The 57,671-nt window shown below is 53.9% G+C and carries 53 protein-coding genes and 1 pseudogene; 42 read left to right on the forward strand and 12 right to left on the reverse strand.

All coding sequences use genetic code 11. The features are described from left to right. From KI367_RS17430 to KI367_RS17440, 3 genes are all read left to right on the forward strand, one after another. A partial coding sequence (locus tag KI367_RS17430) for a hypothetical protein (protein ID WP_212951205.1) occupies positions 1-273 on the forward strand: 273 nt, incomplete at its 5' end. 16 nt (positions 274-289) lie between these two features. Then, a complete protein-coding gene (locus KI367_RS17435; RefSeq protein ID WP_212951207.1) occupies positions 290-1,264 on the forward strand; it encodes an ATP-binding cassette domain-containing protein in 975 nt (324 codons plus the stop codon). Further along, positions 1,261-2,085 carry an ABC transporter permease gene (locus tag KI367_RS17440; RefSeq protein WP_036715259.1) on the forward strand — a complete coding sequence of 275 codons (825 nt, stop codon included), beginning with the start codon at positions 1,261-1,263 and terminating at the stop codon, positions 2,083-2,085. Before KI367_RS17435 ends, KI367_RS17440 begins: the two co-directional genes overlap by 4 nt. 203 nt (positions 2,086-2,288) lie before the next feature. Here KI367_RS17440 and KI367_RS17445 read toward each other — a convergent pair whose 3' ends face one another. Both KI367_RS17445 and KI367_RS17450 read right to left on the reverse strand, forming a co-directional pair. Beyond that, positions 2,289-3,311, reverse strand: a complete 1,023-nt coding sequence (locus tag KI367_RS17445; protein ID WP_212951209.1) for a cytochrome d ubiquinol oxidase subunit II — start codon at positions 3,309-3,311, stop codon at positions 2,289-2,291. Continuing rightward, a complete protein-coding gene (locus tag KI367_RS17450; RefSeq protein ID WP_036715260.1) occupies positions 3,308-4,654 on the reverse strand; it encodes a cytochrome ubiquinol oxidase subunit I in 1,347 nt (448 codons plus the stop codon). Before KI367_RS17450 ends, KI367_RS17445 begins: the two co-directional genes overlap by 4 nt. 538 nt (positions 4,655-5,192) lie before the next feature. On the opposite strand from KI367_RS17450, the gene KI367_RS17455 reads away from it, so the two are divergent. The 5 genes from KI367_RS17455 to KI367_RS17475 are packed head-to-tail and all read left to right on the forward strand — an operon-like array spanning position 5,193 to position 9,812. Then, complete coding sequence (locus KI367_RS17455) at positions 5,193-5,735, forward strand: MarR family winged helix-turn-helix transcriptional regulator (protein ID WP_212951211.1); 543 nt, start codon at positions 5,193-5,195, stop codon at positions 5,733-5,735. A 33-nt stretch (positions 5,736-5,768) separates the two neighbouring features. Next, positions 5,769-7,223: an aryl-sulfate sulfotransferase gene (locus KI367_RS17460; RefSeq protein ID WP_212951213.1), complete on the forward strand. Its 1,455-nt coding sequence runs from the start codon at positions 5,769-5,771 to the stop codon at positions 7,221-7,223. Then, on the forward strand, positions 7,216-8,226 hold the full coding sequence (locus tag KI367_RS17465; RefSeq protein WP_212951215.1) for an ABC transporter substrate-binding protein: 1,011 nt from the start codon (positions 7,216-7,218) through the stop codon (positions 8,224-8,226). The genes KI367_RS17460 and KI367_RS17465 overlap by 8 nt, the downstream gene beginning before the upstream one ends. 11 nt (positions 8,227-8,237) lie before the next feature. Beyond that, the gene (locus KI367_RS17470) at positions 8,238-9,014 is read left to right on the forward strand and encodes an ABC transporter ATP-binding protein (RefSeq protein ID WP_212951217.1); all 777 of its coding nucleotides are present in this window, start codon (positions 8,238-8,240) and stop codon (positions 9,012-9,014) included. Positions 9,015-9,035: 21 nt separating this feature from the next. Continuing rightward, positions 9,036-9,812: an ABC transporter permease gene (locus KI367_RS17475; protein WP_036715265.1), complete on the forward strand. Its 777-nt coding sequence runs from the start codon at positions 9,036-9,038 to the stop codon at positions 9,810-9,812. Between the two features lie 368 nt (positions 9,813-10,180). Here the strand turns inward: KI367_RS17475 and KI367_RS17480 are convergent, their stop codons facing one another. Beyond that, positions 10,181-11,179 (reverse strand): CPBP family intramembrane glutamic endopeptidase, encoded by a 999-nt coding sequence (locus KI367_RS17480; RefSeq protein ID WP_246537052.1) that lies wholly within the window; start codon positions 11,177-11,179, stop codon positions 10,181-10,183. Between the two features lie 280 nt (positions 11,180-11,459). Here KI367_RS17480 and KI367_RS17485 point away from each other — a divergent pair, with 280 nt between their 5' ends. The 4 genes from KI367_RS17485 (at position 11,460) to KI367_RS17500 (ending at position 14,932) form a co-directional block, all read left to right on the forward strand. Further along, positions 11,460-12,449, forward strand: coding sequence for an alpha/beta hydrolase (locus KI367_RS17485; RefSeq protein WP_212951219.1), 990 nt, complete (start codon positions 11,460-11,462; stop codon positions 12,447-12,449). 194 nt (positions 12,450-12,643) lie between these two features. Further along, the gene (locus tag KI367_RS17490; protein ID WP_081992816.1) at positions 12,644-13,396 is read left to right on the forward strand and encodes an AzlC family ABC transporter permease; all 753 of its coding nucleotides are present in this window, start codon (positions 12,644-12,646) and stop codon (positions 13,394-13,396) included. Continuing rightward, on the forward strand, positions 13,387-13,713 hold the full coding sequence (locus KI367_RS17495; protein ID WP_036715267.1) for an AzlD domain-containing protein: 327 nt from the start codon (positions 13,387-13,389) through the stop codon (positions 13,711-13,713). Before KI367_RS17490 ends, KI367_RS17495 begins: the two co-directional genes overlap by 10 nt. Before the next feature lie 97 nt (positions 13,714-13,810). Then, entirely contained in the window at positions 13,811-14,932 is a 1,122-nt protein-coding gene (locus tag KI367_RS17500) for an NAD(P)/FAD-dependent oxidoreductase (protein WP_212951221.1), read from the forward strand. A 96-nt stretch (positions 14,933-15,028) separates the two neighbouring features. On the opposite strand, the gene KI367_RS17505 is transcribed toward KI367_RS17500, so the two are convergent. The 3 genes from KI367_RS17505 to KI367_RS17515 all read right to left on the reverse strand — a co-directional run bounded on the left by KI367_RS17505 (position 15,029) and on the right by KI367_RS17515 (position 18,535). Continuing rightward, positions 15,029-16,264: a cytochrome P450 gene (locus KI367_RS17505; protein WP_212951223.1), complete on the reverse strand. Its 1,236-nt coding sequence runs from the start codon at positions 16,262-16,264 to the stop codon at positions 15,029-15,031. 378 nt (positions 16,265-16,642) lie between these two features. Then, positions 16,643-17,503, reverse strand: coding sequence for a hypothetical protein (locus KI367_RS17510; RefSeq protein WP_212951224.1), 861 nt, complete (start codon positions 17,501-17,503; stop codon positions 16,643-16,645). Positions 17,504-17,608: 105 nt separating this feature from the next. Beyond that, positions 17,609-18,535, reverse strand: a complete 927-nt coding sequence (locus tag KI367_RS17515) for a LysR family transcriptional regulator (RefSeq protein WP_036715449.1) — start codon at positions 18,533-18,535, stop codon at positions 17,609-17,611. A 209-nt stretch (positions 18,536-18,744) separates the two neighbouring features. Between KI367_RS17515 and KI367_RS27245 the strand changes: the two are divergent. From KI367_RS27245 to KI367_RS17580, 15 genes and pseudogenes are all read left to right on the forward strand, one after another. Next, positions 18,745-19,172 (forward strand): annotated as a pseudogene (locus KI367_RS27245) (ABC transporter ATP-binding protein); the annotation flags it as partial. Positions 19,173-19,484: 312 nt separating this feature from the next. After that, positions 19,485-19,712: a TOBE domain-containing protein gene (locus tag KI367_RS27250; RefSeq protein WP_246537061.1), complete on the forward strand. Its 228-nt coding sequence runs from the start codon at positions 19,485-19,487 to the stop codon at positions 19,710-19,712. A 42-nt stretch (positions 19,713-19,754) separates the two neighbouring features. Further along, positions 19,755-20,813, forward strand: coding sequence for an ABC transporter substrate-binding protein (locus tag KI367_RS17525; protein WP_212951304.1), 1,059 nt, complete (start codon positions 19,755-19,757; stop codon positions 20,811-20,813). A gap of 1 nt (position 20,814) precedes the next feature. Beyond that, the gene (locus tag KI367_RS17530; RefSeq protein ID WP_052147440.1) at positions 20,815-22,494 is read left to right on the forward strand and encodes an ABC transporter permease; all 1,680 of its coding nucleotides are present in this window, start codon (positions 20,815-20,817) and stop codon (positions 22,492-22,494) included. Beyond that, positions 22,491-22,892, forward strand: a complete 402-nt coding sequence (locus tag KI367_RS27255) for an MBL fold metallo-hydrolase (protein ID WP_052147441.1) — start codon at positions 22,491-22,493, stop codon at positions 22,890-22,892. The genes KI367_RS17530 and KI367_RS27255 overlap by 4 nt, the downstream gene beginning before the upstream one ends. Before the next feature lie 42 nt (positions 22,893-22,934). Continuing rightward, positions 22,935-23,807, forward strand: a complete 873-nt coding sequence (locus KI367_RS17535; RefSeq protein WP_052147442.1) for an MBL fold metallo-hydrolase — start codon at positions 22,935-22,937, stop codon at positions 23,805-23,807. 333 nt (positions 23,808-24,140) lie between these two features. Then, complete coding sequence (locus KI367_RS17540) at positions 24,141-25,589, forward strand: amino acid ABC transporter substrate-binding protein/permease (RefSeq protein ID WP_212951226.1); 1,449 nt, start codon at positions 24,141-24,143, stop codon at positions 25,587-25,589. Then, on the forward strand, positions 25,582-26,310 hold the full coding sequence (locus tag KI367_RS17545) for an amino acid ABC transporter ATP-binding protein (RefSeq protein ID WP_212951228.1): 729 nt from the start codon (positions 25,582-25,584) through the stop codon (positions 26,308-26,310). Before KI367_RS17540 ends, KI367_RS17545 begins: the two co-directional genes overlap by 8 nt. Before the next feature lie 206 nt (positions 26,311-26,516). Next, positions 26,517-27,005 (forward strand): SRPBCC family protein, encoded by a 489-nt coding sequence (locus tag KI367_RS17550; protein WP_212951230.1) that lies wholly within the window; start codon positions 26,517-26,519, stop codon positions 27,003-27,005. 228 nt (positions 27,006-27,233) lie between these two features. Further along, positions 27,234-27,698: an OsmC family protein gene (locus tag KI367_RS17555; protein WP_212951231.1), complete on the forward strand. Its 465-nt coding sequence runs from the start codon at positions 27,234-27,236 to the stop codon at positions 27,696-27,698. Between the two features lie 199 nt (positions 27,699-27,897). Next, entirely contained in the window at positions 27,898-28,104 is a 207-nt protein-coding gene (locus KI367_RS17560) for a hotdog fold domain-containing protein (protein ID WP_212951233.1), read from the forward strand. Between the two features lie 87 nt (positions 28,105-28,191). Next, a complete protein-coding gene (locus KI367_RS17565; RefSeq protein WP_212951306.1) occupies positions 28,192-29,346 on the forward strand; it encodes an amidohydrolase in 1,155 nt (384 codons plus the stop codon). A 71-nt stretch (positions 29,347-29,417) separates the two neighbouring features. Continuing rightward, a complete protein-coding gene (locus KI367_RS17570; RefSeq protein WP_212951235.1) occupies positions 29,418-29,981 on the forward strand; it encodes a delta-aminolevulinic acid dehydratase in 564 nt (187 codons plus the stop codon). Positions 29,982-30,159: 178 nt separating this feature from the next. Beyond that, a complete protein-coding gene (locus KI367_RS17575; protein WP_212951237.1) occupies positions 30,160-31,032 on the forward strand; it encodes an AraC family transcriptional regulator in 873 nt (290 codons plus the stop codon). Between the two features lie 165 nt (positions 31,033-31,197). Beyond that, positions 31,198-32,265: a hypothetical protein gene (locus KI367_RS17580; RefSeq protein ID WP_246537057.1), complete on the forward strand. Its 1,068-nt coding sequence runs from the start codon at positions 31,198-31,200 to the stop codon at positions 32,263-32,265. 69 nt (positions 32,266-32,334) lie between these two features. Here KI367_RS17580 and KI367_RS17585 read toward each other — a convergent pair whose 3' ends face one another. Further along, positions 32,335-32,967, reverse strand: a complete 633-nt coding sequence (locus KI367_RS17585; protein WP_212951238.1) for a hypothetical protein — start codon at positions 32,965-32,967, stop codon at positions 32,335-32,337. A gap of 385 nt (positions 32,968-33,352) precedes the next feature. Between KI367_RS17585 and KI367_RS17590 the strand changes: the two genes are divergently transcribed. Then, positions 33,353-34,783 carry an amino acid permease gene (locus tag KI367_RS17590; RefSeq protein ID WP_212951241.1) on the forward strand — a complete coding sequence of 477 codons (1,431 nt, stop codon included), beginning with the start codon at positions 33,353-33,355 and terminating at the stop codon, positions 34,781-34,783. On the opposite strand, the gene KI367_RS17595 is transcribed toward KI367_RS17590, so the two are convergent. Continuing rightward, entirely contained in the window at positions 34,725-35,354 is a 630-nt protein-coding gene (locus tag KI367_RS17595; protein WP_212951242.1) for a LysE family transporter, read from the reverse strand. The two genes, KI367_RS17590 and KI367_RS17595, sit on opposite strands and share 59 nt — an antisense overlap. A gap of 293 nt (positions 35,355-35,647) precedes the next feature. Here KI367_RS17595 and KI367_RS17600 point away from each other — a divergent pair, with 293 nt between their 5' ends. Together KI367_RS17600 and KI367_RS17605 are read left to right on the forward strand one after the other, a co-directional pair. After that, the gene (locus KI367_RS17600) at positions 35,648-36,334 is read left to right on the forward strand and encodes a response regulator transcription factor (protein ID WP_036715429.1); all 687 of its coding nucleotides are present in this window, start codon (positions 35,648-35,650) and stop codon (positions 36,332-36,334) included. A gap of 1 nt (position 36,335) precedes the next feature. Next, complete coding sequence (locus tag KI367_RS17605) at positions 36,336-37,727, forward strand: sensor histidine kinase (protein WP_212951244.1); 1,392 nt, start codon at positions 36,336-36,338, stop codon at positions 37,725-37,727. 53 nt (positions 37,728-37,780) lie between these two features. Here the strand turns inward: KI367_RS17605 and KI367_RS17610 are convergent, their stop codons facing one another. Both KI367_RS17610 and KI367_RS17615 read right to left on the reverse strand, forming a co-directional pair. Further along, a complete protein-coding gene (locus tag KI367_RS17610; protein WP_212951246.1) occupies positions 37,781-38,863 on the reverse strand; it encodes a hypothetical protein in 1,083 nt (360 codons plus the stop codon). 493 nt (positions 38,864-39,356) lie between these two features. Then, entirely contained in the window at positions 39,357-40,208 is an 852-nt protein-coding gene (locus tag KI367_RS17615) for an AraC family transcriptional regulator (protein ID WP_212951248.1), read from the reverse strand. A 134-nt stretch (positions 40,209-40,342) separates the two neighbouring features. Between KI367_RS17615 and KI367_RS17620 the strand changes: the two genes are divergently transcribed. From KI367_RS17620 to KI367_RS17640, 5 genes are all read left to right on the forward strand, one after another. Beyond that, positions 40,343-43,021, forward strand: a complete 2,679-nt coding sequence (locus KI367_RS17620; RefSeq protein ID WP_212951250.1) for a polysaccharide lyase family 8 super-sandwich domain-containing protein — start codon at positions 40,343-40,345, stop codon at positions 43,019-43,021. A gap of 20 nt (positions 43,022-43,041) precedes the next feature. After that, positions 43,042-44,031, forward strand: coding sequence for an OmpL47-type beta-barrel domain-containing protein (locus tag KI367_RS17625; RefSeq protein WP_246537062.1), 990 nt, complete (start codon positions 43,042-43,044; stop codon positions 44,029-44,031). Between the two features lie 156 nt (positions 44,032-44,187). Continuing rightward, positions 44,188-44,856 (forward strand): GntR family transcriptional regulator, encoded by a 669-nt coding sequence (locus tag KI367_RS17630; protein WP_212951252.1) that lies wholly within the window; start codon positions 44,188-44,190, stop codon positions 44,854-44,856. 20 nt (positions 44,857-44,876) lie between these two features. Beyond that, positions 44,877-46,568, forward strand: a complete 1,692-nt coding sequence (gene ilvD / locus KI367_RS17635; RefSeq protein WP_212951310.1) for a dihydroxy-acid dehydratase — start codon at positions 44,877-44,879, stop codon at positions 46,566-46,568. A gap of 394 nt (positions 46,569-46,962) precedes the next feature. Then, positions 46,963-47,364, forward strand: coding sequence for a DUF6843 domain-containing protein (locus KI367_RS17640; RefSeq protein ID WP_212951253.1), 402 nt, complete (start codon positions 46,963-46,965; stop codon positions 47,362-47,364). A 169-nt stretch (positions 47,365-47,533) separates the two neighbouring features. On the opposite strand, the gene KI367_RS17645 is transcribed toward KI367_RS17640, so the two are convergent. Both KI367_RS17645 and pdxR read right to left on the reverse strand, forming a co-directional pair. Then, complete coding sequence (locus KI367_RS17645; RefSeq protein WP_212951255.1) at positions 47,534-48,433, reverse strand: SDR family oxidoreductase; 900 nt, start codon at positions 48,431-48,433, stop codon at positions 47,534-47,536. 379 nt (positions 48,434-48,812) lie between these two features. Beyond that, positions 48,813-50,204, reverse strand: a complete 1,392-nt coding sequence (gene pdxR / locus KI367_RS17650; protein ID WP_246537058.1) for a MocR-like pyridoxine biosynthesis transcription factor PdxR — start codon at positions 50,202-50,204, stop codon at positions 48,813-48,815. Positions 50,205-50,336: 132 nt separating this feature from the next. On the opposite strand from pdxR, the gene KI367_RS17655 reads away from it, so the two are divergent. From KI367_RS17655 to KI367_RS17685, 7 genes are all read left to right on the forward strand, one after another. Then, entirely contained in the window at positions 50,337-51,335 is a 999-nt protein-coding gene (locus KI367_RS17655) for a DMT family transporter (protein ID WP_212951257.1), read from the forward strand. Between the two features lie 198 nt (positions 51,336-51,533). Continuing rightward, positions 51,534-52,352, forward strand: a complete 819-nt coding sequence (locus tag KI367_RS17660) for a sugar phosphate isomerase/epimerase family protein (RefSeq protein WP_212951259.1) — start codon at positions 51,534-51,536, stop codon at positions 52,350-52,352. Between the two features lie 25 nt (positions 52,353-52,377). Next, positions 52,378-53,727 (forward strand): amino acid permease, encoded by a 1,350-nt coding sequence (locus KI367_RS17665; protein WP_212951261.1) that lies wholly within the window; start codon positions 52,378-52,380, stop codon positions 53,725-53,727. Between the two features lie 113 nt (positions 53,728-53,840). Beyond that, complete coding sequence (locus KI367_RS17670) at positions 53,841-54,854, forward strand: SIS domain-containing protein (RefSeq protein ID WP_212951263.1); 1,014 nt, start codon at positions 53,841-53,843, stop codon at positions 54,852-54,854. A gap of 66 nt (positions 54,855-54,920) precedes the next feature. After that, complete coding sequence (frlD, locus tag KI367_RS17675) at positions 54,921-55,703, forward strand: fructoselysine 6-kinase (protein WP_212951265.1); 783 nt, start codon at positions 54,921-54,923, stop codon at positions 55,701-55,703. A gap of 69 nt (positions 55,704-55,772) precedes the next feature. Further along, complete coding sequence (locus KI367_RS17680; protein ID WP_212951266.1) at positions 55,773-56,519, forward strand: GntR family transcriptional regulator; 747 nt, start codon at positions 55,773-55,775, stop codon at positions 56,517-56,519. A 189-nt stretch (positions 56,520-56,708) separates the two neighbouring features. Further along, the gene (locus KI367_RS17685) at positions 56,709-57,425 is read left to right on the forward strand and encodes a hypothetical protein (RefSeq protein WP_212951268.1); all 717 of its coding nucleotides are present in this window, start codon (positions 56,709-56,711) and stop codon (positions 57,423-57,425) included. Positions 57,426-57,671 lie beyond the last annotated feature (246 nt).

A 57,671-nucleotide genomic window follows, 5' to 3' on the forward strand; every position in this document is an offset into this window, starting at 1 on the left:
GTGAAAGAGGCAAATTACACTGAGCCTGAACAATTTATTGTCAGGCTAGCGTCTTTAGGCGCAGTTTGGCAACAGGGGGTTATACCCCAAGTGCAAACCACCCGTTGGACGGGTGGTTATGATTTTTGGGGACTTATTGGACAGCCCCTTATGTTTGCAAATTGCTTTTCATCGGCAATTCTTTTCCTGAACCTTCGCATTTGCATGAGTGTTATAAAATCGGGTTGTAAGCGGATTTTCAAGAGGAAACATCCTCAAAATCAAAACCGGTAAGAAAGCGGGTGGAACGATGGCGGAAAGGGAACTTGCCATTGAAGTGAAAGGATTAAGAAAAGCATACGGCACGCGGGAAGTGTTGAAAGGATTGGACCTCGGCGTGGCGCGGGGAACGGTGTACGGCATCCTGGGTCCCAACGGAGCCGGGAAAACGACGCTGGTTCATATTTTGTCCACGCTTCTTCGTCCGGACGCGGGAACCGTAAAAATCTTCGGACGGGACGTCGTTCGCGAGGCCGATGCCGTTCGCCGAAGGATCGGGTTGACCGGGCAATTTGCCGCCGTTGACGAGGAACTTAGCGGGCGAGACAATCTGGTGCTGTTTGCAAGGCTAGCCGGGTATGGAACCAAAGCGGCCAAAGCCCGGGCCGATGAACTGTTGGAGGGGTTCGGCCTTTCCGAGGCTGCCGGCCGGAAGGCCGGAAAATACTCGGGAGGCATGCGGCGAAGGCTGGACATTGCCGCGGCCATGCTTGTGGCGCCGGACCTGCTGTTTTTGGATGAACCGACGACCGGGCTGGATCCCCGGAGCCGGAACGACGTCTGGGAGATTGTCCGGATGTTGGTGAGACAAGGAAAGACGGTGCTGCTCACGACCCAATACCTGGAGGAAGCCGATCAGCTTGCCGACACGCTTGCGGTAATCGACGGGGGAACAGTCGTCGCCGAAGGGACTCCGGGCGAGTTGAAGGCTATGGTCGGATCGGGCACGATTCAGGTCCGGCTGACCCGTGCGGAGCAGCGGACCGATGCCGAACAGGTGATGAACCGCGTACTCGGAACGACTGTCAATACCCACGATGATCCCGCTTTGATCACGGCGTCCGTTTCGGATCCCAAACTAGCGGCGCTGGCGCTTGCCGAACTATCCGGAAACGGCATCGGAACGGTTCAATTTTCGCTCGGCCAGCCCAGCCTCGATGAAGTATTCCTTGCCTTGACCGGCAGGGCTGCCCAAGAAGGAACGATCGAGGAGGGAACGCGATGAATCAGATGCCATCCAGGGTTATGTTGGCGCTGAACGGAGGGGAACCCCCCAAAAGAGCAAACGCGCTGCAAGCCGTCTCAACCTTTATCTGGCGCTCCTGGCGCAAAACGATCGGAAACATTCATTATTTGGCGATCGATTCGATCGTTTTTCCGGCGATCTTTTTGCTGATATTTACGTATTTGTTCGGCGGGGCGATCTCCGGCTCGACGGGCGATTACTTGCAATTTCTGCTTCCGGGCATGCTGGTCTATACGGTCACCACGATGACGGTGTATATCGGAATCGGAATCAAAACCGATATCGAACGAGGCGTTTTCAACCGGTTCAGAAGCCTTCCGTTTTGGCAGCCCGCGGCAATCATCGGCACGATGGCGATCCATTTGCTGTCGTTTGCGGCGGCGATCCTCACCACGTTCGGGCTTGGCCTGCTGCTTGGCTTTCGCCCGGAAGCCGGCATCGCAGGATTCCTGCTTGCGTTTGCGCTCGTCATGCTGTATGCATTCAGCTTAAGCTGGATTTTCGCCTGCATCGGAATCGTCGTCAAAAAAACCGAAACCCTCACCACAATGTCATACATTGCGTTGTACCCGCTCATGTTTACCAGCAACGTTTTTGCGGATACGTCCACCATGCCGCCATGGCTCGGGCGAATCGTGGCTTATAATCCTGTGAGCTTGGCGTCCTCGGCCGCCCGGGGACTGACGCACGGCACGGCGGAAGCCCCGGTGCTCATCGCCGCGCTTGCCGTGCTCGGATCGATTCTGCTCGTCTTTATGACATTGGCATTTTGGCTTTACCGCCGAAAAACGAATGAATAAACGCGTTCATAGCGTCCGTCAAGGGCGCTTTTTTTTGACTTCTGGAAATGAGTCACGCAGGTCGGCGCAGCGATTTGCCCAAAAAAGTGTCAGCCCGAAAGAAGATCGTTCCGGAGTAGCCCATAACCCAAAGAACCGACGGGGATGTTCCCTGTCGGCTCTTTGGCTTGCAGCACCGTCAAATGCAGCAAAACAGATTCGCTTTACTTCGTTCGCAGGTAGCGCTTGTCCTTTAAGAACAACCACCAGAACAAGACGAATACCGGCAATAAAATTACCGTCCCGAAGCCGTACCCCCATAGCAAGGATACGAACATCGAATGGTTCGTGATGCCGGCTTCCACGGTCAAATCCGGGTAAACGATGTAGGGCAGATGCGCTTTCCCGTACGCATAACTCGCAAGCGCGAACTGGAGGATCGTCATCACGACGGCCAGCCGGGGCCAGCCTTTTCTGCCGTCTTTCCGGCGAATCCACAAGGCGCCGTATCCGATCGCAAACGCGACGACCGACAGCAGGAACCATACCGATTGCTCCTGCATGCGGGCCACGATCCAAAGCGCCTCCGGCACCATCGTAAAGGTGGCCAAGACGGCCATGGCAAGGGCCAAGGGGCCAAGCACGATCGCGAGGGAGCGAAATTGCTGCGACACCTGTTCGTTTCCGGCTTCCCGTCCGTAATCGGACAGGAATAAGGCGGATAAGAACAGTTCCGTCAGAATGCCGAAGCCGACATGGGCGTACAATGTGGCGCTGCGCAGCAAAGTTCCGAATTCGAGTTGGGGAAAGCCCTGTTCCGTATGGATGAATCCGCCTAGCGAAATCGGCAGCACGCTAACCAGCAATCCGGGAATGAACAGGCCGGTGATCCCCGAAACGATACGCAGCGCCTGTTCATGTTTCTGCACCGAATACGAATAAACGATAAACGCGCTCCGAAACAGCAGCAGTACGAGCACAAGGCTGACCGGCACCAGCAGCAGGGTGCCCAGCACAAAGGCGGCGCGGGGGAAAAAGCCGACAAGCGCCACGACCAACAGCACGAGAAACACATTGGTAACTTCCCAGGACGGGGACAAAAAACGGTTGGCAATGTCCGCGGCATGCGGATTCCTTTTGCTGAACACCATGGACCAAAACCCCGCGCCGAAGTCGATGGAACCCGCAATGGAATAGATAAAGATAAAGCACCAAAGAATGGTGATCGCCAGCTGCGTATCGCTCATAGGCTCCTCCCTTCTCCGCTCCGGCCTTCCACCGGTTCAAAAGTGACGGGATGCCGCTTGAAATAGTAGAACATGACCACCGCCGTTACGATCAGCAGAAACGCATACAGCCCGAGAAAAAGGACAAACAACGAGCCCAAATGCTGGGCCTGCGTCGCGGCGGACGCCGTCTTCTGGATATGGTAAATGGTCCACGGCTGCCGTCCCGTGCAGCTGAACACCCAGCCGGTCTCGATGCCCACCATGGATAGCGGGCCGGCAAACAGCAGCGAGTATAATAGCCATCTGGGGTAGGGGCGCTTGGCAAGGATGCGGAAGCCCACCGTAAAAACAGATACGAGAATCAGCAGCATGCCGATGCCCACCATCAGATTAAACAGCGTATGCACGAACAGCGGAGGCCACTCCTCTTCGGGAAAATCGTTCAAGCCTTTGACGATGGTGTCGAACCGGTTGCCTGCGAGGAAGCTGAGCGCCCAAGGAATTTCGATCGCCCCTTTGATGCTGCGCGTTTCCTTGTCGACCACGCCTCCGATCGAAAGGGGGGCATAGGCTTGCGTTTCGAAAAGCCCCTCGGCCGCCGCGAGTTTCTCGGGCTGATGCGCATGCAGCATTTGCGCCGTTTCATGGCCGCTCAGCGCCGTGATCAGCGAGATGATGCCGCCGATGAACAGGGAGAGGAACAAGCTTTTGTAGTGATAGGCCCGTTCCCGTTCCGAGTGAGGACGTTTGAGCAGCTTCATGGCAGCCACCGAGGCGACGGCAAAAGCGCCGGTCATGTAGGCCGACAGGAGCACATGCATCGCCGTCGTCGCCAAGCTGGGATTAAACACGGCCGCCCAAGGATGCACGTCCACCACCTGCCCGTTTTCCAGCCGAAAGCCGCTTGGCGTGTTCATCCATGCATGCGCGTCCGTAATCAGCACCGCCGACATGCTGGAACCGATCGCCACGAAAACGACGCTAAGGATTCGCACCGCCGCCGGCAGCCGGTCCGCCGCGTAGACATAAATCGACATGAACAACGCTTCGAGGAAAAACGCCCAGATCTCGATCTGAAAGGGCAGCGCGATGACTTGGCCGACGATTTCCATGAAACCCGGCCATAGCAGCGAAAGCATGACGCCCACGAGCGTTCCGGAAGGGATCGCTACCCCCAGGAGGATGGCAAGGCCTTTCGTCCAGCGTTTGGCGAGCATGGCGTAGTCCTTGTCTTTTTTTACCTGATACAAAATTTCCGCAATAACGATCATGAAGGGGATTCCAACTCCAAGCGTCGCGAAAATGATATGAAACGCCATGGACGACCCGAACAGCGATCGCGCCAGCATAACGTTATCCATGAGATGCCTCCGTTCTGAACGTAAAATCGGATCTTATTGTGAACCGAAGACATCCAAAGTATTCCTGAGATGTAAATTCGGGGAATTGAAATGAGGTTAAAAAGCGAAAAAAGCGCGGGTAGGTTATCCCATGACTCTTTGATGAGGATTGGAATAACAAAGGAGAGCAGGGTGAACTTGTTGTTTTTACAGTTTACATAATATAAAGATCGTTAACCTATAGACTTCAAGCGGCAATTTTTCGTGCATACCAAATGATAAATAAAAACCTACTTGACAGGTGTGAATAATTGGTTTAATCTTACGTCAAGCCCAACGGGTTATCGTTCATTGAATGAATGCTCGTTATTTCAACATTAAACAAAATGATCAGCCGATTGGTCCACCAAAGGCTCCTGAGATCGATACCGGAAACATGCCGGTAGAGAACCAGGGGCCTTTTCTGTTTCCCGGCGCAAGGCTCGCGATGGAGGGGCAGGGAAGGCCTTTTTCTTAAAAATCAGCCAGAGCAAGGTCGATAACGCCGGAAAGGAGCGGCATGAAAGAAAAAGACTGGGCACAAATGGAGGAAGCGGATTGGCATTTTCGGAAGCTGGTCCGAAGATTCGTCAAGGAGCGCGACAAAATTACGATCGAAGGGGTCCCGCTCCCGGGCATGCTCATCCTGAACGCCATTGTGAGGGACGGGGAACAAGGACTTGGGGATATCGCCGAGCAGCTGGATTTTACGTCCGGTGCCGTCACCGCGATCTGCGACAAACTGGAAGCTTTGGGATTTGCCGTCCGCAAACGAAGCAAAACCGACCGGAGGACGGTGGCGCTCGACATTACCGAGCAAGGGAGAGAGATGGTCGCACGGAACAGGGAGGCAGGGACTTATATGATCGACGCGTTGTTCGGGTCCTTTACCTTCGCCGAACTCGAGCTTCTGATCTTCTTGTTCCAGCGATTGCACGGCCGCCTGGAGGGGTTTGCCGAAGCGGTCATCCAAAAAGCGGAATCGGCCGGCGGGGACTTGCCGACGGAAGCGGTTTGCATCAAGGAGAGCGGCAAGCGGTCAAACAAATTTGTTTCGTATTAAAACGATTATCGCAAACGGGAAGGGAGAAACATTATGGGACATCCAACGATTTATCCGACGGGAACGACGGTTTACCTGCCAGGCAAAGCTTGGAGCGGGTATACGATTTATCAGGCGGCCGATACCGGCGCGTTGCTCATTGACATGAACGGCAGGGAGGTCCGTCTTTGGAAAGGGCTGCGGGGTTTTCCGAACAAAATATTTCCCGGAGGTTACGTGCTCGGCAGCACGGCGGAACGCGACCCGAAATACGGTTTCCAGGACGAAGCCAACCTGGTGCAAGTAGACTGGGACGGCAACATCGTCTGGACATTCGACCGTTACGCATGGATCGAGGATCAGGGATATCCGGCGCAATGGATGGCGCGCCAGCATCATGATTATCAGCGCGAAGGCAATCCGGTAGGGTATTACGCCCCGGGACTGACGCCAAAGGTGGACGGAGGGAACACGATCATCCTTGCGCATAAAAACGTGAACCGGCCGGAAATTTCCGACACCGAGCTGCTCGACGACACGATCATCGAGGTGGACTGGGAAGGGAACGTCATTTGGGAATGGGCGGTCAGCGACCATTTTGACGAGCTGGGCTTCGACGATGCGGCCAAACTGGCGCTGTTCCGCGATCCCAACACGCGGGCGTTCGGCACCCACTCGGGGGACTGGATGCATATCAACTCCGTATCGGTGCTCGGCCCGAACAAACATTACGATGCGGGCGACGAGCGGTTCCATCCCGATAACCTGATCTGGGACGCGCGCGAATCGAACATCATCGCGATCATCGATAAAAAATCCGGGAACATCGTATGGAAGCTGGGACCCGATTATTCGTCGAAAGAAACGGAGCATATCGGCTGGATCATCGGCCAACACCATGCCCACCTCATTCCGCGGGGGCTGCCTGGCGAAGGGAATATCCTCGTATTCGATAACGGCGGCTGGGGCGGCTACGGCAGTCCGAACCCCGAAGCACCGGACGGGCTGAAGGTGGCGCGCCGCGACCATTCCCGCATTTTGGAGATCAACCCGGTCACGCTTGCGATCGAATGGCAGTATACGCCGACGGAGGCCGGATTCCAGGCGCCGCTCGACTCTTACCGGTTCTATAGTCCTTACATCAGCTCGGCGCAGCGTCTCCCGAACGGCAACACGCTCATTACGGAAGGCGCCGACGGCAGAATCTTCGAAGTGACGCGAGAGCATGAACTGGTATGGGAATACATTTCGCCGTACAAAAACAAACGGAATTCCAACATGGTCTACCGCGCTTATCGGGTCCCTTACGAGTGGATTCCGCAGTTGGAAGCGCCGGTCGAAACGGAAATCGCCCCGATCGACGTCGCCGATTTCCGCCTGCCGGGCGCCGCTGCCCGGGGAGCGGTGACGGCCGTCGAGGTGGAAGGGACGGTATCTTACGGGGAAGGCGCCTTCTGCGTGGCCACGACCGACGAAACCATACGGAAGGAGAACGCCGGCGATGAATAAGCTGCACATTCGGCGCTTGAGTCTCGTCGTCATGGCCCTCGTGCTGTCGGCTTCGCTCCTTGGCGCCTGCGGAACGGCCGCGGGATCGAACCAGGGCGGCCGACTGAAGCTGAAGATCGCCGATATATCGACCAATACGGTCTTCCGCGTCGCGAAGAAAAAAGGCTTTTTCGAGAAACACGGCATCGACGCCGAGCTCGTGAACTTCGCCACCCCGGCCGAAGGCGTGAATTCCTTGTTCATCAAGCAGGTCGACGTCGCCTTCGGCGCGGACTTCCCGCTGCTGAACGCCGTCAGCAAAGGCGATTATTCCATCTTCGCCTCCTCCGGTACGGCCACGGATCTAAGCGCAAGCGAGTGGAAACTGTTTGCCCGCAAGGAAATCGCCACCGCAGCCGATCTGAAAGGCAAAAAGCTGAGTTTTTCAAGAGGCACGTTTATTCCGTATCTATGGGACGTTTACCTGCAGCAAAACGGCATTTCGTTATCCGACGTGACGCTCGTAGGGCAGGGCGGGTTTGACGAAGCGTACGTCGCGCTGAAAAAAGGCGAAATCGACGCGGCATGGGTATACGGAGCGGTGCTCAACCAGAAGTTTGCCGGGCTTGAGGAGGCCCGCGAGCTGTCGGATATGTCCCAAACGCCGGTGCGGATCGGTACGGGGCTGATTGCCGCAAGTTCGTTCATCAAGGACCACAAGGAAGGCATGGTGGAATTCCTGAAGGCGCTGGATGAAGCCTCGGCTTATGCGCAGGCCCATCCGGACGAAACGGCGGATATTATGTACGACGAGGTGAAACAGCCGAGAGAAGCAACGCTTAAGGATCTTCCGAAAAATCCGTGGAATATCGGCTTCACGCAAAAAGCATACGAGGGATTGGTCGGACAAAAGAAATATATGGTCGAAAACAAGATCATCGAAAAAGATTTCGACCTTCATGCGAAACTGAATCTGGACCTGGTACGCCAGGCGTTTCCGGACCGCGTCATCGAATTGAAATAGGAGGGAAACCCATGAGCTCGCTGCCTAAGCCAAACGAAATCCATATTGAACGGTTAAACAAGAGCTACGCGTCCCCGGGCGCCGGCCATCTTCATTACATTATTCAAGACGTGGACCTGGTCGTCAAAGGGGGAGAATTTTTTGTCCTGCTCGGGCCGAGCGGCTGCGGGAAATCCACCCTTCTCAGCCTGATCGCCGGTTTCGTCTCCAAAACCTCGGGTCAGGTCCGGGTCGGGGAAAAGGAAGTGGACCGGCCGGGACAGGACCGCGCGGTGGTGTTTCAGCAGGCGGATTCCTCGCTTTTTCCGTGGCTGACCGTAAGGGAGAACGTGGAGTTCGGCCTGCGCATGAAACGTATCCCGGCAGCGAAGCGGAAGGAAGTGTCGGACCGTTTCATAGGTCTCGTTGGACTCCGAGGGCATGAGAACAAATTCCCGCGCGAGTTGTCCGGCGGCATGAAACAGCGCGTCCAGCTTGCGCGGGTGCTCTCGAACGACCCGTCCATCCTGCTGATGGATGAACCGTTCGGCGCGCTCGACGCGATGACCCGGCGCACGATGCAGAGGGAGCTGGTCAACATTTGGAGGGATACCGACAAGACGGTCATTTTAGTGACCCATGACATTCAGGAGGCGCTGCTGCTCGGAGGGCGCATCGGTATCATGTCCGCCGGTCCGTCGTCCCAAATAACGCATATCTACGATGTGCCGCTGGCCTATCCGCGCGACATGTCCGCGCCTGAATTCCACGCATTGTACAATCGCATTCAGGCGCATTTCGAAGAGTAGGGGAAGGAACGGAGGGACACCATGAACGGTAATTTCAAAAAAACGTCATTGAACATTGCGTTTTGGATCGGAATCCTGGTTCTCTGGCAGCTGATATCGCTGATCTATGGACCGGAAATCCTTCCGGGACCGCTGTATACGGCAAAAGGCGGCTACGAGCTGCTTGCGGACGGAACGCTGCTGCAATATATCGGGATCAGCGCATACCGCGTGCTGCTCGGTTGGACCCTGGGGAGCCTGATCGCCGTGCCCGTCGGCATCTTGATCGGAAAAGTAGGGGCCATCCGGGCGTTTGCGGAGCCGTTCCTCAATTTTATCCGGTTTATTCCGCCGATCGCGTTTATCACATTGTTCCTCGTATGGTTCGGGATCGGGGAAACGTCCAAAGTGATGCTGATCATGTACGCCACGTTTTTTATCGTCATCTTGAACACGTTAACCGGCGTCCTCTCCGTCGAAGAGGATAAAATCAGGTCGGCCCGCAGCATGGGCGCGTCGGAATGGCAGATCGTCATCCACGTCATCATTCCGGCAACGGTTCCTTATATCTTTACCGGCATTCGCCTTGCGATGGGAACGTCGTTTATGGCGATCATCGGGGCGGAAATGATCGCATCCAACGAAGGCGTCGGTTATCTGATTTGGAATTCGCGGCTGTTTTTCCGAACCGACTGGATTTTCGTCGGGCTGATCTGCCTGGGCCTGATGGGTTTTCTCACCGACCGGGCCGTCGCGCTGCTGGGGCGCAAACTGCTGTCCAGATACGGCGTCGTCAGCACGAGCTCATTGAGACGCTGACGAACCGGTGTACCGGATGGAATTGAGACGGAATAAACGAAGAAGGCACCCGATATTTTCATCGGGTGCCTTCGCAGAGTGTCGAGAAAGTCCAACGGACTTTTCGACACTCTATTTTTTATATGGGGAATCATATCTTTTAAAATAAAAATCGATTTAAAGCGCTCTGAGAACCCTACTTCAGTGACCGACGAGGCAATTTTAAACCCCCTGCAAAAAAACAGGGGGTTTCTCGACAGCCATCGAAGGCACCCGATATTTTCATCGGGTGCCTTCGATGGCTTCGAACAGCGCAGAAGGCGCCAAACTGAAACCATGCGGATGTCCGGGTTTGCGTTACCCTAAACAAGCCTGCATTCAAAAAACGGTTAGATTGCGGGATGCTCGGGTTCGGGCTGATCATCAGGCTCGATCCGATTCCAGTTCACCCGTTGTCGGAGCGACCAGGCCAAAAGGATGATCACGCCAAGGATGACCGTGCCGATGTTCACCAGGTAGCCGGCAAGCGGTGTTATATATTCCACTTCGACGATGGCCGATGGAGAAGGGACGACAACGTACCGGACCATTTCGAGCCATGCCAAATGGAAACCGATATTCATCCACAGGTTGCCCGATAGAATGCGGCATAGCTGTAGCATCGTGCCGAATGCGACCAGATTGATGATATAGTCGACCGTCACTTGATCCCAGGTCGCGATTCCGGCAAGAACCATCAACGCGGTCAGCGCGATGGGGGCGAGCACGAACAGGGCAACCTGGAGGACGAGGGCGAGCCAACGAGGAAAGCGCGTGTTCAGGTTCCGGTACAAGTAGCCGCGGAAGGAGATTTCTTCGGGAAACGCTTCGTAGAAGAAAGCGATGGCCGAATTGATCAGAATGATAAAAAGGGTAGAAGCGGGGAGATGAAAAGCAACGACTCTCAGCCACCCGAACAGACTGCCGATGAGGAGCGATGCGGCGGTCAACAATGCCAGCAGACCGATCCCGAGCAGAAAATAAGGCAGCCCTTTCGGGGGCGAACTCAATCCCAGGCCGCTCCAAGGCCGCCTGTCGGCATAACGCCGCAGCAAATAAATGAGCGGTACGCTTACGCCCGTCGTGACCACGGCCAAAATGACCTGCAGCGCCAACGCGGGTAAGCCGTAGTTACCGGCGATCGTAGCCGCGGCTACCGCCAGCCCAAGGCCGGAAACGAACGCGAGCCATCCCAGCAGGATGCGCCAGAATAGACCGATTCTTCCGTCGCCTTCGAGAAATACGCCCGCCGGACCTTTTCGCCCGCGGGATTCAGGGGATAAGGTTGAAATAGGAAACCCTCCTTTCGAAATTTCATAGATTCGCCAGAATTCGTTTCGATCTGACATAACTATTTATAGTAAGTTTTCGTATAAGGTGTGACTGATAGAATGCCTGATTTCCGTAAGGCAGCAGGCCTAACATAACACAAACGGACCGCTGAACATGCCGGCGGTCCGTTTTTATGTCTTGAAATCCTTGCAATCCGGCAGACCATAATCATCGGATTAGGGGGCCTCCACGAGATCAAGTCGGAATATGGCAATGGAAAAGTAGGAATTACGGTAGAGCGCGCGGCGGAGACGAAATACAATATGTTCACGAAAAATCGCTAAGGAGAGGAACAAAATGAAGATTTTAATATGGATCGTGTCGATCATCGTTTTCGTCGTTGCCGGGGGGCTTCTTGCAATCAACCTGTCTCCCGTTCCGTTCGTTCTATGGCTCAGGCATCAGCCGGATCCCGGACCGTCGGCGCCTGCCGGTTGGGCGGACTACGAAAAGCTGGCGGAGGTTCATAAAGACCTTGTATACCCTTCCGCCTTTAAATCCAACACGCTCGATATCTATCTCCCTAAAAATACCCGCGAAAAATTGCCGACCATACTGTGGGTTCACGGCGGCGCATTTGTTGCCGGGGACAAATCCGGAACGTCCTATTGGTGCACGATGATGGCCGGCAAAGGTTATGCCGTCGTCAGCATGAACTACGAATTGGCTCCCGAGGCAAAATACCCGGCGCCCATTCTGCAAATGGGAGAGGCCTACGAATATCTGAAATCGATCTCTCCTCAATTTCCTTCCCTGGACTTGAACCGGTTGATCATTGGGGGAGATTCTGCCGGCGCCCAAATCGCCTCCCAGTTTGCTGCCATTCAAACCAACCCCGGGCTGGCCGGGCGCGTTGGAATCGATCCTACCGTTCCTGCCGGTACGTTGAAAGCCGCGCTGCTCTATTGCGGGCCTTATAACGTCAAACACCTTGCGAACGTCACGGGGAACATGGAGAGGTTTTTCTTGCAACGACTGGGGTGGGCTTATATCGGAAAACGTAATTGGCAGGAGAGGAGCGAAGCGGAAGACGCTTCGACGGCCAACCATGTGACCCGCGATTTTCCGCCGACGTTTATCACGGATGGCAACAGCGGTTCTTTCGAAAAACACGGGAAGGAGCTGGAGGCGAAGCTTCGGGCGGCGAACGTCCCCGTGACCGCCTTGTTTTATCCGCCGGCCCGCGGCGTCGTTCCGCACGAATATCAATTTCAGCTGCATACGCCGGAGGCCATGGAATGTTTTGAGATGACCCTATCCTTTTTGTCCGAATATGTGCAGGATTGAAGTCGGCCTCGAGTTCCCTGCTGGTTACGCTCATTTTACGAGGTGAAATCTATTCATCTATCGGCATTTCGTATGATATAATGCACGTAATATATACTATAACGCACATGCGATAGAGAGGGGGGTTCGGAACGTCAACACTTCACGGATTCGTCAACATCCGCTGCCCAAGCTAACATCTGAGAAAAAACGAAATGGAATCGAGGATCAAAACGGTGTCTGAAAAGGTTCAAGTAAACAAACAAGATTTTACCGTGCGCGAAGACAGCTTCTACCAAGGCGTCAAGGATTGCATTCCGACGCTGCTCGGTTACTTAAGCATCGGTTTCGCCGCAGGCGTTGTCGGAAAAACGTCCGGCTTGTCATTGTTGGAAATTACCTTGATGTCTACGATGATTTATGCAGGTTCCGCCCAATTTATCATGGCAGGCATGATTGCTTCCCATGGATCGGTTACGGCCATTATTCTTACGGTTTTTATCGTGAACCTTCGCCACTTGCTGCTAAGCGCGGCCGTATCGCCTTATTTCCGGCATCTTACTTCATTTAAGACGATGTTGATCGGCACCCTGCTTACGGACGAAACTTTCGGGGTTGCGATGAACAAGGCCATGAATCGAACTTCCCTCGACGAGAAATGGATGCACGGCTTAAACGTTACCGCGTATCTCAATTGGATTATTGCGACCATTGCCGGGGCTTTTTTCGGTCAATGGATCACGGAACCGGAAAAGTTCGGCCTGGATTTTGCGCTGACGGGCATGTTTATCGGTTTGCTCGTCCTGCAGATGGTCAGCAGAAAGAAGTTCTTTAAAGACTTGATGGTTGCCGTTTGCGCGGTGGGGTTGGTGATCGGTTCCAGCTATTTCTTATCGGGAAGCATGGCCGTCATCGCGGCTACGGTTATTGCGGCGACGCTTGGAATGGCGGTGGAAAAATGGAGATAAGATGGCATATCCTGCTCGCGATTATAGGGGCCTCCGTCGTGACGCTCCTTCCGAGAGTGCTTCCGCTTGTGGTGCTCAGCCGGATGCAGCTGCCGGATTGGGCGATGCGGTGGCTGAATTATGTTCCTGTCGCGGTTATGGCTGCCTTAATTGGCCAGGAATTGTTCATGAATGACGGAAAGCTTGATATATCCCGGAATTATACCGAAATATTGGCGGCGGTACCGACCTTTGCGACTGCCATCCTTACGCGAAGCTTGTTGGGGACGGTCGTGGTAGGCATCCTCACGGTAATGGTTTTGCGGTTTATCCTTTAAAAGCCTGATTCTCTGGGCTTTTTTTATTTCGTTTGGTAACATAAGTTTCATGAACTATTGAATCATGCGACCTCATGTTTTGGAAAGGATTGTAGTCATGAAGAAAGTCATCGTCATCGGATCGGGAATTCTGGGGGCATCGACCGCATATCAACTGACGAAAATGGGGGCGGATGTCCTTCTGATCGATCGCCAAGATCAAGGGCAAGCCACGGATGCCGCCGCCGGGATCATCTGCCCTTGGCTGTCGCAGCGCCGCAATCAAGCTTGGTACCGGCTGGCGAAGGCCGGGGCGCGGTTTTACCCGGGATTGATCGAAGAGCTCATCCAAGAAGGCGAAACCGAAACGGGATATGCACGGGTGGGCGCCCTTAGCATCCATCCGGATCCGGAAAAAGTTCGCAAGATGGAGGAGCGGGCACGGCTGCGAAAAGAAGACGCGCCGGAAATCGGAGAGATTGCGATGCTGAACGATGCTGAAACCCAAGCGCTTTTTCCTTTGCTGGGAGAAGGATATCATTCGGTTCGCATCAGCGGCGCCGCCCGCGTCGATGGACGCGCCCTGCGTGACGCGCTGATCCGGTCGGCGCAGCGGCATGGAGCCGTTTATCTGCAAGGCGATGCCGTCCTAACGTATGAGGCCAACCGCGTAACAGGCGCCAAGGTAGGCAACGAGCGCTTTTCGGCCGACCAAACCGTCGTTTGCGCCGGCGCATGGGCCGGGCTGCTGCTGGAGCCGCTTGGCATTCGATTTAACGTTCGTTTCCAGAAGGCGCAAATCATGCACGTGCAGGTCGACCGCAAAGAGGATACGGGCAAGTGGCCCGTCGTGATGCCGCCTTCGGATCAATACATGATCGCATTCGGCGAACAAAAAATCGTGATCGGGGCTACCCACGAAAACGACATCGAAGGTTATGATACGCGAATCACGGCAGGGGGAATGCAGGAGATTTTAAATAAAGGGTTAAGCTTGGCTCCTCGCTTGGCCGAGAGCACGTTTCAGGAGGTCAGGGTCGGTTTTCGCCCGTTTACGCCCGAATTCCTTCCCGTCATCGGGGCCGTCCCGGGCTGGGAAGGGCTGCTTGCGGCCAACGGACTCGGGGCGTCAGGCTTGACGATGGGACCGTTTTTAGGAAGCCAATTGGCCAAGCTGGCATTGGGAATGGACCTGGACATCGACATCCGGGATTACGACATCCGAAAAGCCATCGGGTAACCGGACCCAAGCTGCTGATTGTTTGGTTGCAAATAAACTTAAGCCTCTTCACAAGGAAGAGGCTTTTTTCATTCATGCTAGAAGTCATATCCCTTCTCACCAGCGATGGACGCGTACCGGCAGGGAAGCCAGCGTTTGTCCGGCGGCGGAAGGCGTCAGATGTTCTTCCAGCTTGAAACCGGGAACGGGTTCGATCCGCCGGAAGTGATCCATGAATAGTCCGAGGCCGATGTTGGCCTCCAATCTGGCAAGCGGGGCTCCCAGGCAAAAATGCGGCCCGCTGCCGAAAGTCAGATGCTTTTTATTGTTCGGACGGTGGATGTTCAAGGTAAATGGATCCTCAAACACTTCCTTGTCCATATTGGCCGCGCTCATCCAAGCGATGACGACATCGCCCTTTTTTAAAGGAACGCCGAGTACGTCGTTGTCCGTCTTTACCGTCCGATCCATTTTTGCGACATGAAAACGGTAGCGGAGCATTTCTTCCACGGTATTCGGAAGCAGCTCGCGGTTCGACTGCACTTCGGCATAAATCCGTTCGTCGTCATATAAAAACGAATAAAACGTGCAGGCCAGCAGATGGCTTGTCGTCTCGATGCCGGCTCCCAGGATGAACATGGTCATCCGGACGATTTCGTCATCCGTCAAACGTTCCCCGTCAACCTCCGCCTGAATCAGGTCCGAGATGATGTCATCGGCAAGGTTCGTTCTTTTATGGACGACATGAGGGTAAAGATAGCTGTAGTAGTTTTTGGCCGCCTGTCGTTTCAGATCCTGAATGTCCTCGACATTTTCTTTCGGCAGCGGGAGGAACAGGTGGTCGACCCACGTTTTGAACAAAAACCGGTCCTCCGACGGAACGCCGAGCAAGTCGGCAATCACGATGGTAGGCAGGGCGCCGGAAAAAGCTGGGACGATATCGATGACCGGTTCGTCGCCCATGTCCTGGATCAGCTGCCTGACCACTTCATGGATGCGCGGCTCCCAAAGTTTCAAGCTTCTTGGCGTAAAAGCGGCGGAAAGGAGACTGTGGCTTTTCCGGTGCTCGGGAGGATCCGAATTCAAATTGATGCGGCCGGAAGCATGTTGGCCTTCCTCATTGTCCGCGCCGACGCTGATCGTCGTCCTCGTTCTTACGCTGGAGAAGTACTCATGGTCGCTCAGCACTCTTTTGACGTCGTCATACCGGAACACGTTCCACGAATTCGTTGCCTCGTTGTAGCTGATCGGTTCCTGTTCCAATTTGTGCTTGTACCATTCAAAAGGGCTAAATTCTTCGGCGGCGGATCGAAACTGGGTGATTTCGGCTAAGGAGATAATTTCCTTTTGCATTCGTTTCCCTCCCGGTTTTTATGATGGAGAACTTACAAAAAAACCAATATATGTTAATCATAACATACCAAGGATGGAGGGGCCACTTTCGAACGACCCATGCCGAAAGTTCAGTTTTACCGATGGGAATTGAATAAACCATACCTCAAGAATTACGAACAAACACTGGGCGACTTCATTGTCGATAGAAGCGTCAGCTGGTTGCCGCCGAAGGGCGAATGGGGAAGTCATATTACGAATGCGTGATGACGTCGAATCTTTAACGGCTAGCTTGACAATCGGTCATTTGAAATTCCTTGGAAACTGCCAAATAAGACAGAGTCATAACAAAAAAACGCAGCCTGGACGTGATGTCCCTGCTGCGGGTTATTGCTATATCTAATAACGCTCAAGGACCAAATTCGTCTTAAGCGAGTCGGCCGGAATGAGCCAGCCTTTGTCTTCCAGCAGCTTCATCAGCTTCGCCCGTTCGGATGCCGCCGTTTGGTAATCATCGGTTTTGAAGGAAATCTCGACGATGCTTTCCGTGCCGCTGCCGTCCGCGCCGACGATCGGCCATAGCTCGATATCCGTCTCCAGGCCGTCGAAGATGCCCGTGTATCTGCTGACCGAAACGGGACCATGCGCGTAGGAATTCTTCAATACGGACGTTCCCCATCCCGACCCGTTCGTTTTATCGAGTTTGCCCGGAATTTCGTTCACCAGCATTTCCAGCGCATCTTTTTCGCTCGGCAGCTTCAGCCCCTTGGAGACCGAAACGTCCTTATCATTCGAAAAGCTGAGCGTCTGTTTGCCGTAACCCCAGTCGATCTCCGCATCGTAATTCGTGTCGTCCGCGCTGAAACCGTCCCGGTTCGCCTGGTCCAGGGCGGCGTTGATATCCCCGTTGATCACGGCGTACCGTTTTTTGTACGTCAACTCGTATTTTTTCTTGTTTTCTTTTTTGCGAAAGCGCACATTCCAGCCCGTATCGTTCAGCTCCAGGGACGCCGTATCAAAATACTCCACGAGCATTCTGGCTGCCGGTTCTTCGATCGCAAAGGTTTTTTCGACCTGATCCTGCAGCGTGAGATCCCGGTTCAGGACCTTATCGGCTTTCAGCATGAACTTCACTTCATAGGACGGCACCGCATTGGCCGCCGCTTCGGCTTTGCCGGCAGGCTGCCAGCCGGTCATCAGGATCGCTGCGCCCAACGCGGCAATAACGATGGATTTTCCTTTTCCAGCCTTGGATTTCATCATTTCATCTCCCTCGTATGGATATATCGTTCGTAACCTACTGTAAAGGGCCAGTGTCAAACCTTGATCAAGGAAATGACCCGTTCAGGTAAAAAATGGAATCATTTATTCTTGGCCACCCAAGAGAGGTTCTTGGGCCGTTCCCCGCCACTGTTCCAGCAGCTCGATAAATCGGGCGCTCGTCGCCGACAGGTACCGATCTTTGTTGGTCATGACGTACACATGGCGTTCGTCCGGGAGGTCCGGAATCGTCCACATCCGCAGCCGGCCGGCTGCCGTTTCGGATTGCACCGCCATCCGCGAGACGAAGGAAATATGCTCGCCCAGCATGACGGCTTGTTTGATCGCTTCCAGGGAGTCGAGTTCCAGCCTGGAGAAGGGGCGAATGCCCTGCCGCTCCAACCACGCGTCGGTCATGTTTCGGGTATTGGATGCCTTCCCGTGCAGCACGAAAGAGGAGGCGGCGATCAGCTCCGGCGTCCACGCTTCGGCATCCGCCAACGGATGGGAAGGAGAGCAGATCAATACAAGCTCGTCTTTGCACAGCGCTTGCGCTTTGAGCGGCGTTTTGTGAAAAGGGGTGGTGGAGATGATTCCGGCATCGATCTGATGGGAATGGAGCATTTGCATGATGGCGGGCGCCGTTTTGACGGACAACGTCACGCGGATCCCGGGAAACGATTTGGTAAAGGAATCGAGAATCGACGGCAAAATGTAAGTCGCAGGCACATAGCTCGCTCCAATGGATAAAGTTCCTTGTTTAAGCGTATCAAAATCGTTGACGACCCGTTGGGCTTCCGATGCAAGCGCATTGATCTTGGAAGCATAATGAAGCAGGGCGCGTCCGGCGTCCGTCAAAATAATCCTGCCCATGCGGGCGTCAAACAATTTCACCCCGAATTCCCGCTCGAGATTTTTCATGTGAAAGGTGACCGTCGGCTGTTTGAGTCTCAGGAGGTCGGCCACCGTGGTGATTTTATGGTGTTTCTCCAACAGTTCGATAATCTGAAGTTTCAATAAATTAAGATTCATCATCGTTAAATCCCCGCCTATTCTTTTCTGGTTATCCCCTATGTATAGATTAAATCTATGAATGTTAACGCAGTTCATCGAAAGAATTAATTGTCGTTTTACATTACGGTAATACTGGCTTTCATTCCCGCAGGTAGACTTGGTATGTAGGAACGTTGGAACCAAACGAACGTCCCCAATGTTAAAGCAAGGAAGGGAAGCAGACAAAAATGGATTTGAACATAAGCGGAGTGGGCAAAAGTTTTGGAGAAAATACCGCTTTGCATCCGACCGACCTGAAGATCCGGCATGGACAATTCACGACGCTGCTCGGACCTTCGGGATGCGGGAAGACCACCCTGCTGCGCTTGATCGCCGGACTGGAGCGGCCCGATACCGGAAGCATCCGCTTCGGCGAGGACGTCCTGGCGAGCGAAACGAGGGAGGTGCCGCCCGAACGGCGCGGCTTCGGCATGGTATTCCAGGATTTTGCGTTATGGCCGCATATGACCGTATTCGAAAACGTCGCTTCGGGCTCCGGGCCGCCGGGCGCAAGGACGCGATCCGGGATAAAGTCTTGGAGGCTTTGGACAAGGTCAAGCTTAGCGGCATGGAGCAGCGTTATCCGCATCAGTTGTCGGGGGGCCAGCAGCAGCGGGTGGCTTTTGCGAGAGCGGTCGTGACGCGCCCGAGGCTGGTGCTGTTCGACGAGCCGCTAAGCGCGCTCGATGCGGTGCTCCGCGACGAGATGCGCCTGGAAATGATGTACCTGGTGCGCGAGATGGGACTGACCGCCCTTTACGTCACGCATGACCAGGTCGAAGCGATGTCCATGTCGGACGAAGTGATCGTGATGCATGGGGGAAAGGTGCTGCAAAAGGGTACGCCCGAAGAAATTTACAATCAGCCGCGGCACCCGTTTGTCGCGCGGTTTATCGGGAAGTCCAACTGGCTTGCGGACGGACGGTCCATGTTCAGGCCGGAGCAGATCCGGTTCGAGCCGGACGGGCAAGATACTCTGGCTTATGCCGCGACCGTCGAGCAGGTAAGCTACGTCGGCGACCGGTACGAAGTCAGGCTGCAGTCGGACAAGGCTGCCGGACTCTGGCTCGCCTATTATCCCCGGCGGCTGAGCGAAGGGACCGAGGTTACGATTTACCTGCCGAAGCATGGCATTCATCGGTTGGACGGGGATTGAAACATGGGGATTCAAAACGAAAAATATCAAGGGGAAACGACGATGTTCAACTTGAAACGGAACACATGGAAGAAAGGAAGCGCCCTGGTTCTGGCATTGACGCTCGGAGCCGCGCTTGCCGGCTGCGGAAGCAACAAGGCGGCCGAAGATACGGCTGCCGCCGCCGGAGAGGGCAAGCAGGCGGAGACGGCGGACAAAACGCTTACCGTGTATACGGCGGGACCCGAGGGATTAGCGAACAATCTCATCAAGGATTTCCAATCCCAGACCGGCATCAAGGTCGAGACGTTTCAGGGCACGACAGGAAAAATCCTGGCCCGATTGGAAGCGGAAAAGTCCAATCCGGTGGCCGACGTGGTTATTCTTGCCTCGCTGCCTTCCGCGCAGGGCCTGAAAAAAGAAGGATTGACGCTCCCTTATCCGGAAGCGAAAAACGCGGACAAGCTGAACAAGGATTGGTCCGATCCGGAAGGGAACTACTTCAGCACCAGCGCGTCGGCGCTCGGGATCGCCTACAACACCAAGCTGGTAACGACGCCGCCGACGTCATGGAGCGATTTGGCCAAACCGGATTACAAGAATCAGGTTAACATTCCGGATCCGTCGCTGTCGGGTTCCGCCCTTGATTTCATTACGGGTTACCTTAGCGACAAAGGCGAGGGAGGCTGGTCCCTGTTCGAGAGCTATAAGGCGAACGGCGTTGCCATGGCCGGGGCCAACCAGGAAGCGCTGGATCCGGTCATTACCGGCGCGAAGAGCATGGTCGCCGGCGCCGTCGACTACATGACTTATAAAGCCAAAGCGAAAGGCGAGCCGATCGACATCGTGTATCCGCAGGAAGGCACCGTGGTCAGCCCCCGGCCTGCGGCGATCCTGAAATCCACCAAACATGAAGAAAACGCGAAGGCATTCATCGATTATCTGCTTTCCGATGCGGCGCAAAAGCTGGTTTCCGATGCCGCGCTGCTTCCGGGCCGCACGGACATCAAAGCCGAGAACCGCGCCAATCTGGACGAAATTCCGCTGCTCAAGACGGACTGGGGTTGGATGGGCGAGCACGGCACGGAAGTCACCGAGAGATTCACGAAGCTGCTGAAGTAACATGAATCCATCGATGCTTCCGCGCCGACGAAAAGCCTGGTCGATGGGACTGGCGCTCCTGGTCCTGCTTGGTCTCATCGTCCTGCCTTTGGGCGAAATATTCATTCAAAGCGTATACCGGGACGGGGAGCTGCAATGGTCGGCCCCGTTCCGAACGTTGGCGGATTCCGAATTGATGAACGTGCTCACGTCTTCCGTCTGGCTGGGGGCGTGCGTCATCCTCGGTACGACGGCGATCGCCCTTCCGCTTGCGTGGGTGATGGTCCATACCCGGCTCGGGGAGCGGCGGTGGCTGGAAATCGTGTTCCTTGTTCCCTTCATGACGCCGCCATACATCGGTTCGATGGGTTGGATTCTGTTCATGCAAAAAAACGGGTACCTGGAGCAGCTGGCTCCGGGGCTTGCCGGGTTTGGAGAAGCCTTTTTCTCCTTCGGTGGCATGGTTGCGATCATGAGCCTGCATATTTATCCGTTTCTGTACTTGCTGCTGCGCGGAGCGCTCGAGAGAATCGGAGGGAATATGGAGGAGGCGGCCGCGGTGATGGGAGCGCCGTTTCTCTACCGCTTCCGCCGGGTGATCGCCCCTTTGCTGCTGTCGGCCTTCGGCATGGGCGCGATGCTCATCTTTGTCAAAACGATCGCGGAATTCGGCACCCCGGTTACGTTCGGCAAGCGAATCGGATACGAAGTCATGACGTCCGAAATCCATAAATACATTTCCAGCTGGCCGATCGATTTCGGCAAGGCGACTTCGCTGTCGTCCGTGCTTCTGGCAAGCTGCCTGCTGGTCTGGTACATGCAGTCCGTGATGAGCCGAAAATATACGTTTGGCTTGGTCGGGGGAAAAGGCGTCCGCCGTTCCGCCATGCGCGGCGCCGGCTGGCTGCAGTGGGCGGCGGGAATCTACGTCATTTTGCTGCTGATCGCATCGATCGGCATCCCGTATTTTTCGATCGTAGCGGCTTCCACGATGAAGCTGCGGGGCGTCGGACTCGCCTGGAACAACTTTACGCTCGATTTCTATAAAGAGCTGCTCAGCTGGCATTCGCCCAGCATGAAGGCACTGATGAACAGTTTATGGCTGTCCTTGGCCGCTTCGACCATCGCCGTGCTGCTCGGGACCTGGTTCGCCGTCGCGATCGGAAGGTCCAAAACCCGCGGGCAGCGCACGCTCGATCTGTTCAGTTTGCTCCCGAACACGGTGCCGGGAATCGTTCTTGTCGTGGGGTTGATTTTGTTATGGAACTCCCCGTGGATGCCGATACCGCTATACAACACCTATGGCATGGTCATCCTCACGTATGTCGTCTTATTCGTTCCGTACACGGTGCAGTACGTCAAAAGCGCCTTCACGCAAATCGACGCGTCGCTCGTTCAGGCCGGGCAAGTATTCGGCGCAAAACCGGGCTACATTTTCCGCAGGGTGCTGCTGCCGCTGATCGTTCCGGGAATGCTGGCCGGATGGATGATGACCTTTACGATCGCATCGCGGGAGCTGGTCGGCTCCCTGCTCATTTTGCCGCCGTCGATGCAGACCTCGGCCACGTATATCTACGCCCAGTTCGAGCAGGGGCAAGTATCGCTCGGGATGGCGATGGCCGTCATCTCGGTGGGGCTGACCACCTTGCTGCTCGTTCTGCTCGAAGTCGCGGGCTCCAAAAGAAAGCGGGCCGCTCGATGATGGAGTTGAAAGTGTGGGGCGGCGCCGGCGAGCATGGCCGTTCTTGTTACGTAATCACAGGAAATCAGCATCGGATCATGCTCGACTGCGGCGTCAAAAAGGAAGGGACAGGACAATACCCCCTGCTTGAGGAATACCTGATCCCCGATCTGACGGCGGTATTCCTTTCGCATGCCCACGAGGATCATTCCATGGCCTTGCCTCTGTTATACAAGCATGGTTATCGCGGGGAGATTTGGGCAACGAAGCCAACGGTTAAGCAGTTGGAGCATTATTTTGACCATTGGCGCAAATACGTGGCAGGACGAAACGGCGAGCTTCCATATGGCCAAGAGCATATTTACGCCATGCGTTTTCGCATCCTGGAGGAGGAAGTTGCCGGAGGCGAATGGCTGTAGCTGCAGGATAGGCTTCGGCTGCGGTGGGGGCGGAGCGGCCATATGCTCGGTTCCGTCTGGCTGCAGATTTATATGGAGGACCGGCATTTATTTTATTCGGGAGACTTCAGCCGCGAATCCGGGCTGCTTGTCGCCGATCCGCCTGATGCGTCCTCTTTAGGGGAAACGTCTTCAGATCTTGACCGAGAACCTCCCGGAATTTCTTTATCCATCATGGACAATGCATATGGGACGGATGAGGAGTCGCAGGATCAGAAGCTGGACCTGCTTGGCCGGTTCGCTCAACGCGTTTTGGAACGAGGGGGGCATGTCCTGATGCCGGTCCCGGCTTTCGGCCGGGGACAGGATTTGCTGCTGTGGGCGCGAAGACGTTTCCCGAATCGGCATATCCTTGCCGAACCGGAAATCGTTGAAGGGCTTCGGCAGATGGCCGAATGGAAGGATTGGCTCCGACCTGGGGCCGAACGCCAAATCGAGGAAGCCTTGTCCTCCCCGCATCTTCATGTTCCGGCATGCCAGGACGAACGGCTTCGGCGGCTGCAGGGCAACCATCCGCTGCTTATCTTCACGACCGATGGCATGATGGAGTCGCCGCGGGCCCGTTGGTACGCCAGCCGTCTTGCGCCGGACGCGAACCATGCCGTCGTCATTACGGGCCATGCAAGCGAAGGGACGTTTGCCCGCCGCCTGCTGAAGGGCGAAACCATGGAGATGTCTTGCGAAACGGTTCGGATCGGCTACAAAATCCATCAGGGACTGGACGACGTCCGCCGTATGCTGCAAGAGGTGCCGAGCCGTCATACGTTGCTGGTCCATGCTCCTCAAGCCGAAACGGATCAGGTCGTTGCCCGCCTCGGACGGGAAGGGCACCCCGGCCTGCTTTCATTAAAGCCGGGAGAGTCCATGGTCTTTTAATCTCGGAGAATATTAGATCTCTTATTCCTCGTCAGACATCGTCTGGCGGGGATTTTTGCGCTTCAAGCCTGGCAAAAGTTGAGGGGAAGGGATCAGAAAGGGAGTTTCTTTTTCTATGCAAATGTTGGTATATTGGTTAATGTATAATTAACCTGCCCCGAAATATGCATGACCTCTCTCCCATGAACTCATCCATTGGAACTGGTTGAAATTGTATTTTAAGAAATCATGGTTTTTTTGGTAAAATAGTATTCTGGGCGGTAGAGTACCGTCTCCCAAAAAGAGAATATGAAGGGGACTAAGTTTCGGCGTTGACCGAGAAGAGGAGGACACATGAAATCAATTAAGCTCTCATTATTTTCCCTTACGTTGCTGCTCCTCATGGTGACCGGCTTGTCCGGTTTGGCGGGAGGCGCCGCAGCGGAGCCGAATTCCGGCAAAACTTACGTGATCGGCACCGACATTACGTTTGCGCCTTTTGAGTTTCAGGACGTTAACGGAAAATACGTCGGAATCGACATGGATCTGATGGAAGCCATCGCCAAAGATCAAAATTTCAAGTATGAAATCAAACCTCTGGGCTTTAACGCAGCCGTTCAGGCTTTGGAGTCGAACCAGGTGGACGGCGTGATCGCGGGGATGAGCATTACCGACGAAAGGAAGCAAAAGTTCGATTTTTCCGAACCGTATTTTGAATCCGGCGTCGTCATGGCGGTCGGCATAAATAACGACACCGTCAAAAGCTACGACGATTTGAAAGGGAAAAAGGTTGCGGTCAAAACCGGAACCGAAGGCTACACCTTCGCGAAATCGATCGCTTCGAAATACGGATTCACGATCGTCCCGTTCGATGATTCTTCCCAGATGTACGAAGACGTGAAAACCGGGAACTCCGTGGCCTGCTTTGAAGATTATCCTGTGCTGAGATATGTTGCGAATCAAAGCAAGGACCTTAAATTCGTGACCCCGAAGGAAGCGGGCGCCTCCTACGGATTTGCCGTGGGAAAAGGCAAAAACAAAGAGCTTCTGGAAAAATTCAATACCGGCCTGGCCAATCTTAAGGCAAGCGGCGAATATGACCGCATTAAAGAAAAATATCTTGGCGAAGATGCGGCCGTGTCGGTAAAGCAAAGCCGCGGGGAGTTGATTTTAGGATCGATCCAGCCGCTTCTGGTCGGTCTCGGCAAGACGCTTCTGTACACGATCGTTTCGCTCTTTTTTGCCTTTATTCTGGGCCTGATATTCGGTTTTATGAAAGTGGGGCAAAACCGGTTCCTGCGCGGCGTGGCGACGGTGTTCGTCGATCTGTTCCGCGGCATTCCGCTGATCGTTCTCGCCCTGTTCATTTATTTCGGCATTCCGCAGGCTTTGGGCTTTACGATGCCGCTGTTCCTGGCGGCGATTTTGACGCTGAGCTTGAATGCGGGGGCTTACGTGACGGAGATCATTCGCGGCGGCATCCAATCGATCGACCGGGGGCAAATGGAGGCGGCACGGTCGCTCGGTTTGCCTTATCGCAAAGCGATGATCAAGATCATCATCCCGCAGGCGATTCGCGTCATGGTTCCTGCGTTTATCAATCAGCTTGTCATTACGCTTAAAGACACGTCGATTCTGTCGGCGATCGGTCTGGTCGAGCTGACGCAGTCCGGCAAAATCATTATCGCGAGAACGTATGAATCCTTTACCATTTGGGCAGAAGTTGCCATCATGTATTTGATCGTCATTACGTTGTTAACGAAACTTTCAGGATATCTCGAAGGGAGGGTGCGCCGTGGGTAAAATCCGGGTTGAAGGTTTGAAGAAAAGCTATGGCGCCAACCAGGTGCTGAAAGGCATCGACATGCAGGTCAAGCAGGGCGAGGTCGTCTGCGTGATCGGTCCTTCCGGTTCGGGGAAAAGCACGTTCCTGCGCTGCATCAACCGGCTCGAGGACATTACGGAAGGCAAGGTCATCGTCGATGACCAGGACCTGAACGATCCGAAAACGGACATCAACAAGGCACGCGAAAACATCGGCATGGTCTTCCAGCATTTTAACCTGTTTCCGCATTTCAGCGTGCTGAAGAACATCATGTTCGCTCCGATGGAGCTGGGAAAAATGAATGCGAAGGAAGCCCGCGACACGGCGATGAAGCTGCTTGCGCGGGTCGGACTCGCCGACAAGGCGGACGCATTCCCGAGCCAGCTGTCGGGGGGCCAAAAGCAGCGGGTGGCGATCGCCCGCGCGCTGGCGATGAACCCTGACGTGATGCTGTTCGACGAGCCGACATCGGCGCTTGACCCCGAAATGGTCGGCGAGGTGCTCGGCGTCATGAAGGACCTGGCGCGCGAAGGGATGACGATGATGATCGTCACGCACGAGATGGGCTTTGCCCGCGAGGTGGCGGATCGCGTCATCTTCATGGACGGCGGCTACATCATCGAGGATGGCACGCCTGAAGATGTGTTCGGCAACCCGAAAAACGAACGGACCATCAGCTTTTTGCAGAAAGTGCTGTAAGCTCGACGAGATCGCTTAAAACACGACGAAACGGTCGAAGGCTTTTAAAACAAGGCTCCCCCAGGCAGCAAAAGCTTCCTGGCGGGGGCCTTTTTCCTTATGAATCGAAGGCACTTACAAGCGGGGTTAAATGCGGAATGCCGGTTTGAATTCGATAGGATGAAGTTGTATGATTTAAAATGATATTTTGAACAGGAGGGCAAGCCATGAATCCATTGGCGGTGGTGGAGCAGGACGGGCAGGAAACGCGGGTACGGTTGGAGCGTCAATTGAAACATCCGATAGAGGAAGTCTGGTCGATGCTTACGGACAACGGGAAACTGAAGCAGTGGTTTTCCGAACTGCGGGTGGAGGATTTGCGGGAAGGCGGAACCATCTCGTTTGATATGCAGGACGGGACCTATGAATATTTCGAGATCCTTGAGTTGAAGCCATATGCAGTGCTGGAATACACTTGGGCGGAAAACCGCGTTCGTTTTGAGCTGTCTCCGGAGCCGGAGGGATGCCGCCTCGTTTTTGTCGAAATTATGGTCACTGTCAATGATCATACGCCGAAGGATATTGCCGGGTGGGACGTATGCCTGGACGTGATCGAGGCGCTTCTCGACGGAAAAACGGTATCGGAGCGGAAAGCGGTATGGGAAGAAAAATATGCGCAATACGTGGAGAAGTTTGCGGAGCTGGGCAAAGGTTGAAAAGCCGGTCAACAGCGCGCGGGGAGCCTTCCGGTTTATGGACCGGAGGGCTTTTTCGATGCCGGATGATCTTCAGGTTTTTTCGGGATGCACATATTTTGTTTGACAGGTTATTGCAACGGACTTATAATCTTCATTAATCCTAGCAAAATAGTATGAATTTAATTTAATGGCGGCTGTCGTAACAACGGCTGCCTAGAGGGAACCCAAAAGAAGGAGGGGAAATGGATGCCGAACGTCCAGACGTTCAAAGCAACGGCCCAATTAAAAGACGGCGTGAAGGTGGTTACCAACGCAAGACAATTCGAGCTGGTGATCGACGAGCCGGCAAGCCTTGGCGGTACGGATACGGGGATGAATCCCGTCGAAGCTTTGCTTGCCTCTCTCGGAGCTTGCCAATCCATCGTAGCCCGGGTTTATGCATCCAAATTCGATATTGAGCTCGAAGACTTCAGGGTTGAGGTCGAGGGCAGCCTGGATCTCGACGGTTTTTTTGACCGCGCTCCAGTGCGCCCCGGATATTCCGATATTCGCTACACGTTTTACGTTAAAACCTCGTCGCCTGCCGACAAGGTGGAACGATTCGTGGAATTTTTGGAAAGCAGATGCCCGGTGGGCGACAGTCTCGCCAATCCGGTACATCTCAGATTGAATCGGGTCGTCATTGAGAACGAATGCGAAAACCTGTCTTAGATCGAAAAATCGGGCCGCAAGGTTGCATGAAAGCGACTTTGCGGCTATTCGTAGTTTGATGTTTGGTCCAGCAGCTCTTTGATGATGTTGCATCCGCACGGTTTGCACTTTAGCAGAGATGTATTGCCCATTATTTACCATTTGCTATAAAATTAAAGATAGACAGGTGAGTCACGAATCATAGAAAGGAGTCTATCTTTTGAATGGTATATTGTCGCAATATAAGCGGATTATCAAAAAACGCGGGAAAACGATCGGCTTGGTGGAATGCAGCCTGTTCGACGAGAAGGGCAGCCTTGTTGCTTTCTCCACGAGCACATGTATGGTATTGGCCGGCGAAAAAGCCAGCGGCAGGTCCAACCATTTGGCTTCGGAATCATATCCGGGGGAGCAACAACATTCATGATAGGGAAGCTGAGCGTTCAGCAAGTCTGAGTTATCGGCAAAACAGGTCAACAACAAGGAGGAGAGGAACATGGTAAAATCCAATACGATGAACGGCGAAGCAGCAAAGAGTTTGGAGAATCGGTTGGTCGGTATTCGCCGCGAGCTGCATCAAGAACCCGAATTATCCAACGAAGAGTTCGAAACGACGCGGAAAATCAAACGATGGTTGCAGGAAGCGGATATTGAAGTGCTGGATCTGCCCGACCTGAAGACGGGCGTGATCGCACAGATCGGAACCGGAAAGGAACCGATCATGGCGCTGCGGGCAGACATTGACGCACTGCCGATCGAGGAGGAAGCGGACGTTCCGTTCCGTTCGAAGTTTGCGGGAAAAATGCATGCGTGCGGCCATGATTTTCATACGACCGTCGCCTTGGGAGCGGCTTATTTGCTAAAGGAAAAAGAACATGAGCTTCAAGGAACGGTTAGGATCGTTTTTCAGCCGGCGGAAGAGACCGGGCATGGTGCCAGGGACGTGATGAATTCGGGTGGACTGGAAGGCGTATCGGTCATCTTCGGACTCCATAATGCCCCGGAACTAGAGGTCGGGGAGTTGGGCAGCTGCGAGGGCGCCATCACCGCGGGCGTCGACCGCTTCGAAATCCTCATTCGCGGAATCGGGGCGCATGCAGCCACGCCCGAAAAAGGAACCGATGCCATCGTCGCCGCTTCCCAAATCGTTATGGCCCTGCAGACGATCAGCAGCCGCCGCGTCAGCGCTTTGGACGCCGTCGTGGTCAGCGTGACCCGCATCTCCGGCGGCAATACTTGGAACGTGCTTCCCGGTACCGTAGAGCTCGAAGGAACGGTCAGAACGCTGGACGTGGAGGTTCAGCAGCGCATTCCGGAGACGATTCGCCAAATAATCGAAGGCATCGGGGCCTCCGCGGGCGTATCGGCCGAGTTGAAATGGTATCCGGGACCGCTCGCCACGATCAATGACGCCTATTGGGCCCGTTTTGCGCTCGATACGGCCAAAGAGTCCGGTTTCATCACCAAGGTGGTGGGACCCAGCATGGGGGGAGAGGATTTTTCCTATTACCTGCAGCAGATTCCGGGCGCATTCGTGAACGTCGGCTCCGGTTCGCCCTATGCGCTGCACCATCCGAAGTTTGAACCGGACGAAGCGGCCCTGTTGCCCGCGGCGAAGTTTTACGAACGTTTGGCCGTACGGTGCTTGAATGAACTGAACGCACGGTGAGCCGCGATGACCGCGGCTTTTTTTATTCTAGCCGTCCCGTGACGGATAAAATCGAATGGAGGAATAAGTTTTTGAGCAAACCCGTTATGAATGTCGCTTTGGTATGCGGCCCCGACAGCGATATGGAAACGCAAGCCATTCGCGCCGCCCTCGAGTGTTTTCAGGCAAGGGTCTTCACTTACTGGATCGGAAGGCCGAACGATTTGATTTCCGTATTATCCGGTGAAGATATCTATCATGGTACCGATATGATCATCCTTAGTTTTCACGGGGATGAGGGGAAACTCCTCATGCCGGAGCTGGGAGAAGACGTATACGAGGAAGGGGAGCCGCGCGGCGCTTTCGGCCCGGATGAAGTTATGCGTTATGCAAGTCTGGATGGAAAAATCGTGTTGGGCAACGGATGCACGTTGGGCGACCCGGCATTGGCCGAAGCTTTTTTGGATCGCGGCTGCGATTTCTACATCGGGCCTGATGACTACCCTGACGGAAACGCCGCCCTGATGTTTGTATTGCGGTTTTTCTATGAAATGATCCAAAACGGCAAGAGCGTGGCCGAAGCTTTTGGGATCGCGCAATCGATGGATGACGAAACGTCCATGTACCGGCTTTTTCCAAGATCAGGGCTGTCATAAACATAATCTGTTTCCGTCTCTCCCGGAGAATTCATGAAATGCCGAAGTGCGCGTAGATTTATCATGGTAGAGCCCACGCGACGTTTTGCCGGTTAATGCGGTTGGTCGGTTGAACCGTGCGGCAATAATGTGGAATTTTGACGGGGAAAAACCATATCGAATCTCTGGGAGGTGCGGCATGAAAATTCATAATGCCATTCGCTGGCAGGACAATGCATACTTGTTCGAATTCCAAGGCGTGCACACGGAGCCGGTCGAATATTTTCACGCCCACGAAGGGTTGGAGATTTTGTACGTTCTTGAAGGCGCGGGCAAATACGTCATCAATAATCGGATGTTCCCTTTGAAGCCCTCCACGCTGGTCGTCGTCAAACCTTTTCAAATCCATGAAATTAAAGTGCAGGTTCCCCCGGCTTATATCCGAACCCTTCTGAAAATCAAAAGCTCCGTCATTGAACGTTTCATCCATGCGCTGCCGAATCTTGCATCCGCTTTCCATTCGTTTTTGGAACATAAGCGGGCCTGCCAGGTATTTTATTTGTTGCCGGACCATGCCTCGGACCTTGAAGGGCGGTTTATGCAATTAAAGGAGACGCTGGCCGTCGTGCCGCCAAGCTTCCGGGTGGAGGCTGTGACCTTGTTTTCCTTCCAGTTCTTTGAATATTTCGTTAGCCGGATCTACATGGCCGGCCCAAGCGTTTCCCTCCAGGAGGGAGGAATCCCCGGCCCGGAAGAGCTGGTCGGCCTGATCGCAAAATGGATCGACAAGCGTTACAACCTTCCGTTTACGCTAAACGACATGGCAGCCGAACTGCATTTCTCCGCGAATTATTTATCGAGGACGTTCAAAGAGCGGATGGGGATCAGCATCACCGCCTTCACGAACGATAAGCGCCTCGAGGAGGCCAGAATGCTTCTGGCCGTCCCATCCTTGACCATCGAAGAAATTTGCAGGATGACCGGCTTCAATTACCCGTCCTATTTTATCTCCTTATTCAAAACCAAATACGGCGAAACCCCGCACAGGTACCGGATGCGGATGAAAAAATGATATTTTTGGACCGTTTTCTGTTATTGGGGCCGATTTATAATTAAAGCGCTTAAACAAGTAAAAACGGTGAAGGAGTTGATGCTTCTTTTTTATGCAGGCTGGGAAATCCATGAAGTCCGTTCGCATGATGGAAGTCGGTTGATTCGAAGAATGGGAGGTTGGTTCATGATGACGCGCTCTCCGATTAGGTTTGGCATGGTATTTTTATTCTGTTTCGCCCTGGTTTGGGCCTTCTATCCGGGCGGCATGGCGCAGGCGGCAACGAAATCCGTACCGGCGGGAGACGTCGCGACCCTGCGGAGTTACTTGTCCAGCGCAAGCCCCGGCGATGTCATCGAAGTAACGGGAACCTACAACGTGTCCAATGGGACCATTGCGACCTCGGTAAACGGGGCGGCGGGCCAATACATCACGATCCGCGGGACGGGCGGCGGCGCCACGTTCAAATTTACCGGTTCGGCCGGCAACGCGGCATTCCATATCAAAAACAATTATTACAAGCTGGAAAACGTGACGATCGACTCCAACTCCCAATCCAACAAAGGGTTGTTGATCGAGGCATCGCATGGATTCGTGACCAACGTGACCGTCAAAAACACCAAAGGGGAAGGGTTCAAAATCCGCAAAAACAGCCAGTATTGGCTCATCTCGGACAGTACGGCACAGGGGACGGGAACGGGCGGCAAATTCGGGGAAGGTTTTTACGTCGGAGACGCCGATCAAAACTGGACGACAAGCCCGAATCCGGACCAAAGCGGGTATATCACGTTTTTGAATTGCAATGCGATTCGTACGGTCAACGACGGTTTCGATTTCAAGGAAGGCACGCATCACATCAAGGTGATCGGGGCCAATATCGATTTCCAGAACACCGTTCCCGAGTCGTCTGTTGGAAACAACGGTTTTTACATTCGAACCAATCAGGTGCAAATCATCAATTCCACGGTCCAGAACAACGCGTCCACCGGGCAGGCTTTCAAAACGAATAAAATGACGGCTTCGGACGGCGTATCTTACGGCAGCAATTTGGAGCTTAAGGGCGTTAACGCATCCAATATTTCAGGCGCTATGATTTATACGAACTTCACCTCCAACAAGCTCTATACCGATTACACGATGACGGGCGTGGCCGGCGGGCTCTATGCATCCGGTTCCAAAACCGCGTCGACTGCCGCGCCTTCCACTTTCGTCGAAATGACATGGTCAGGCGAAGGCGGAGATCCGCTATTGTAACGTTGTTGATGTGAAAAAACCTCAGGCATGATGCCTGGGGCTTTTCGCCGAACCGGTGAAGGCGCTCCCTTAATGGTCCTTGTTATTCGTTCCAAAATGGGCCTCTCCGTTGTGCTTGCTGTGGGAAATATACAATCGCAAACCCGAAACCTTGTTTTGGATCATTTTGTTTAAAACAGAACGGATTCGGTTCGATTCGGTTCCGGCCGCTTCGGCAATGAGTTTGGCGTATGGGGCAAGAGGAGCTTGGTCTATCCAGGTTTTCTCTTGCTCTAGCTTGTTTATGATGTCTCCGATCGAAGCCGGGTCGATCCGCAATCCGGTCATCTTTTCGATTTGCGATTCATCAAGGGCCACGATCGTTTTATAACCGTCATGATAAACAACGGAAAAAGCCGTGTCATCTTCGGCCGTACCGGAAGGAGCCGCAGGCATGGCGGAACCATCGTCGGAGGCGGCAGGGCGGTCCGTTTTTGCGGAAGCGGCTGCGGTTGAATCATGCTGATCCGCGGCAGGCACATTGGATGGCTGAACCGTCTCCGGAGGATTGGCGCCTTGAAGAGCCGCCGAATTGCCTTTATCGGCATGACTGCCGGAAATGCTCGGGGACGCCTTTGTGGAAAGCTCCGGCCCGGAGCCGCATGCTTGAAGGATTGAGGCGCTTACAATCAGGGCTGCCATCAATAGAACGTATTTTTTCATCTCAGTCTACAACCTCCCCATATTCGAATCCTGGTACAAAATCCTCCCAGATCCTGAACGCTGGGCTTGTTGTCGTCACTGTTGGATTGTACTGCTCAAAGGATCCATGGCTCATTTAGGCATTCTAAGTTAGCCTACCATAGATTCCGATATAGGGACATGATGCAAAAAATTAGTTTTGGTTAGGTTTTCCATATACATAGACATTCGTTATCCATGATTTTGAGCCCATGCGCCATACGGTTTGCAATGGAATAACAGCCAGGCGGGACCAGAGAGGGACCAGGGAAGGACGGTCATAACCGATTCCGGAAAAAGTGCACATAAGATGTGAGCTTTTGGAGATGATAAACAGGTTCAATGATATCGAGAAGGGAAGTTCGTTATGGCTCGAGGAAACAGCTCCGATACAAAAGAAAAAAAGCTGAAATGGTGGCAACTGTCGCTTTTGGGGGTCGCATGCACCGTAGGGACGGGGTTTTTCCTGGGCTCCCATATTGCCATCCAAATCGGCGGGCCCTCGGCAGTCATCGCATACGCATTAGCGGCTTTTGGGGCCTTTTTGGTGTACGACAAACTGTCCCAAATGACGGCGGAAGATCCGATGGAAGGTTCTTTTCGTTCTTATGCCAAAAAAGCTTTCGGGCGTTGGGCGGGATTCGGCAGCGGTTGGGTCTATTGGTCGTCCGAGCTGCTCATTATGGGAAGCCAATTAACGGCGCTTGCTTTGTTCTCGCGGTTTTGGTTTCCCCAGGTGCCGATGTGGTGCTTCGCTGCCGGATACGGCATATTAGGGCTTGTGATCATTTTTATCGGAACCAAAGGTTTTGAGCGGATGGAGAGCATTTTCGCGGTCATGAAGATCGCGGCCATATTCATGTTCCTGGTGATCGCCGTTCTCGCGGTAACGGGAGTGTTCAAAACCGCCGCCCATGGGCCGGCGTTTCCCAGAGACTGGCTTCCCAATGGTTTTGTCGGCTTTTGGGCGGCACTCATTTTTGCGTTTTACGGCTATGGCGGTCTGGAAGCTCTCGGGCTGATGACGATGCGGCTTCAGGATCCCAAGGAAGCGCCGAAGGCCGGCAAAGTCATGCTTTTGCTGTTGGCGTCCATTTACGTGGTCTCGATCGGACTGGCCTTGATCCTTGAGCCATGGAAATCGTATGCCGCCGAGGAAAGCCCGTTTGTCGTGGCCCTCGTCGACTATAAACTTGCGTTTGTTCCGCATGTATTCAACGCCGTGCTTATCATTGCCGGTTTCTCGACCATGACGGCTTCTTTGTTCGCGGTGACCACCATGATCGTGACGCTTGCAAGCGACGGCGATGCGCCGAGGTTTTTCGTCAAGGGGAAGAAAAAGGAAGGGAAAAAGCCCCTGCCAGCCATCGGATTAACGGCCGCCGGCCTGTTAGCCTCCGTCGTATTCGCTCTTTTGATGCCCAAAAAAGTTTACGAATACATCACGACGGCGGCAGGGCTGATGCTGCTGTATAACTGGCTGTTCATTTTGCTGACGTCCGGGAAGCTGCTCAAGCTCACCGGTTGGGGCAAAATCAAACGTTACATCGGCATGGCGCTGATCGGCTTCACGCTGGTCGGCACGCTCTTTCACAAAATCAGCCGTCCCGGCTTTTTTATCAGCCTCGGGTTTATCGTTGTCATTGGAAGCGTCACGCTGATCATGCGCCATTTCTGGAGCAAAGCCGATGGGCCCGACAAGGATGCGTCCGAAGAAGGAACCGAGAACATTTCCGACGTTAGCGGAAGAACAAAATACGGCATGCCTCGTAGCCGAAATAAAGGCCGAATCCGATGAGCGACAACCCCGAGATGACCGATATGCCTTTGATGAGGCGTTCGGTGAGCATCCGCCTGAACATGCTGGCCGCCAGGGCCATCGCCACGTCCCACAGCATGATGCCGGCCATGATGGCGCAGCTGTAGAGCAGCACTCCTTTGGCATCGTATTTGGCGATCATGTCCGCCAGAACGGATCCGTATATTCCCATCCAGAACAGGATGGAGAGGGGGGTGGAGATGGACATCACGAAGCCGGCGCTGAACGATTTGACATGCGATTCGCTGCCGCCGCGGGTTTCCATCCCCGTTTTTCCCGCCGCGATCAGGCTTTCCACTCCGATATAGGTCAGGATAAAAAAGCCGAAAAGCAGGAGAAAGGTTTTCATGAACGGGATATTCAGAAAATGAATAAAACCGAAGTACACGAGCAGCATAAAAATGCCGTCGGCGGCCATGGCGCCGAGCCCAACGAGCCAGGCATGCAAAAAACCTCCCTTGAGTCCCCGGTCCATCTGTGCGGCATTTATGGGGCCAATCGGGGCAGCCAGCGAAAGTCCAAGCAGGAAATGGCTTATCCATATGTTCAAGATTCGGTAACCCCCTTATTCAAATCCTCTTTATTTATCCTATGAAGGGGAACCGCTTGTACTACTAAAAAAATGATTTTCGGCATAAAAACATCCGATTTCCCGACTTGTTTTAGGGAGGCGATCGTTTGATAAATAAGGCACAGGCAGTCGATCCAGAGCGGTCGGCTGCTTTTTTTCGTTTTTCCCGCATCCAAAAGTCACGAAACAATAAACAATTCATCACAAACGATCAACTACCATGAGATGCCCCCGGAAAACATGGTAAACTAGAACGCAAAGGTGGGATGTTCATGAGCGATTTGCCTACGATCCTGGTCGTAGACGACGACCCGAGTATCGTCGAACTTTTGAGGGATTTTTTGGAAAATGACAATTTTAATGTTATAACCGCATACGATTCCGCTCAGGCATGGGCCGCGTTCGAGCAGGGGGCGATAGACTGCATGATTTTGGATATCATGATGCCGGGACAAAACGGGTTTGAGCTCTGCCGGCGGATTCGGGCGGAAAGCAGCGTTCCGATCCTTTTTTTGAGCGCCCGCGGCGACGATGTGGACAAGATCAGGGGGCTGACCCTGGGCGGCGACGATTATATCGTTAAAACCGCCTCGCCCGGCGAGATTGTTGCCCGGGTGAAAGCCGTATTGCGGCGATCGTCTAACCGGCAGCCTATAGAGGCTAAGATGTTGGACTATGGCCGCCTCAAGCTGAATCTTACGGCCAGGGAAGTCCTGGTAGACGGTCAAAGCGTCGTACTGACGCCGAAAGAATATGAGTTGTTGAAATTGTTTGCCGAACATCCCAAGCATGTTATTTCATATGAACAGCTGCTTGCCAAGTTTTGGGACGGGGTGGGCGATAAGCATACGATTCGGGTTCATCTCAGCCGGCTGCGGGAGAAGATCGAGGCGGACCCGAACAGCCCGCAATTCCTGGTTAACGTCTGGGGAGTAGGCTACCGCTTCGAGGGAGGATAACATGAGAACGCTTCGCATTCGTACGTTTACGCTGCTCTGCTTTTTCTTCATCCTTACGGTGCCGTGGATTTTCTATGTGACGGCTCACTTTATGGAAACCAACACGTTTAGCTTTTCTAAACAGGGGCCGCAAAACGAATTTCAGCAAAAAAATTTGAACGAAACGATCCGCATGATCGAATCGAACCCGGGGGAATGGCAAGACCCCGAATGGCAGCGCCGACTGGATGCGCAGCTGCGGCAAGCAAAGATGGATGCGGTCATCACATCCGCCTCGGGCCGGGAAATATACCGGTCGAATGCCGCGCGGCGCGGAACGATGTCGGCGGCCGAACGATTTTCAATCATCGAGAACGGCCGATTGATAGGAAAGGTTGCCATTTACATGCCAAAGTCCCTCGGAGTCGGGTGGATGTCGATCCTTGCCGGATTGCTGCTGGCCTTTTTTGTCGTCGGAATGGAGATGCGAAGATTTTTGCTGAAGCCCTTGGAAAAAATGAGCTTGGCGGCAAGGAGGATTGCGGCAGGGGATGAGGACGTCCGGCTGCCCGGCTCCAGGATCGCGGAAATCGCCGAAGTGCGCGACGGTTTTCAAGTCATGTTGGAGGGCCTTGAGCAAGCCTCCCGGAAACAGGCGGCACTGGAAGAAGAACGGCGGTTCGTGGTCGCAGCCGTCGCGCATGATTTGCGGACGCCGCTTTTTGCTTTACGGGGGTATCTGGACGGTTTGGAGCAAGGCATCGCAAGGTCGCCGGAGAAAATGGCCAAATATTTGGCGGTCTGCAAGGAAAAATCGGCGCAATTGGACCGGCTGGTAGAGGGCCTGTTTGCATTTGCCAAAATGGAATACCTGGATACGAAACTAAACAACGGGATCGTGAATCTGAGCCATGTCCTCCGGAAGTCCGTCGAAAGCGTGAATCCGTATGCCCGGCAAAAAAGCATTTCGATATCGAGCTATGCCGAGGAAAATTGCTTCGTCAGCGGCGACGGGCATTTATTGGAGCGGGCTATGAGCAATCTTTTTGATAATGCGGTCAGGCACACGCCTCCCGGTGGCGAAATTCGCGTCGAATGCGCTAAAGATGGAGATCGGGTCAAATTTGCGATTCGCGATACGGGGCCGGGCTTTTCTGCGGAAGAGTTGGAGCGGGTATTTGAACCTCTTTACCGCGGCGAAAGTTCCCGAAACCGTTCGACCGGAGGCAGCGGGTTAGGGTTAACCATTTCGCAGAAAATCGTCCGCAGGCATGGAGGCGATCTGGAGGCGGGGAATCATCCGGAAGGCGGGGCGCTGCTGACGGGCTTTATGCCTGCGGCCGATTCGGATTCGCCAAACATATGTGCAGAGGCAAGCAACGCTAAAAAGGAGCCCAGGGCATTCGTGCCTTGAGCTCCTTGCGTCTATTTTGACCGGGAGCCTGATATGCTCCATGAGGACTCGAATCACTTCGCGCCGCGATTGGTAAAATAAAGCGTCTGAGGTCCGGCGGCGCCGCCGGTCAGGCTAAGTTCGGCCGCCACGGTCTTGCCTTTTTTGTTGACCGTGAACTCGGTGAATTTCCAGGCTTTCTGGTAGTTTACGAACGGCGATTGCAGCAGGTCCTTGCCCCAGCCGATGACGTAATGCCCGGCGCCGCCCGACGGGTTATCGTATACCGAGATGACCCGCTTCGCGTCCTCTTCGTTATGGATGGCGACGTTCAGGCGGTACATGACGCCATAGTTCCCGTTGTTGATGGCGGTACCGCCGTCGACCGCGCTCCAGCCTTCCTCATACTCGCCCGGCATGCTGTCGCTCCATGGGCCGTAGGCCGCCGAGGAGATGCGGATCAGCGAGTTGCCGCTCGAGGTGTTGTACTGAAGCGTGCCGGTCCGGTCCATATGCGGGAAAGTGCCGCGGACATGCATGTCCTTCGGCAGGATCGGAACGTCGATCGGGTTGGCCGGCTGTTCCTTATAACCCAGCGTCGTGACCGTCACTTTGGCGTCCTTATGCCCCTGCTGCGTATAAGCGGTAAAATTGGCGATGCCGCTTTCGGTATGCGTATGTTCCGTTTGGGCGGTCAGGTAGTAGCTTTCGCCCGGCTGCAGGATCGCTTCCTTTTTCTGCGCCGCTTGGTCGCCCATGAAATCGGCAAGCGCGTTTTGTCCGGCAACGTCCGGGTAATAGTCCGTGGCAAGACCGATTCCGTTCGAAAACAGCATGACGGGCTCATCGGATTCGTTGGTCACCGCCACGGCCACGGTAAGCGGTTCGCCGGTCATATTTTGATGATGCCAAAACACCCGGAACGATCCCGTCACCGAGTCCCGGTAATACGCGCCTTCCGTCTTCGGGGATTCCGGCGAGTCGCTCAGAATCAGGGGACCGCCCGTACCGGTCAGGACCGGTTTGTCCATCGGGACAGCAGGTTTCAGCGATTCGATCGGCACAAGCTCGGCCTCTTCGGCCAGCGCCGTCGCCGATCCCGACAAAAACAAGGTGCCCAACAGTCCGATTTGAAGCAGCCATTTCGATCTTTTCATCTCATTTTCCCTCCTGAATTTGGTTTGTCATCCTTCCAGGTGGCGATCATGCGATTGTTTTCGGATGTTTAAGATCTTCGCTGGCATGGGGCACATTCCTTTTTTTGCCTTCTGATGCTAAAGAATCATTTCGGGGCTTGAATTGTTCCATTGTCCTCTTTTACGAAAAAGAGGGGACTTTCGGCCAATTTACCTCCAATGCCCTCGCAAGGTTTACTTGTTGATATTTTTATGAAAACGCTATCATTTTGTCCTGCCTCTCAATGGGAGACGTTTGGTGCTTTCGGCGCAAAAAAAAGAACCCAAAGCCCTACACGGCTCGGGGTTCAACTCTCAGAACCAGAGCGGAGCGTCCTTGAAGGTTCCGGCGCGAAGAAACGTGAACAGACCTGCAAGAAGGTTGAGCAGAGCGGGGCGCTGATGACCAGTAATGGAAAACCAAAGCCATGTCACGATAAATCATTCCAATCAAGCGGTTGATGTCCTAAGCTGCCTACCGAATGGATTGACGATACCTGCTGGGCGATACCCCGACATGCCTTGCGAACAGTTTGGCGAAATAGCTGGGATTGCAAAAACCGACAAGCTCCGCGACCGTCCCGATTTCATGGCTGGGGTCGGCGAGAAGCCTTTTGGCCTCCTGCACCCGGTGTTTCATGATGTATTCCATGACGGTGCAGCCGGTCGTTTTGCGGAACAGCCGCGAAAAATAATAGGGACTTAAATGCACGTGATTGGCGATGTCTTCGACCTTAAGCGGGCATGAGTAATGGCTTTCGATATAGGAGACGGCGGATTGGATCTCGTTAGGGTACCCAAGGCGTGGATTCGACAGCCGCGTCGTGATCCGGTCGATGTTGCCAAGCGCCATGTCGGTCAGAATGTTCGTAAGGATGCATGATGCGCTCAATTCCATGCCTGCCGGTCGGTTTTGAAACAACTCGAACAGATCCGCGAAATGTTTTTTCATCCGCTCCGGATCACCCGTACGGAAAATGGGGTCGTCCATGCCGCCGAGCATATCGAAATATTCTTTGGCCTGGACCCCGTCGAAGCGGACCCATATCAGCTCCCAAGGATCGTGGGGGTTGGTGTGATATTGATGTTTTTGCGTCAAATCCAAAAAAAAGATATCGCCCGCTTGCGCCTCAAAACCGCGGTTTTGCCAAATGACCCATCCGGAGCCGCGAACGACGAACTTCAGCTGGTAATAATAGTAGGTCCGATTCATGCCGTAACAAGGCGAACAGGCGAACCAGCCGACATCGTGCACGCAAAACAGAAACCTTCGGGCATTTTCGCTGGGCGAATGTGCAATCGTGCGGTAACGCTCCCCAAAGTTCATCGCATTCGTTCCTTTCGTTCATGTAAGCGTTAAAGAAGCAAGATCGTATTATGAAGTGGGCAAGATCAACATCTTGTAAGCGGTTTCCGGACTTTATAATAGCATAGTATTTTATCCTTGGGGAGGTTGAGCTAATGGGAAAACGACTGCTTCTATGCATTCAGTCGGCGCTGTTGATTTGGGGGCTTTGGTGCGTACCCGCCCCCGCGGCAGCCGCCGAGCCGCAAGCGGCCGACGAATTCGGGCTTCTGCGCAGCAAATGGTCCGCTTATTTAATCGGCAGCGGGCATGATCCGAGTGATCCGAATATCGCAAAAGCGGTGGCATCCATTGACGCCAAAGTGACAAACGTTTCGGGCACGGGCTTTTGGGACACGATGCAAAAGGAAACGGGCCGAACGTACTTATGGAGCGATCTCAAGGGTTCGGCCGATGCCGTGGACGCCGCGTCGGCGTACAACCGTCTCAGGGACATGACGATCGCTTGGGCGACGGCAGGTTCCTCCCATTACCGGAACGAAGCGCTGAAAAACGACATTATCGGCGGTCTCGACTGGCTCTATGCCAACCGGTATAACGAATCGAAGCGGGAAACCGGCAACTGGTGGGAATGGGAGATCGGAATTCCGCAATCGCTCGGCGATATGATGGTATTGCTGCATGATCAGTTGTCGCCGGCCCGGATAGCCAATTATACGAAAGCGATCGACAGATTTTGCCCCGATTCGACCAAACGGACGAATTCTCCTACGTTGGCCGAAACGGGCGCCAATCGGTTGGATAAAGCGCTCGCCGTCGTGCTCCGGGGCATCAATACGGAAAACGGGGATAAAGTCAAACAAGGCCGGGACGCCATCGGCCAAGTGCTTCCGTACGTCACCAAGGGCGACGGATTTTACGAAGACGGATCGTTTGTGTTCCATAACAATATCGCTTATACCGGAAGTTACGGCGGCGTGTTGATCGGCGATATGGCGAAGCTGCTGACGCTGCTTGACGGTTCGTCCTGGCCCGTTACCGATCCGAATCTGGGCAACATGTACCGGTGGGTGACGGACTCCTATGAACCGCTTATTTACCGCGGCAGAATGATGGACATGGTATACGGCAGGGCGATATCGCGCAGCGGGGAAAGCAAACGCGGGTGGCTCATTCCCGTGCTTCGCCTCTCGGACTTCGCCCCGCCGGAGCTGTCGAGCCGCTTCAAAAGCATGGTCAAAGCAGGCATCGAATCCGATCCGTCGCTGCAAAACCCGTATGACGGCCTAAGGCTTGCCGATATCACGCTGCTACAAAACCTGTTAAGCGACCCGTCGGTTCCGGCGCGAGAAGACCTTGTGCTGCATAAGCAGTTTTCGGCCATGGACCGGGTCGTTCATTTCCGTCCGGGTTATGCGTTTGGTCTCAGCATGACGTCGACCCGCATTGCCAATTACGAAAACGGCATTGGCGGCAAAGAAAATCCAAGGGGATGGTATACGGGCGAAGGGATGACATACCTGTACAACCGCGATATGCCTTATATCGATGCGTTTTGGCCGACCGTAAACGCCTATCGCCTGCCGGGAACGACGTCCGACGGCGCGACCCGCGCCGCCGGCAAAACATCAACCAAGGATTGGGTGGGCGGATCCTCTCTTGATGGGTTGTACGGTGCGGCAGGCATGGATCTGGATCCGGACAACAGCACGCTGTCCGGCAGAAAATCCTGGTTCATGTTCGACGACGAAATCGTCGCGCTGGGCGCGGGGCTGACGAGCACGGACAACCGCCGCGTGGAAACGGTTGTCGAGAACCGGATGCTGAACGGCAGCGGTGACAATGAGCTGATCGTCAACGGCGAAGCGAAGCCGTCGCAGATCGGCTGGTCGGAATCGATGAACGGGGTTCGTTGGGCGCATCTGAACGGCAAGGAAGACGAGACCGGAATCGGGTACTACTTTCCGCTGGCAGCGACGGTAGAAGGGCTGCGGGAATCCCGTACCGGCGCATGGCGGGATATCCATCCGGACGGGTCGCCAAACCCGGTCACAAGGAATTACCTGAGTCTGGCTATGAACCACGGGACCAATCCGGTTAACGAGTCCTACGAATATGTTCTGCTGCCAGGAAAAAACGCTGAGGAAACCGCGGCTTACAGCTCTCACCCGGATATGATGACGCTAAGCAACACGGCGGAAGTGCAGGCGGTGAAGGAAGCCTCGCTTGGCATTACGGCGGCAAACTTCTGGAGCCCGGGCACGGCCGGCTTCATCCGGGCACGGAACCCGGCGTCGGTCATGGCAAAAGCGCAGGGCGGGGAACTGGCTGTGGCCGTGTCCGATCCAACGCAGAAGCAAGCGAAAGTAAGAGTCGATCTCGGCTTCGCGGCGCTTCAGGAGATTGCCAAAGATCCGGCGGTAACCGTGCTTAGGACATCGCCGACCATTCAGATCGAGGTGAACACCGCGGGTTCCAAAGGGAAGAGCCATACGGTCCGTTGGAAGATCGATCCTTCTGCCGAACCGGGCGATTTGGAAGACCCGCAGCCTGACGAATCCGCCAAGCAGCGGATCAATGTCCAAGAAGACGCTTTCGTCCGGAACGGTTCCTATGCCGGGCAAAATTTCGGGACTTCCAATTGGCTTGACATTCGCAACGGCAGCTCCGGTTATGCCAGGAAAGCGCTGCTGAAATTTGATCTCGGTTCTTATGAGCATGAGCCATACGCCGTGACGTTGAATGTTTTCGGCGCCACGAGCGATTCGAACGGAACGGTGTCCACGATCGGCGTTTTGAAGTCCAGGACGATGCCTGGCATGAAAATTCGCTGACATGGAACAACATCCCGGCCATAGGGGGGCAGCTGGATACGGTTACGTTTGCCGGCGAACAGCAGTGGAGAACATTCGACGTAACGGAATATGTGCGATCGCAGCTCAAAGGGGATAAAACGGTCAGTTTGGCGCTACAGCAAGTCAACTCCGACTTGTATGCTACGGTGCGAAGCAAGGAGAACGAAAACGGTGCCTATGCCCCCTATCTAGAGATCGTGAGCATGGATGCGACCCCGCCGGTTACGACAGTTCATCTCAACGGCAGCACGGAGCCCTCCGTCTTTTATAAGGAACCGGTTAAGCTCGAGTTTACGGCGGAAGACCAGCCGGGAGGCTGGGGAGTGAAACGAACCGAAGTGCGAATGGGGGACGGCGAGTGGTCGACGGTCAGCCGCAGCGTGTATGCGGAATCCGAAGGAGCCTATACGATCGAATATCGTTCCATCGACAAGGCGGGCAATGCAGAGCCGAAAAAATCGGTTTCGTTTACGATCGACCAAACCGCTCCCAACATCCAGGCTACGGTGACGGAAACGGTGTATCGGACGGATGCGTTCCATGCCGCTATAGAAGCGACGGATGCGTTAAGCGGACTAGGAGCCGTTACGGTCAAGCTCGATGGTATGGCGATGGGGCAAAAGATCGCTCTGGAACCCTACGATTTATCGTTCGGTGATCATTGGATTGAAGTCAAAGCTGTCGACGTAGCCGGTAACGAAGCCGTACGTCATTATCGCTTTCTCGTAACGACGGACCTGCGGCATTTGGAGGAGGCGATTCGGCTTGGAAGCGAAAAAGGATGGATTCATCATCAAGGGACTGCGAATAGCTTGCTAGTCAAAATCAATCGGATCGAGAACACTGAAGACGGGAAAACAACCCTCAATGCATTAAACGCCAAGGAGAATGAAGTTCGGGCGTTAAGCGGCAAAAAGATCGATGATACGTTTGCGCAAGCTTTGCTTGAGGATATTGCTTATTTGAAAAGCCTGTACGCAGAATCTTAATGGATGAACAAGCGATGAAAACCGTCTTGGCATTTGCCAGGACGGTTTTATTTTGAACGAACCTCCCGCGGATGCCCACATTGCAAAAAAACGATTGAAATTAATATACATATGCGATATATTGCATACAAAGATAGCTAACAAAGGATGATGACCATGCCCGTACCTAAAAATTTTGTTTCGCCAGTACGAATGACCGCAAAGGAAAGGGCTTTTTCCCAAATCCAGCGCTGGATCATCGACGGCACGCTGCAGCCGGGGGAAAAGCTGCTCGACGCCGAGCTGGCCGAATCGCTTGGCGTCAGCCGGACGCCAATCCGCGAGGCTTTTCAGCTGTTGGAAGTCCAGGGCCTCGTATCGACCCATCCCGGCAAAGAAACGAAAGTCACGGCGATCGAAAAAGGAGACATTTTCAAAATGTACTCCACGATGGCGGTTCTCCAAGGTTTGGCGGCCGAAGCGACGGCAGAGGCGATCGTGCCGGATCAGATCGAACAGCTGCGGGCGATCAATCTGGAATTTGCGAATGCCATCAAGACGGGCCAGGCTTACCAGGCGATGGAGGCGGACGAGCAATTCCATAACCTCATTGTCGAGCTTTCGGATAACCCTTATGTCGCTGCATTCAGCACCTCGCTTCAAATTCATATCCGGCGTTTTAAATATGTGTTTTTAAAACAGCCGATGACGGCCACGCAGGTTTCGGTCGAGGAACATGCCTCGATCATTGCCGCTTTAGAGCAAAAGGACGGACGTCGGGCCAAGGCGATGATGGAGCAAAACTTTATCCGTCCGATGCAGGAGCTGCAACAATTAATTCAATAAAAGATGGGGGCGAAAGCATGATGGAGAAAAGCAAAGATTTGCGCATTCGCAGCAAGGTCATCAGCGAAGGGGTCAACAGAATGCCTAACAGGGCGATGCTGCGGGCCGTAGGTTTTACCGATGAAGATTTCAAGAAGCCCATGATTGGCGTAGCCAGTACATGGAGCGAAGTGACCCCGTGCAATATGCACATCAACGATTTGGCCTTGCAGGCCAAACGCGGGGTGCGGGAAAATGGCGGCGCACCGCTTATTTTTAATACGATTACGGTTTCGGACGGCATTTCCATGGGGCACGTAGGCATGTTGTTCTCCCTGCCGAGCCGTGAAGCCATTGCGGATTCGATTGAGATCGTAACAGGCGCGAAACGATTCGACGGCCTGATTGCCATCGGGGGATGTGACAAAAATACTCCCGCCTGCCTCATGGCGATCGGACGGATGAACTTGCCGGCGATTTACGTTTACGGCGGTACGATTCAACCCGGCAAGCTGGATGGAAAAAACGTTTATATCGTGACTGCTTTCGAGGCGGTAGGGAAATATCATGACGGGAAGATGACGGATGAGCAGCTCCACAAGGTGGAATGCAGCGCGTGTCCGGGACCGGGCTCTTGCGGCGGCATGTACACCGCCAATACGATGGCCGCAGCGGCGGAAGCGATGGGAATGAGCCTTCCCGGGTCTTCTTCAACGCCGGCAATTTCCCAAGGCAAAGCGGCTGAATGCGCGGAAGCGGCAAAGCAGGTGATTTCGCTGCTTGAAAAGGATATTTATCCGAGAGACATCATGACGAAAAAAGCGTTTGAAAATGCAATTACGGTCGTCATGGCGTTGGGCGGTTCGACCAATGCGTTCCTCCATTTGCTGGCCATTGCCCACTCGGTAGGCGTCGATCTGACATTGGACGATTTCGAGCGGATCCGTCTACGCGTTCCGCACCTGGCCGACCTGAAGCCCAGCGGCCGACACGCCATGCAGGATTTGAACGATATCGGCGGCGTTCCCGGCGTGATGAAGCTGCTGCTTGCAGAAGGCCTTCTCCACGGGGATTGCCTGACCGTAACCGGGAAAACATTGGCTGAAAATCTGGCAGAGGCTGCTCCGCTGAAGGACGATCAAGACATTATTCGCCCGTTGGATAAGCCGCTGAAGCCGAACGGCCCCTTAGTCGTTTTGAAGGGGAACCTCGCGCCCGAAGGGGCTGTCGCCAAAATGTCGGGAATGCAAAAGTCGCGATTCGTCGGACAGGCGAAAGTATATGACAGCGAGGAAGAAGCAACCGAAGCCATCTTGCGGAATGAAATTCATAAAGGAGACGTGTTGGTCATCCGTTACTGCGGCCCGAAGGGGGGACCCGGAATGCCGGAGATGCTGTCGGTCACCGCGCTCATCGTCGGCAAAGGTCTTGGAGGGGAAGTAGCGCTTATCACGGACGGCAGATTTTCGGGAGGATCGCATGGTTTTGTGGTCGGTCACGTGTCGCCTGAAGCCCAGGTGGGCGGCCCGATCGCGCTGCTGAAAAGCGGGGATCTGGTAACGATCGACAGCGAGACGCAGCAAATTTCGTTCGAGGTAACGGAGCAGGAGCTGGCTGCGCGGAAACAGGCATGGGTACAGCCCCCGCTTAAGGTCACGTCTGGCGTGCTCGCCAAATATGCCCGATTGGTAACATCGGCTTCTAAAGGCGACGTTACGGATGCTTTTGAATAACAGCGCATTCGATCATCCGATGAAGCCATAGAAAACCGCTAATAAATTACGCGAAAGGCGTTTGTCGCGACAAACTCTTCCCGCTTGCGGGGAAGAGTTTGTTTTTTTGAAATTCCAAAGAGACGGATATCCATGATATGTTCCGCAACTTTCCCAAACCAAAAAGCGTTTAACGAGTACGGGCACCTTGCATCCGAATGGAGGTTGTTCCAATAGGTCTCGAACCGATGGACGGCCCATTGGCCGGCGCAGGGAATCGGCTGGAATCTGCAAGTGAAAAAAAGTACTATCAAGTAAAGGCTTTGCTTTCAAGGATCGATGGCGAGAGGGGGAAGATGTACCGTGTCATAGGTTTATTTGGGGTACGATAATCACGGCCATTGGAGTCAGTATCATGTTAGGGATTACCGTTGCTTCCTTGACCAAAACGACAACGACGGACGACCTATTTTTGATACCTGAAGGTTTCGAGGGCGACATACAGGTCAATTACAACGTTGCGGGCGCGCCAAGGCTTGCAAAAGAAGGCAAATACGATGTCATTCCGATCCGGGAGGACGGGACCTACGATACCTCCAATCCGGACATGGAATACGGAACGGTAACGGACCAATATTTTTATGTCGGGCAAGACGGGATGAGAACGCCGATCCCTGAAAATTGCATCCATGTGAAAGGAAACGGCGCCTCCGAAATCGGTTCGAACATTACGAGACACCAATACCTGAAAGTCACGCGTACGACGTGCAGCGAAAATTTCAGGGTCTGGGAAGAAGAAACGGACGGGGCGCGCTGAATCGGCGGTACCTCGAAAAAGACGGCAGCGTCCCCGGTTCGGTATTTCGTTTTCTGAAGGAACTTATGTGCTCGATAACAAGCGTCTTCCACGGGCGGGAGGCGCTTTTGAGCTTCGTCAAAGCAGTCTTATCCATTGGATTTCGGTTTGGATAGGGCGAAAGCTCATATCATGATTCGACCATTTCGCCGCCGCCGACGTGAAGAATTTGACCCGATACATACGAAGAATCGTCAGAGGCCAAATAAACATAGGCGGGTGCCAGCTCAAAAGGCTGCCCCGCTCGTTTCATGGGCACCTCTACGCCGAAATGTTTGACCCGTTCCGGAGAAAAAGAAGCCGGGATGAGCGGAGTCCATATGGGGCCGGGCGCGACGCCGTTGACGCGGATTTTTTGGTCTGTCAAATTCAGGGATAACGAACGCGTGAACGATACGATGGCTCCCTTTGTCGAAGAATAATCGATCAACGTTTTTTCTCCTCGATAAGCCGTCACGGATGCGGTGTTAATGATCGAACTTCCTTCCTTCATATAAGGCAGCGCCGCCTGGGTCAAATAAAAAAAGGAGAAGATGTTGGTGCGGAACGTGAATTCAAGCTGTTCCCCCGATATGTCAAGGATGCTTTTCCGGGGAAACTGGACTCCATGGTTATTGACCAAAACGTCGATTCTGCCAAAAAAACCGGCGATTTGTCCGATCGCCTCACGGCATGCTTTTTCTTCCTTCAAATCGGTAGAAATTAAAAGACACCGTCTTCCCAGCTGCTCGATTCTGTTTTTCGTATCGGCTGCATCTTGGTGTTCGTTATAGTAGACGATGGCCGCATCCGCGCCTTCCTTGGCGAATGCGATCGAGACGGCGCGCCCAATCCCGCTGTCTCCTCCCGTTATCACCGCGATTTTGTTCGCAAGTTTTCCGGATCCCTTATAATAGGGATTTTCAGCGATAGGTCGAGGGTTCATGACCGATTCAATTCCCGGCTGCCGATCCTGCTTTTGCGGCGGAAACGTGATCGGGACCTGTTTGCACTGCACCTCCGAGCCGTAATACGGGTAAGATGGATACATGCCCAATTTTCCTCCTTGGAACGGTTTTAACTGCTTCCAGAAGATGTCGAACTCGTAAAAAACGGTGAACATGGGACGGAGACGGGTACACACACTTGTGGGTACGACGGGTCCTTCCGTTTTTTCGGTTCCCGATGGCTTTGTAATTTTATGTAGAACGGCCTGGTCATTATGTTACAATTGCAGATTCGCAGATTTTTGGTTCCTCGAAACATATCTCCTCACAAATATAGTGAAATATCCTAAGCTGACCAAAGCCGGAGCATCAAAAGAAAGGGATCGGTAAAATGATCCTGGCTGCGATTACGGGGTTTTTGGAAGCGAATGCGCCTGAGAACCGGAGATCCCATTGATTTCTTGAATGATGGGATCTTTTTTTCTATGAATCTTTAGCCTGCTTCATGAACTCGCGCAGCCGATAAATTCCTGAGCGGATATCCTCCGGCTCCAGATGGCCATACCCTAACAGCAGCTTGTTATGATGCTCGCCTTTCCGAAGGCAGTGGTGTTCCACCGGCGCAATGCGGATCCCGTTCCGGCGGGCATCGTCCCGGAAAGCATCGTTAAAAACCATCCCGTCAAATTCGACGGCCAGATGAAGACCCGCGGCATCCCCCCAGGGGCGCCACCCGTCCCCAAAACAATCTCCTAGCGAATCCAAAAGAATTTGGCGGCGCTGCTTGTATATTTTCCGCATTTTTGTGATATGCCGGTCAAATGTTCGGGTACGCAGAAACTCGGCTAACGCGGCTTGTTCAAACGGTGGATTCTGGACGTCCGTATACGTGCGCAGCCTGCGCCAGCGCTTCTGCAGTTCCCGCGGGACAATGACATAACCGATGCGGAGCGCGGGAAATAGAACTTTGCTGAACGTTCCGATGTAGATGACCCGTTCGGGAGCCATCGCATAAAGGGGGGACGCAGGTTCCCCGTAATACCTGAATTCGCTGTCGTAATCGTCTTCGACGATGTAACTGCCGCAGGAGCGGGCGAAACGAATCAAAGCGGTCCGCCTTGACGCCGGCAGGATGCCGCCGAGAGGAAATTGATGCGAAGGCGTGACGTATACCGGACCGGGCTGCCCTTTGCATAAGGTCTCGGTCCGGATTCCTTGCGCATCCACCGGCACGGGGACCACCGTGTATCCCTTCCGGATGAACGTCTGAATCATCTCGATATTGCACGGGTCCTCGACCAGCATGAATTGATGTTCCGCATACAAAAGGTCGGAAACCAGGTGAAGCGCCTGCGTGGCGCCGGCCGTAATGAATATGTCTCCAGCATCGACGGCGATTCCTTTGCTTCGCATAAGCCAGGAGGCAATCTCTTGACGCAATTCGAGCAAACCTTGAGGTCCGGTATAACCGAGCAAATCGGCCGGCATCCCGCTCAATGCCTTTTGGAAAGCACGCTGCCAAACATAACGCGGAAACAGGCGCAAATCCGGCTGGCCTGTCTTAAAATCGGCCAGGATTAAAGGCGCAGCCTCCGGTTCGCGCCGCGTTCCTGCCGCATCGTTCCGTTCCCGGTTCAGGATCAGCCCTTCGGCCACCCGGGTGGGCGCCCCTTGCCGGCTTTCCGCGTAACCCTCGACAATCAGCATTTCGTAAGCTTCGTTCACGGTATTCCGGGAAACGGAAAGCGCCTTGGCCAATTCGCGCGTGGAGGGAAGCGGGTCGCCCGCTTTCAGCGTTCCGGCCAACATCTGATCCCTTAAGTTTTGGTAAATTTGCCGCTTCAATGAAATATCCAGGTTCCGATTCAAATTCATTCCCCACATGCGGTCCTCCAACTGGTTCGTAAAATCTATTGACGAACTGGTTCTTTTGCATACCAGTATATTCCACTATGATTGTAACAGTCATTTTGGATCCAAACCACTATTTCGGGGGAAGTGAAGCAGATGGAACGTATGAAAGGATTTTTTTATTTGGGGTGCGCATTCGGGCTGGCCGGCACCTCCGTCGTCGCCGCAACGTTTGTGAACGGGGAGCTGGGGACGTTTACGATCACATCCGTAAGCCTGCTGATTTCGCTGGTTTGTCTGCTGCCGTTTTGCTCAAGGAAGCTGTTTAGGACGATTCGTTCGCTCGCGGCAAGGGATTGGGTCCTCCTGTTCAGCCAGGCGGTGTTTGGGGTCTTTTTGTTCCGGATGTTTCTGCTCCTTGGGCTCGCCCGGACAAGCTCGTCGGAGGCTGGAATATTGACGGGCGCAACCCCGGCGATCACCGTCCTGTTCGCCATGCTGCTGCTGCGCGAGAAGACGAACGTCACGCGCATCCTCGGGGTGCTTTGCACGGTTTTCGGGATCCTGCTTATTCAAGGTTTGTTTTTGCCGGGCAGCCGTTTTACTTATGAACATCTCCAAGGAAATCTTCTGGTCCTTTGCGCCGCGGCGTGCGAGTCGTTGTTTAATGTCCTTTCCCGAGCGGCTGCTGCCTTGCGCGTCAATAAACAACAAAACATTCATCCGGCCGTGCAGACCGTGTTGGTATCCGCGATGGCATGGACGATCAGCTTCATCCCGAGCTTGTCGGAGCATCCGCTGGCGTCATTGGCGGGGATCGGCTGGCTGGGGTGGCTGGCTTTAGTTTGGTATGGCCCGGTTGTGACCGCGCTTGCGTTTGTTTGCTGGTATGCGGGAATCCGGCGCTGCAGCGCATCGACGGCCGCCGCTTTTTCGGGCATGATGCCGTTTACGGCCTTGATATTATCCGTCTGGCTGCTGAAAGAAGAGACCGGTTGGCATCAATGGATGAGCGGATTGCTGGTCATAGCCGGAATGGTCCTGATCGGCAGCATGCGTACCGGTTCGCAAGCGGAGAAGGCGCAGCGGTCCATAACGTCGCCCAAGGGTAACAACCCGTCAAACCGGATGGCGTCTTATCAAGCAAAAGACTAAGTACAGCGGCGAACGTCACAAGCCAAATGCCCAATAACTCCAGCCTTCAAAATTTCCGAAGTTGCGCCCGTCAACAGTTCTTCCTCCTTCAGGGAACTTTTGACGGGATTTTTTTGCGAAATGGATTGAAATTAATGTATTGATTGAATATAATACAAGACATAACAATTAAAAGCGTTTTCATTAGGAGGTGGAGCCATGAATATTGCAGGAATGAACATTACGTACAGGCATTATCCGTTCGAGCATTTTCTCGATTCCATGACAGAGCTGGGCGTAGAACACATTGAGCTGTGGGCAGGCGAACCCCATTTTTACGTGTATCGGGGAGGGATTGGCCGATTAAGGCGCATTAGGAAGGAGCTCAGGTCAAGAAACATGAAGGTGGTCTGCTATACCCCCGAACAATGCGTATATCCGTTTAATCTCGCGGCCTCCGATCCAGAGCTGCGGCAGAAAAGCGTGGATTACTTCGTCGAAAACGTATACGCGGCGCTGGAGTTGGACGCCGACATGATGCTGGTCACTTCCGGAATCGGGAGCTTTCATGCAGCCGTCGAGGAATCCTGGAAGTATGCCGCCGACTCGATCGGTCAACTGTCCAAGCTGGCCGAGCGGGAGGGAGTCACGCTTGCTTTGGAGCCTTTGACCCGCTTCGAATCGAACCTCATCACCGATGTCAAAGGCATCCAAAGCATGATGGACGAGATCCGGTCACCGGCACTAAAGGGAATGATCGACACCGTCGCGATGCAGCTGGCCGGGGAGACGCCGGAGGATTATTTCTCCACGCTGCCGGAGCTGTGCCATTTCCACCTAATCGACGGGGACGGAGCGACGGACGCTCATCTGGCTTTGGACGACGGGGCGCTGGATTGGAGAGGTTATCTTGACAATCTCAAGAGGCATGGGTATCAAGGCACCTGTACTTTGGAAATCATGGGATTTCATTATTATCAGGACCCGCACGATACCGTCATGCATTCGGTCCGAAAAATAAGGGAACTGGGCATCTAATCATCTTGATTTGGAGGAACTCACGATGAGTAATGGCACACTGACTAGGAAGTTGGGCTTTTGGTCCGCTTTGGCCTTGGCCGTGGGAACGACGATCGGCTCCGGGATTTTCGTCTCGACGGGAGACGTGGCCAGAGCGGCGGGATTGCCCTCGATATCGATTCTGGCCTGGATTATCGGCGGCGTGATCGCCATCCCGCAGGTCATGGTGCTGGCGGAGCTGTCAACGGCCTATCCCGAAAATGGAAGCGGTTACGTTTATCTGAACAAGGCGGGCTGGCGACCGCTTGCCTTCCTCTACGGGTGGGCGACGTTCTGGGCGCTTGACCCTCCATCCATTTCGATCATGGCGCTGGCGATCGTCACGTATCTTGCAAGCTTCTTCCCGTTTTTTACGGGGATTGCCGGCAAATTGCTGGGAATCGCGATCATTCTGTTCATCACCTCCATTCATTACCGCAGCGTGAAAGAGGGGGGACGGTTTCAAGTCGTCATTACGCTGATCAAAATCATTCCGTTTCTGATCGTCATCGTTTTAGGTTTGATGTACATGAACTACGACCACTTTTCCTACACTCCCGCGCCCGGCTCCGCTAAGGGCAGCTTGATTGGCGGCATCTCAGCCACCACCTGGGCATACACAGGCATGGCGTCGATCTGCTTCATGGCGGGGGAAATCCGGAATCCGGGCAAAGTGCTGCCGAAAGCGCTGATTAGCTCGGTGCTGATTGTCCTGGGGTTATACACGCTGCTTTCGGTGTGCATCACGGGGCTCATGCCTTTTGACAAATTGCTGGGCTCCAGCGCCGCCGTGTCCGATGCCGTCGGCTATATTCCGGGGTTGGCCAACATTGCGTCCCCATTCGTGGCGGTTACGGCCATCATCGTCATTCTAGGTTCCTTAAGCTCTTGCATCATGTTCCAGCCCCGCCTGGAATATGCCATGGCCAAAGACGGGCTGTTCTTTCGGCGGTTTGCCAAGGTCCACCCCAAATATGAAACGCCGAGTTTTTCGATTTTGGCCCAGGTGACGTATGCTTGCATCCTCGTGTTTTTCAGCGACTTAACTTCGCTGCTCGGGTATTTTACGCTGATCCAGCTGGTCATCAACATTTTGGACTTTGCGGCCGTCTATAAATGCCGGAAGAGGGAGGATTATCAGCCGATCTACCGAATGCCTCTGTGGAGAGTGACGACGATTCTGGCCATTCTTGGAGCGGCGTGGCTCGCTTGGGGAACGTTTACTTGGGCTCCGCTCCAGGGGATGATCGCGGCATTGATCGTCATCGCCACCGGCCTGCCCGTCTATTATTATTGGGAAAAGAAATACGGCCGGAAAAGGGAACAAGACAACAACCCGCATATCGTGGCTTAACATTCCTTTCTTGCAAAAAATGATTGTCATAAAAGTATTATCTAGTTATAATACAAGGCATAACAAATAAAGAATCGGAGCTGCACCTGCTCCAGTACAGGAGGATAAGATCAATGTTTAATTTTGATGAAGAGCTATTCCTGAGACTCGTTGAAAAAGAAGGACTCGCTTATCGAAGCCAAATCGAGGAGATTGTGGACGGGATCTGCCGGAAAGGATACAGCAACATCTTCATGATCGGCGCCGGCGGCACGATCGCCATGATGTACCCTTACGAATATATCCTCAAATCCAACTCGACGATCGACGTGCATGCCGAAATCGCCGCCGAATTCGTCGTGATGAACAACAAGCATTTCAGCAAGGATTCGGTATGTATCTTCACCTCGGTATCGGGAACCACCAAAGAGACGATCGAGGCCATCGAATACTGCAAAGCGCGGGGAGCAACAACCTTTGCTTTGGTAGCCGAGCCGGATACACCGATCACCAAGCTGGTGGACCACTGCATCACGACGGGATCGGAGAAACATTCCTTCGATACGTTTTTCATGCTGCTGTACATGGTCGTATTCCGGTTCATGCATAACCGTAACGAATTTCCTCAATACGAGCAGTTCACGAAGGAAGTCGCCCTGCTTCCGCGGGCCATTCTGGATGCCGTCAAAACGTTCGACAACAAGGCGGAGGCTTTTGCCATTGAGCATAAAGACACCGACTACCACATGATGGTCGGCTCCGGAAACCTGTGGGGAAATACGTATTCGTACGCCATGTGCGTGCTGGAAGAGATGCAGTGGATCAAGGCCAAATCGATTCATGCGGCCGAGTTCTTCCACGGTACGCTCGAGCTGGTGGTGGAAGATACCAGCGTCATCCTGCTGAAGGGCGAGGATGAAACCCGGCCGCTGACGGACCGCGTAGAGCGGTTTGCCGAAAAAGTCACGAAGCGATTGACGGTGATCGACACCAAAGACTTTGCGATGGAAGGCATCAGCGACGAGTTCCGGAAACATTTTGCCGTCAGCATCAACTGGGCGCTGCTCAGCCGGATCAGCGTCTACCTGGAACGCGAAAGAAACCATCCGCTGACGCTGAGAAGATACTACCGCAAAATGGAATATTAATACGGATCGGGAGTGCTGCGATGCCATCCGGCACTCCTTCTTTGAACACGGGGAAGGTGAGAGAAGATGCGAATCGTGACCGTCGGAGACAACTGCATGGACGTGTATCAATCGACAGGCGAGGCTTACCCGGGAGGAAACCCGGTGAACGTGGCGGTTTACTTGTCCGAGCTGGGCGCGGACACCGCTTATATCGGCTGGGTAGGAACCGACCGTTACGGGGAGATCATGGTCCGGGCGATTCAGGGGAAGGGCGTGGATACGTCAAGGGTTTGCGCAAAAGAAGGAACCACTGCGATCACCTACGTCGAAATGGCAGGCAACGAAAGAAAGCTGGGCGATTATGAGGAGGGCGTAATGGCCGGCTTCTGCCTCAGCCCGGAGGATCTTCGGTTTACGGAGTCGTTCCAGCTCGTCCATTCCGCCATTTGGGGCCATGCCGACAGTTATTTTCCTTATTTTAAAGAAAAGGGGCTCTTGACCTCTTTTGACTTTGCCGATAAGTTGGACCATGAACTCGTGACGACGCTTTCGCCTTATGTGGACTATCCTTTTTTGTCTTATACGCAGGATGACGAGCATATCCGGAATCTGATGAAGAAAATCAAGGCTGGGGGTTCCCGAATCGTCGTGGCCACCCTTGGCGAAAACGGCTCGCTGGCATACGACGGCGTTCGATTTTATAAGCACGGCATCGTCGAAGTGGAGGTCATCGATACGCTCGGGGCCGGGGATTCTTTTATCGCCGGGTTTATTTACGGGACTTTGAAAGGGCTTCCGATCGAAAGATGCTTGGAGCAAGGGGCGCAAAGGGCCGCAAAAACCATCGGCTATTTTGCCGCATGGTGACTGGGCGGGACCATCAATGTATAATAGAGGGATAAGAAAAGATCATTGATGGATAAGGATGAATGTTCAATGAATTTAAATCCTTCAACCCCTCAGCCGCTCTATATGCAGATCCGGCAAATGTTGAAGAATGACATCCAGCACGGGCGCTACAAGCCGGATGAGCAAATCCCGACGGAAGCCGAGCTATGCGACATTTATAACGTGAGCCGGATTACGATCCGCAAGGCGATCGAGGAATTGGTGCGGGAAGGGGCCCTAACCCGGATTCCGCGGCGGGGGACCTTTGTGGCGTCCAACAAATTTCACAACGAGCTGCTGTCTGTAAGCGGATTCTCGGAGTTCAGCCACCAGCTTGGCATGATTCCGAATTCCCGCATTCTGCGGAGCAACGTCATCGAAGCGACCGAAGAAGTGGCCGGGCATCTTCGGATTGATGTCGGCAGCCCTGTCCTGGAGTTGGAGCGTCTCATGTATGTCAATGAGCGTCCGCTGTTCTACGATATCGCGCATTATTCGCTGACCCGCTTCCCCGATCTGGAGAAAAAAATCGCGATGAACGAGTCCACGTATAAAATTTTGGCCGAGGAATACGGAACGGAAATCGTAAGCAATGATAAAGAAATCGATGTCATCAGCGCGACGAAGGACTATGCCAGGCTGCTCGAATGCGATGTCGGGGCGAATTTGTTCCGGATTTTGAAAGTCGCCTTCGACGCGAAAGATGAGCCTGTGCATCTCTCCACGTTCATGTGCGAAACCAATCGGGTGACTTTGACGGTTCATCGGGCCAAGCAGGTGCATGAAGAGTCATAGATTTCAAGCAGGACCGCTTTGCATTGTCTGTCACATTAAGCGTTAAACCTTCCTTTAGCGGAGGTTTAACGCTTTTTTTTTTATGAGCAAATCACGCCGGCATGAGCCCAATTTAGGCGTTTGCAAGTCACATAGGCATTTATCCCGTCATATTATGTTGCTAAATCGGTACAGTAAAGGAGAATATGAATGTATCCATACCATTACGGTCCGTCCGGTTATGCGCCCCATGGTTACAACCCGTATGCTTACGGCGTCGTGAATGATCCCGGCGGTTATCCGACCGAAGCCTCCGATCCTGCAGTACGTCAGCAGGAATTGGGAGTCGAATGGCACGAGCAGGAAGGTCCTTGGAGAGGCATATGGCGCAGAAGGGGGAACAGCAATACGTTCGATGCTACCTGGACCATGCCGGGGGCTCAGGCCATCACGGCCGTGTTGACGATCCATATGTTTGGCAATTTCGTTTATGTCCTGCGGCAAAACAGCAGCGACGGGAATACCTGCGTGTACACCGGCACGCTTTCCGGGGACGGCCGAACGGTGAGCGGCAATTTTCGATGCATCCGGGGTCAGGGCACTTGGACGGCAACCATCATTCATCGCGAGAGAGCCCGCCTGGGACGAATCTGGCATGAGCAGGAGGGCGGATGGAACGGCGTATGGACCCGCCGCGGGAACAGCAACGTTTTCGACGCCAGATGGACGATGCCCGGAGCTCAGGAAATCACGGCCGTGTTGACGATCAACATATACGGCAACAATGTCCAGGTTCTGCGGAGAAACAGCAGCGACGGAAACAACTGTGAATACACCGGTACCCTCTCCGGCGACGGCCGAACGGTAACTGGAACGTATCGTTGTACCCAAGGCGGAGGTTCCTGGAGAGCTACCATAACCTTTTAAACCCATGCAAGGTATGATGCCGAACGACGAATTGACGAATTGTTGGAAGAACAAAAAAATATTCTGCGTGCATTAGAAGCTTCCGACCGCCAATAGGCGGCATTTTTTTATTGGGGCCGGTCGAAACGAAAATCATCTTAGAAACATGGCATGTTGGTTAGAAAAAGGGCAGTGATCGGCGGAAGAACTGCGCTTTGGAGCATCCTCATCCCCATTTTGTAAGTGGGGTGACCTGCGACAAAAGAA

Source organism: Paenibacillus cookii, from assembly GCF_018333375.1.
Taxonomy (GTDB): Bacteria; Bacillota; Bacilli; order Paenibacillales; family Paenibacillaceae; genus Paenibacillus_AQ; species Paenibacillus_AQ cookii.

Bases quoted from the DNA above. Each gene is read 5' to 3' on its own strand.
- KI367_RS17585 (WP_212951238.1), bottom strand. From the start codon at position 32,967: ATGAAAAAATACGTTCTATTGATGGCAGCCCTGATTGTAAGCGCCTCA.
- KI367_RS17685 (WP_212951268.1), top strand. From the start codon at position 56,709: ATGTATCCATACCATTACGGTCCGTCCGGTTATGCGCCCCATGGTTAC.
- KI367_RS17445 (WP_212951209.1), bottom strand. From the start codon at position 3,311: ATGAGCGATACGCAGCTGGCGATCACCATTCTTTGGTGCTTTATCTTT.
- KI367_RS17515 (WP_036715449.1), bottom strand. From the start codon at position 18,535: ATGAATCTTAATTTATTGAAACTTCAGATTATCGAACTGTTGGAGAAA.
- frlD (WP_212951265.1), top strand. From the start codon at position 54,921: ATGCGAATCGTGACCGTCGGAGACAACTGCATGGACGTGTATCAATCG.
- KI367_RS17530 (WP_052147440.1), top strand. From the start codon at position 20,815: ATGAATCCATCGATGCTTCCGCGCCGACGAAAAGCCTGGTCGATGGGA.
- ilvD (WP_212951310.1), top strand. From the start codon at position 44,877: ATGGAGAAAAGCAAAGATTTGCGCATTCGCAGCAAGGTCATCAGCGAA.
- KI367_RS17440 (WP_036715259.1), top strand. From the start codon at position 1,261: ATGAATCAGATGCCATCCAGGGTTATGTTGGCGCTGAACGGAGGGGAA.
- KI367_RS17620 (WP_212951250.1), top strand. From the start codon at position 40,343: ATGGGAAAACGACTGCTTCTATGCATTCAGTCGGCGCTGTTGATTTGG.
- KI367_RS17465 (WP_212951215.1), top strand. From the start codon at position 7,216: ATGAATAAGCTGCACATTCGGCGCTTGAGTCTCGTCGTCATGGCCCTC.
- KI367_RS17495 (WP_036715267.1), top strand. From the start codon at position 13,387: ATGGAGATAAGATGGCATATCCTGCTCGCGATTATAGGGGCCTCCGTC.
- KI367_RS17615 (WP_212951248.1), bottom strand. From the start codon at position 40,208: ATGAACTTTGGGGAGCGTTACCGCACGATTGCACATTCGCCCAGCGAA.
- KI367_RS17665 (WP_212951261.1), top strand. From the start codon at position 52,378: ATGAGTAATGGCACACTGACTAGGAAGTTGGGCTTTTGGTCCGCTTTG.
- KI367_RS17475 (WP_036715265.1), top strand. From the start codon at position 9,036: ATGAACGGTAATTTCAAAAAAACGTCATTGAACATTGCGTTTTGGATC.
- KI367_RS17610 (WP_212951246.1), bottom strand. From the start codon at position 38,863: ATGAAAAGATCGAAATGGCTGCTTCAAATCGGACTGTTGGGCACCTTG.
- KI367_RS27255 (WP_052147441.1), top strand. From the start codon at position 22,491: ATGATGGAGTTGAAAGTGTGGGGCGGCGCCGGCGAGCATGGCCGTTCT.
- KI367_RS17565 (WP_212951306.1), top strand. From the start codon at position 28,192: ATGAACGGCGAAGCAGCAAAGAGTTTGGAGAATCGGTTGGTCGGTATT.
- KI367_RS17630 (WP_212951252.1), top strand. From the start codon at position 44,188: ATGCCCGTACCTAAAAATTTTGTTTCGCCAGTACGAATGACCGCAAAG.
- KI367_RS17660 (WP_212951259.1), top strand. From the start codon at position 51,534: ATGAATATTGCAGGAATGAACATTACGTACAGGCATTATCCGTTCGAG.
- KI367_RS17600 (WP_036715429.1), top strand. From the start codon at position 35,648: ATGAGCGATTTGCCTACGATCCTGGTCGTAGACGACGACCCGAGTATC.
- KI367_RS17450 (WP_036715260.1), bottom strand. From the start codon at position 4,654: ATGGATAACGTTATGCTGGCGCGATCGCTGTTCGGGTCGTCCATGGCG.
- KI367_RS17505 (WP_212951223.1), bottom strand. From the start codon at position 16,264: ATGCAAAAGGAAATTATCTCCTTAGCCGAAATCACCCAGTTTCGATCC.
- KI367_RS17485 (WP_212951219.1), top strand. From the start codon at position 11,460: ATGAAGATTTTAATATGGATCGTGTCGATCATCGTTTTCGTCGTTGCC.
- KI367_RS17470 (WP_212951217.1), top strand. From the start codon at position 8,238: ATGAGCTCGCTGCCTAAGCCAAACGAAATCCATATTGAACGGTTAAAC.
- KI367_RS17670 (WP_212951263.1), top strand. From the start codon at position 53,841: ATGTTTAATTTTGATGAAGAGCTATTCCTGAGACTCGTTGAAAAAGAA.
- KI367_RS17555 (WP_212951231.1), top strand. From the start codon at position 27,234: ATGCCGAACGTCCAGACGTTCAAAGCAACGGCCCAATTAAAAGACGGC.
- KI367_RS17645 (WP_212951255.1), bottom strand. From the start codon at position 48,433: ATGTATCCATCTTACCCGTATTACGGCTCGGAGGTGCAGTGCAAACAG.
- KI367_RS17550 (WP_212951230.1), top strand. From the start codon at position 26,517: ATGAATCCATTGGCGGTGGTGGAGCAGGACGGGCAGGAAACGCGGGTA.
- KI367_RS17500 (WP_212951221.1), top strand. From the start codon at position 13,811: ATGAAGAAAGTCATCGTCATCGGATCGGGAATTCTGGGGGCATCGACC.
- KI367_RS17435 (WP_212951207.1), top strand. From the start codon at position 290: ATGGCGGAAAGGGAACTTGCCATTGAAGTGAAAGGATTAAGAAAAGCA.
- KI367_RS17510 (WP_212951224.1), bottom strand. From the start codon at position 17,503: ATGAAATCCAAGGCTGGAAAAGGAAAATCCATCGTTATTGCCGCGTTG.
- KI367_RS17640 (WP_212951253.1), top strand. From the start codon at position 46,963: ATGTTAGGGATTACCGTTGCTTCCTTGACCAAAACGACAACGACGGAC.
- KI367_RS17490 (WP_081992816.1), top strand. From the start codon at position 12,644: ATGGAATCGAGGATCAAAACGGTGTCTGAAAAGGTTCAAGTAAACAAA.
- KI367_RS17540 (WP_212951226.1), top strand. From the start codon at position 24,141: ATGAAATCAATTAAGCTCTCATTATTTTCCCTTACGTTGCTGCTCCTC.
- KI367_RS17480 (WP_246537052.1), bottom strand. From the start codon at position 11,179: ATGTCAGATCGAAACGAATTCTGGCGAATCTATGAAATTTCGAAAGGA.
- KI367_RS27250 (WP_246537061.1), top strand. From the start codon at position 19,485: ATGTTCAGGCCGGAGCAGATCCGGTTCGAGCCGGACGGGCAAGATACT.
- KI367_RS17655 (WP_212951257.1), top strand. From the start codon at position 50,337: ATGGAACGTATGAAAGGATTTTTTTATTTGGGGTGCGCATTCGGGCTG.
- KI367_RS17680 (WP_212951266.1), top strand. From the start codon at position 55,773: ATGAATTTAAATCCTTCAACCCCTCAGCCGCTCTATATGCAGATCCGG.
- pdxR (WP_246537058.1), bottom strand. From the start codon at position 50,204: ATGAATTTGAATCGGAACCTGGATATTTCATTGAAGCGGCAAATTTAC.
- KI367_RS17575 (WP_212951237.1), top strand. From the start codon at position 30,160: ATGAAAATTCATAATGCCATTCGCTGGCAGGACAATGCATACTTGTTC.
- KI367_RS17580 (WP_246537057.1), top strand. From the start codon at position 31,198: ATGATGACGCGCTCTCCGATTAGGTTTGGCATGGTATTTTTATTCTGT.
- KI367_RS17460 (WP_212951213.1), top strand. From the start codon at position 5,769: ATGGGACATCCAACGATTTATCCGACGGGAACGACGGTTTACCTGCCA.
- KI367_RS17590 (WP_212951241.1), top strand. From the start codon at position 33,353: ATGGCTCGAGGAAACAGCTCCGATACAAAAGAAAAAAAGCTGAAATGG.
- KI367_RS17525 (WP_212951304.1), top strand. From the start codon at position 19,755: ATGTTCAACTTGAAACGGAACACATGGAAGAAAGGAAGCGCCCTGGTT.
- KI367_RS17605 (WP_212951244.1), top strand. From the start codon at position 36,336: ATGAGAACGCTTCGCATTCGTACGTTTACGCTGCTCTGCTTTTTCTTC.
- KI367_RS17535 (WP_052147442.1), top strand. From the start codon at position 22,935: ATGCTCGGTTCCGTCTGGCTGCAGATTTATATGGAGGACCGGCATTTA.
- KI367_RS17455 (WP_212951211.1), top strand. From the start codon at position 5,193: ATGAAAGAAAAAGACTGGGCACAAATGGAGGAAGCGGATTGGCATTTT.